We start from the raw sequence: 54,584 nt of genomic DNA, 5'->3' as shown, positions 1-54,584 counted from the left end.
TACAGCTGCAGCACCCTGCAGCTGTATTTCATTTATTTGCCTTCCATGATGTCCGCAATAAGGTTTTCATTGAATTCCTTATTCCTGAGCATCTCAATTTCGTATTTGTATGGAGGCATTTTGCTGTTCTTATCTTCCCCGACAAATGGCGTCTCAAGGATTTTCGGGACTTCTGAAAGCTGCGGATGATGGACGATATAACTTAAAGCGTCAAAGCCGATATGTCCGTACCCGATGTTTTCATGGCGGTCCTTTTTCATTCCCCGCTCATTTTTGCTGTCATTGATATGAAGCACCTTCAGGCGGTCGAGCCCGACAATTTTGTCGAACTCATTCAAGACGCCATCAAAGTCTTCTACGATATTATAGCCGGCATCATGCGTATGGCATGTATCAAAGCAGACGGATAGATGATCATTATACTTGACCCCATCGATGATCATGGCCAGCTCTTCGAAGTTTCTCCCGCATTCAGAGCCTTTGCCTGCCATTGTCTCCAGAGCAATCTGGACATTTTCCTCGCCATTCAGGACTTCATTCAGCCCTTCAATGATTTTTTTGATGCCCTCTTCTGTTCCTGCACCAACATGCGCACCGGGATGAAGGACGATCTGTCGGGCGCCGATTGCTTCAGTCCGGTCTATTTCCGAACGCAGAAAGTTGACTCCCAGCTCAAAGGTCGAAGGATTTGTGGTATTTCCTATATTGATGATATATGGGGCATGGACAATGATATTGTCAATTCCATTGGCCTCCATATGGCGCCTGCCTTCCTCAATATTCAAATCCTCAATCTTTTTCCGGCGTGTATTTTGAGGGGCTCCTGTGTAAATCATGAAAGTGCTGGAGCCGTAAGATACAGCTTCCTCACTTGCGGCAAGGAGCATTTTTTTCCCGCTCATCGACACATGCGAACCAATTTTAAGCATTTCATTCTCTCCCTCCGGCAGCCTGCCTTTATTTCTTTTTAAGCCTTCTTTGGCGTTTCTTGATGCTCTCTACTTCTCTTTGTATTTTCTTTTTATAGCCTGGCTTTACATTTTTCGGTTTTTTCACACGGGATTGAGCATGGGCATCAATCTCATCCGTCTGCCTTTGCCGCTTTTTCCGTCTATTGCGGTCGCCCAAATCAATCCATTCACCCTTTTGAAGATCAACATGCTTGAACTCGATCCCCAGCTTTTCCAGCCTGTTCAGCGCATCTTCATCTGACGTATCATAAATCGTGAGAGCGATGCCGGAAGATCCTGCTCTTGCCGTGCGGCCTACACGGTGGATGTAAAAGTCCAGATCGGTCGGCAGCTCATAATTGATCACATGGCTGATTCCCTGGATATCGATGCCTCTGGCAGCAAGATCGGTCGCAACAATATACTGGAATTCCAGATCCATAATCTGCTTCATCATCTTCTTGCGCTCACGAGGGCTGAGATCTCCGTGAATGCGGCCTACTTTTAAGCCTTTTTGCATAAGGGCATCTGCGACTTCATCAGCCTTTTTCTTAGTATTTGTAAAGACGATCGCCAAATATGGATTAAATGCCTCCAATGCACGAAAGACAATTTCCGTCTTATTTTTGTGCTTTGAAGGGAGCAGATAATGCTCAATTTTTGCAGCTGCAATCTGCTTGGGCTCTATTTGGACGAATTTTGGATTTTCCAGATACTTTTTCAGAAATGGCTTCAGCTTTTCCGGGATTGTTGCCGAGAATACAAGCATTTGAAGCTTTTCAGGCATCTTGCCTGCAACCTGGTCTACATCTTCAAGGAAGCCCATATCCAGCATCAGATCAGCTTCATCCACGACCAGCATTGAAGCGGTATGGACGAGAAGTGCATTTTCCTTGACCAGGTCGTTGATCCGGCCCGGTGTCCCTACTACTACCTGGGGCTGCACTTTCAGCTTCTCAATTGTCCTCTGTTTATCTGTTCCCCCTATAAACAGTTTGGAGCTGATTTCCTCATCGCCATCAGCCTGCTCTGTTACTTTGAGTACTTCCTTATGGATCTGGGTGGCCAGCTCCCTTGTCGGAGCAGTTATGACAGCTTGTACCCCCTGCCTCGAAGGATCAATTTTCTGAAGGATCGGCAAAATATAGGAATGAGTCTTCCCGGTGCCTGTCTGGGACTGTCCAATCGCACTATCCCCTTTAAGGATAATCGGGATCAGGCGTTCCTGTATTTCTGTGGGCTCATAAAACCCGAGCTTTTTGACAGCTTCTATAATAAATGGCTTAAGTTCGTAGCGTTCGAATTTCGTTTCCGTCATAATTAACTCCTTATAGTTAGTGGCCGCAGCCTGAGTGGACAACTTGCCTCACCAGTCTTTGTCCATCATATTATTATAATAAAGTTTCATGCAAAAGACCACCAATACCGCTGATATAATTATTTTAGCCATTCAGGGAGTTTTTAATAGGCTTTGGCATTGTTCCAACTTTATTTGGGACTCATCCAGCCCGATATTGTGCATGCCATGTGAAATCTGGATCACAAAAATAAGCACGGAATCAGCAGAAATGTTCCGCAACAGGCACTTACTAAATGCCCGGCAAACATGAAAATAGGGAAACATCCGCAGAAACCTAAACCAATTTCATGACAGGTGCATAGCTTACATAAGGAGAAACTTTTAAGTAAAGGAGGCAAATTATGCAGCCTAGACCCCGTTTTCCGATGCAGGGCGGAGGAATGCCGCCGCAATTTAGAGGCCCGATGCAGGCCAGGCCCAATTTCGGCCCCATGATGGGACCTATGCAGCAGACACGCCAGGGAGGCGGAGGACTGCTGGCCAAGCTTCTGGGCAAAGGCGGGAATCCAGCATCTGCAGCCGGTGGTTTGAATAGCATGCGCGCCGCAGCTCCGGGCGCTGCCAATGCAGCCGGTTCAGGCGGATTCCTGAAGTCGATTGCCAACCCGTCCAGCATTTCGGGATTCTTGTCAAATACACAGAAAATGCTCAATACAGCTCAGCAATTCGGACCGATGGTACAGCAGTATGGCCCAATGGTCAAAAATCTTCCGGCCATGTGGAAACTGTACAGAGGATTGAAGAGCTCCGGAAATGAAGAAAGTGAAAAGGAGGCAGCTTCTGAAACAAAAAAAGCCCCCTCCCCGCCTGAGAAAAGAAAAACTGAAACAGCCGGGTCCCACCAGCCTTCAGAAGCTCCCAAACGTGCCAAAGCTCCTGGAAAGGGCAGTTCCTCACCCAAGCTGTATATTTAGAATCCGTGAAGAATGCAGCTTTTTGCGCATTCTTTTTGTTTTGGCCTCGTTCATCCAGCTTTTGAAAAATGCAATGATTTTTACTGCCAATTGAATGCCCCCTTTTGTAATATCTCTACAAGTCTTATATAATGTAGGGGCAGTTGATTCTCTTAAAAATAAGTTTCAGTTCCACTGCAATGGGAGGATTGGAGAATGGATGTTTTAAAAATTTCGCCGCGGGGCTATTGCTATGGGGTTGTCGATGCAATGGTCATAGCAAGGAATGCCGCTTTGGATAAAAACCTGCCGCGGCCGATTTATATACTGGGCATGATTGTCCATAACAAACATGTCACCGATGCATTTGAAGAAGAAGGCATTATAACGCTGGATGGAGAAAACCGTAAAGATATCATTGAAAAAGTCGACAAAGGCACTGTCATTTTCACGGCGCACGGCGTCTCCCCTGAAATCCGCGAAATTGCTAAATCAAAGGGGCTCGTAACGATTGACGCCACCTGTCCGGATGTGACAAGGACCCATGATCTTATCAGGGAAAAAGACGCTGAAGGCTATCAGATCATTTACATCGGCAAAAAAGGCCATCCTGAGCCTGAAGGCGCCCTTGGAGTTGCTCCGCATGCAGTATCTCTTGTACAAACTGCAGAAGATGTCGGCAAGCTCACCCTGGACAGCAGCAAAATCATTGTTACCAACCAGACGACTATGAGCCAATGGGATGTCGTCACTGTCATGGATAAGATAAAAGAGAAATACCCTCATGCAGAGTTCCATAAAGAAATATGCATGGCTACCCAGGTGAGGCAGGAAGCGGTCGCTGAACAGGCAGGAGAAGCCGATGTACTGATTGTAGTCGGTGACCCAAAGAGCAACAACTCCAATCGCCTTGCCCAGGTGTCCGAGGAAATTGCAGGCACCACCGCATACCGGATTGCCGATCTTTCTGAACTGAAGATCGAATGGCTGAAAGATGCCAAAAAGGCGGCTGTCACAGCAGGAGCTTCTACTCCTACACCAATAACAAAAGAAGTCATCACTTTCCTTCAGCAGTTCGATCCTAATGATCCGGAAACGTGGAAAACCGAGAAGAAAGTGCCTCTCAGCAAAGTGCTTCCAAAAATCAAGAGAGCTTAAAGAAAAGAGCTGCAGCAATCGCTGCAGCTCTTTTCTTTATATAAATTTGAAAGGATCTGTATGCACTTCTGAGGAAATAAAATTCACATCATATCCCTTTTCCCTGGCCATTTTTTCAAGGATATGAGCCACACCCTTCTTCATGACCTTTTCTACATTATGGCCTGGATCAATAATGTTCAGGCCCATCATCATTGCATCATGCGCAGTATGATAATACATATCCCCTGTTACATACACATCCGCGCCTTTGAACTTGGCCTGGGTAAAATATTTATTTCCATCCCCGCCCAGGACAGCCACTTTCCTGACAGGAGAGTTCAGATCTCCGACTACCCGGACCCTGTCAAGCCCGAATGCCTCTTTAATTTTTCCAGCAAATTCTTCAAGCGTTGTTTCAGGAACTGTTCCGACCCGTCCAAGCCCAAGTGATTGGCCTTTATTATCAAGGTGATAAATATCATAGGCAGGCTCTTCATATGGATGGGCTTTAATCATTGCAGAAATCACTTTCTTTTCCAGATGATCCGGAAAAATTGTTTCCACCTTGACTTCCTTTACCTTTTCCAAGCGGCCTCTGGTCCCGATGTAAGGGTTGGCTGAGTCCCCGGGCATAAACTGTCCGGTTCCTTCCGAAGAGAAGGCACAGAAGCTGTAATCTCCAATTGCCCCGGCACCTGCCCTGCCCAGCGCCTCTCTCAGAGCCTCAGCTGCTTCAAGCGGTACGAAAACAGCCAGTTTCTTCAGGCTGGTTTCATGTGTGGGCACAAGCACTTCTGTGTTCTCTAAACCAAGAGCTTCCGCCAGGAGGTCATTCACGCCGCCCTCAGCCACATCAAGATTCGTATGAGCCGCATATACGCTTATATCATGCTTTATGAGCTTCTCGATAATCCTTCCGGCTGCTGTATCCGTATTGATTTTCTGCAATGGCCTGAAGATCGGGGGGTGATGGGCGATGATGAGCTGCACATTCTTTTCGATGGCTTCATCAACGACCTCCTCCAGCACATCAAGAGCAATCATGACATTTTGCACCTTATTATTCAGTCCGCCAATCTGCAGTCCGATTTTATCGCCTTCCATTGCCAGGTTCTTTGGAGAGAACTCCTCAAACAAAGAGATGATTTGATGGCCGTTAACTTTTTTCACTCTTTACTGCCTCCTCTGCCATAGAGATTTTTTGGCCGAGCTCCAGCCTCCTTGTCCGTGTTTCTTCCGAGTCTGCAGCTTTATCCAGTTCCTGCAGAATCCTTTGCCAATTTTTCATTTCATGCTGCCATTTTTTCTGGAAGGTATCCGTTTTTTGCGCTGTAAGGAAGGGGCCAAAAAGAAAGGCGCTATTCTCATCCTTCCCCTTGTAGGGACGGAGCGGCTCTCCATGCTCTGCAACCAGGATTTCGTATATCTTTCCATCCTCTTCAAGGATATCCTCTTCTATAAGCTCCCAGCCGTTTTCAATAAGCCATTTACGGATTGAAATGGCGCTTATATTAGGCTGAAGGACAAGCCTTTTCACTGAAGACAGCTTTTCTTTTCCCTCTTCCAGGATACTGGCAATCAAGGCGCCTCCCATACCCGCAATGGCTACACAATCGACTTCTCCGCCTTCAATCACTTCCAGGCCATTCCCTTTCCTGACAGCTATCTTATCGCCCAGCCCTTCCTGGTTGACTTGATTCCTGGCAGACTGAAAGGGACCCTCTGCCACTTCGCCTGCGACTGCGAAGGGCACTTTGCCCTTAGAGACAACATGGCATGGAAGATAGGCATGATCTGAGCCTATATCAGCGAAGGCTGCACCATCCGGAATATATTCAGCGACACGTGCCAGCCGCTGTGATAATTGTTCTGTATTCATCTCTTACATCACACCACTTTACATAGATTCAGGTACATAATTATTCTCTTAGTATAAAAAAGCCGGAAAGCAATGTCCAGCAGCCCGGCAGGACTTATATCCAGGAGTCTGATCGGAGCTCCAAAATAAAGAAAAGCCTTTCAAAAGAAAGGCTTTTCTTTAACTGTCACATTATTTCAGGCCTGCCAGCCATTCAGCCATTTCGCCTGCTTTTTCCTGCGGAACAAGCCCTGGCGGCATGGATCCTTTACCGTTAACAACGATGTCAGCGATTTCATCCTGTGAATAGCGGTCGCCAACACCTGTCAAAGCAGGACCTACCCCACCCTGATACTGGTCGCCGTGGCAGCCGATACAGGTTTGTTTATAAATGTCTTCCGGGTTGGCTGCAACCTCTTCAGTCTGTTCTTCTCCGCCGCCTTCCTGCTCAGCCGCAAGGTCCTTAGCATCGCCCAGCCCTTTGAAGGAAACGAGGAACATAGCTCCAATGCCTAGCACAGCAATCAAAAGAAACGGAATTAATGGATTTCGGTTCATGTTTTAACCTCCCTTATGTAAGAACATCTCAGTCAAGTATATTATATAATACAAACAATCTCTATTTTACTTGAAAACCCCTGGAAGGAAAAGCCCTAAACTGAACTTTGTCACAGTATGTTCGAAATTGGAAGATTCCGCCTCTGTTTTGCCAGCTAAATTAAAAAGCTCCATATAAAATGGAGCCAGTTGTCCTTAACAGCCGATCTGCCGCGCAATCACCATACGCTGTATCTCTGACGTCCCCTCTCCGATTTCCGTCAGCTTTCCATCTCTCATATAGCGTTCTACATGATAGTCCTTCATATAGCCATAGCCCCCATGGATCTGGACTGCCTGGTCAGCCACTTCCATGCAGATTTCCGATGCATACAGCTTGCACATGGACGCTTCTTTCGTAAATGGCTTTCCCTGGTCCTTGAGCCATGCTGCTTTATAGACCATATTCCGGGCAAGCTCAATTTTCATCGCCATATCAGCGAGCTTGAACTGGATAGCCTGGAACTGGGACAGAGAGCGGCCAAACTGAGTCCTCTCTTTTGCATACTGCAATGCTTTTTCATAAGCAGCCTGGGCGATTCCGACAGCCATGGCGCCTATCCCTATCCGGCCTCCATCCAATGTAATCAGGAATTGCTTGAAACCTTCGCCTTTTTTGCCGAGCAAGTGCTCAGTCGGCACACGCACATCTTCCATCACAAGCTCTGTGGTATTAGAAGCATTAAGCCCCATTTTTTCGTAATTATCGATCACCTTGAACCCTTCTGCATCTGTCGGCACAATGATGGCGCTGATTTCTTTATCCGCCCCGCTTCCCCCCGTGACCGCTGTAATGGCCAGATGCTTTGCATAGCTCGCATTTGTAATATAACATTTGCTGCCATTTATGATGAACTCCCCATCTTTTTCTGCCGCGCTCGTCCTTGTACCGCCTGCGTCTGATCCCGCGTTAGGCTCTGTAAGCCCAAAAGCCCCGAATGATTCTCCAGTGCAGATCGGAACCAGATACTGTTGCTTTTGCTCTTCAGTCCCAAAAAGATAAAGGGGGGCCCCGCCAAGGGAAATATGGGCTGAATAAGTGATCCCCGTCGAACCGCATGCCCTGCTGAGCTCTTCAGTCACAATGGCAAAACTGACTGTATCAGCCCCTCCGCCGCCGTATTCTTCAGGGAACGGCAGCCCCATCACACCCATATTAGATAATTTGTTAAATATTTCTTTAGGGAATTCTTTCGTCCTGTCCCTTTCCAGTGCACCGGGAGCAACTTCTTCATCAGCAAACTCCCTGATCATTTTCAGAATCATATTTTGTTCGGCAGTCAATTCAAAATTCATGCAAATCCCCCTCGAAGTTTTGTATACGCTTTCATTACCATTATACGAGGAAGGAATTAATTTTCTCAACATTTAAAAACTTTAAAATTTAATTTATTATATGAAAATAGAAATAACAATGATGATGAGTCCTACCAGGCCGGATATTCCAAAATAGTGCTGACGGAATTTCCAGGCAGCCGCAATCCAAAGCAGACAATTAAGCATTAAAGCTCCATACAAGGCTGTATTATGATGCGGGAAAAAATGAGATGCCATTTCAACCGATATCAAAAGCAATATTAAAGCCGAAACAGCGAGAGGCAGTTGCGGCGCAATTCCTTTATTAGTAAAATAAATAGCAAGAGAAACTCCAGTAATTGTAAAAAAAATCAGAAGGCCCATTTGCAAAATGAAAGATAATTCAGTAAAATAAATGAATAACAGCGACAGAGGAATCAGCAGCAAGAGAATGATATTGAGAAAATAAAACCCTTTTGCCTTTCGAGCTTTATCCTTCGGCCGATTCCCTTCTGTATACAAAGCAAGCAGATAATCACAATAATGCTCAGGAAGCATGCGATTATCCTTCCAGTATAAAATTTCTTTTACAATCATGTCTTTTCTCGCTCTATCCATATCCACCCATCCCGTCCGGAAATCCAAAGGCATTTTTTTCAAAAAAAATAGTTTACCTCTATTTTAAGAAGTAAACTATTTTCTGACAATGTTTTTTTATTCGAGGAAGTCTTTAAGCCGCTTGCTTCGGCTTGGATGCCTCAGTTTGCGAAGTGCTTTCGCCTCGATTTGGCGGATACGCTCCCTGGTTACGCCGAAGACCTTTCCGACCTCTTCCAGAGTGCGCGTACGCCCGTCATCAAGCCCGAAACGCAGCCTCAGGACATTTTCCTCACGGTCTGTAAGCGTATCAAGGACGTCTTCAAGCTGTTCTTTCAGGAGCTCATATGCAGCATGCTCAGATGGCGAAGTCGCATCCTGGTCTTCAATGAAGTCGCCGAGGTGAGAGTCATCTTCTTCCCCAATCGGTGTTTCAAGTGAAACAGGCTCCTGGGCAATCTTAAGAATCTCCCTGACCTTATCCGGTGTCAGATCCATGTCTTCTGCAATTTCTTCCGGAGTCGGTTCGCGGCCGAGATCCTGGAGAAGCTGACGCTGCACCCTGATAAGCTTATTGATTGTTTCCACCATATGGACAGGGATCCTGATCGTCCTTGCCTGGTCGGCAATCGCCCTTGTAATGGCCTGGCGGATCCACCATGTTGCATACGTACTGAATTTGTAGCCTTTACGGTAATCGAATTTCTCAACTGCCTTGATCAGGCCCATATTCCCTTCCTGGATCAGGTCAAGGAACAGCATGCCCCTTCCGACATACCTTTTGGCAATGCTGACTACGAGCCTCAGGTTGGCTTCCGCCAGCCTTCTCTTTGCCTCTTCGTCGCCTTCCTCGATCCGCTTGGCCAGGGAAATTTCCTCCTGTGCAGAAAGAAGATCCACACGCCCGATTTCTTTCAGGTACATGCGGACGGGATCATTAATTTTAACTCCTGGAGGAACGCTTAAATCGTTTAAATCAAATTCCTCTTCACCCTTGGCAAGCTCCTGGACATTAGGGTCCGCATCATCGTTGTCGCCGACAAGCTCTACCCCCTGATCTCCAAGAAACTCATAAAACTCATCCATCTGATCGGAATCCAATTCAAAGTTGGAAAGCCTTTCCGCGATATCGTCATATGCGAGCACCCCGGTTTTCTTTCCTACTTCCGTTAACTGTTCCTTCACTTGCTCCATGGTCAACTCTGAATCAACCTCTTTTGAACGGGCTGACTTTTCAGCCATAAGTCCCCCTCCTTCCAAAAATCACAAACCAGTCGTATAAAAGCTTATCTATAGCAATTTACGCAGTTGAATAATTTCCATTGCAATCGATGCAGCCCTTGCAAAGTCATTCTGCCGTTCGGCTTCCTTCCCTTCAGCCTGCTTTTCCTTTATCATTAACATCTTTTGATAATTCAACACCTGCTTAATATAGTCATTGAGCTCCTGCTCAGTCAGCTCATCATTAACCGACATCATCTCGATATCCGCAATGATCCGCTTAAGCTTTGCATCTTCAACGAAATTTAAGAAGGCACTTGGATCGGGGCTATTCCCCTTTTCGTAAAAAGCAAATAAATAAGTAATGATAGCCTGATGATCATCAATGTTAAAGGTGCTGCCTCCGAGAAGCTCCTGGACTTTATAAGCAGTATCGCTGTTTCTCAGCATATGGGCAATCAATCTTCTTTCAGCTGTATGAAAAGCAGGCTTGAGCGAATCCTGGCGCCGTGAAACGATCATATGCTTCTTTTGTGCTGGGGCAGAACTGCCCTGGTTTTTTCGTTTCTCGGCAAAGTATATCTGCTTTTGCTCCTGCTTCAGCGCTTCCAGTGACAGAGAAAATTCATTAGCCAGCTGGCGCATGTAATGATCTCTTTCAACAGCCTTATCAAGAAGGCTGATTTCCTTAAGTACTTCTTCTATATATAGAAGCCGATCTCCTTCATCCTGGAGCTTTTTGCCCCTTCTATAATAAAGAAACTTGAACGCCATGTGGGTAATGCTGGACTCGATTACATCATTGCGAAACTTTTCAGCTCCGTGCTGTTTGATGTAGTCATCCGGGTCCATGCCATCAGGCAGCATGGCAACCTTGATGCCGCAGCCAGCCTCAGACAGCATTTTAGCGGCTTTAAAGGCCGCCTCTATTCCGGCATTATCCGAATCATAGCAAATGGTGACAGACTCAGTATTTCTCCTGAGCATTGCAACATGTTCAGGCGTCAATGCAGTCCCCATTGTGGCAACCCCGTTCTCAACAGAAGAACGGTCTGCAGCAATAACATCCGCGAACCCTTCAAAAAGGACCGCCTGGTGTGTCTTGCGGATTGCCGGTCTTGCCAGGTGGAAATTATACAAGATTTTACTTTTATTAAAGATTGCTGTCTCCGGACTGTTCAGATATTTGGGCTCATTTCCGGCCCCGAGCGATCTTCCGGAAAAAGCAATCGTGTTTCCTTTGCGGTCAAAGATCGGAAACATGATCCGATCGCGGAAGCGGTCAAAATAACTGCCATCTCTGTCCCTTTTGATGATAAGCCCAGCTCTTTCCATGAATTCAGGATTGAATTTCCTTTTTACAAGGAACTTGCATACAAAATCCCATGAATCCAGGGAATAACCGATCTGGAACTTCTCAATCGACTCTTTGGTAAAGCCTCTGTCAAGCAAATACTCCAGTGCGTGCTGGCCATCCTTTGTGTTCATTAACAAATGATGGTAAAATTTCCGGAGAAGCTCATGCGCCTCTATCATCTGCTGGAGATTTTCGGGCAGCGAGCTCTGCTTTGCGGATGCGGCTTCAATATCAAGCTGAATCCCCGCTCTTTCTGCAAGTTTGACAGCAGCTTCCTGAAAAGAATAGCCTTCATGCTCCATCAGGAACGAAAACACATTCCCTCCGGCTCCGCAACCAAAGCAATGGTAAATCTGCTTTTCCGGGGAAACAGAAAAAGATGGCGAGTTTTCTCCATGGAATGGACATAAGCCAAAATAGTTCCGCCCCTGTTTCTTGAGCTGAACATGATCACCGATTACATCGGCAATGTCTGTAGCCTGCCGGATTTCATCCAGTTTCGCTTCGGAAATTCGCTCTGCCATGAGAACAACTCCAATTTTACTTATGAGGTATTCGTGATAAAAAAGCTATTTTCCTGCAAGATTCGACAAAATCTTTGTCAATTGCTTCACAAACCTGCTCCGGTCTTCCTGGGTGAAAGGCTTAGGGCCTTTTCCATATTGCCCCCGGCGCCTTGCTTTGGCACTGAGATACCTCATATCCAGAGCTGTATGGATATGCTCTTCTTCGTATAAGGTTCCCCTGGGAGAAAGAACATAAACCCCTTTAGGCAGCAGCGTTGAGGCTAGGCCGATATCCTGTGTGACTGCAACGTCCCCCTTTTTCACATGATTCATGATGAACAGATCTGCTGCTTCTTTGCTTGAATCAACAAACTTCCAGACAGCCCCGCCAAAGTCATTTACCATATGTGCGTAGGAAGCGACGAAAACCGGTTCGATTTCAAAGCCTTTGGCAATTTCGACAATTTCCATCTTAACAGGACAAGAATCAGCGTCAACCAGGATGCTTCTTTTCCCTAATGTACTAGTAATTCTACATCACTCCGCATATTCCTTCTTTAATAGAGCAACTTTTCACAAGAGATTCATGTCGAATTTTTTTTAGATGCCTGCCTTGACTTCTCACAATAAATAGTTTATTCGTTATGTGGTAAGTCTAAACCTAATGATGAATATTTTTATCACAATTTTTTATTATAGTGCATAAAAGTCAGTTTTGCCATTATTTTTTACTGTACAGCCCTAATTTTCTCATTAACCGGAATGTACTGCCTAAAATTAGAAAAAGCACATATTCACAAGAGTATGTGCTACTTTGCAGAAATATTTCTCCGGTAAAGGTCAAAAATGACGTTTGCCGTTTCTTCCACTGCCTTATTTGTAACATCGACCACAGGACATCCGATCCTGGTTACAATCTGGTCAAAATAGCTGATCTCGCTTTTGATCCGTTCAAGATTGGCATAGCTGGCATTATCGCTCAAACCGAGTGAAATGAGCCTTTCCCTCCTGATATTATTCAGCTTTTCAGGACTTATTTTTAAGCCAAAGCACTTGGAAGGCGATACCTGGAACAGCTCCTCAGGCGGATCAACTTCCGGAACGAGCGGGACATTCGCGACTTTAAGCCGCTTGTGTGCGAGATATTGGGATAAAGGCGTCTTCGAGGTCCTTGAAACGCCGACAAGAACAATATCAGCCTTAAGGATTCCCCGTGGATCGCGGCCGTCATCATACTGCACAGCAAACTCGATTGCTTCCACCTTTTTAAAATAGTCATCATCCAGCTTCCTGACAAGGCCCGGCTCATACAAGGGGGTTTCCCCGCAGATCGACTGGATCCTGTCCATCAATGGCCCGATGATGTCGATCGCATAAATATTTTCCCTGGCTGCTGCTTCTGCCATATAACTGCGGATTTCAGGCTTTACCAATGTAAAAGCAATCATTCCCTGGTCCATTTTCGCGAGCGATAATACCTCATCGATATTAAATTTATCTTCAACATAAGGAAATCTTTTTATTGTCAGATCGCTGCCATTGAACTGGCTGATGGCCGCTTTCGTCACTAATTCTGCTGTTTCCCCCACTGAATCGGAAACAACATAGATGATCGGCACTGTACCCATTGCTCATCCATCCTCTCTTCTAAATCACCTTTGTTCTGCAAGAGCAAGGAACGCCCTTGTCAAATTGGTCTTTGTGATCCTGCCTGTTACTTCAAAGCCCTTATCGGTTTCTTTCACGACCGGCAAAGCGTCTATCTGTTTTTCGATCAGCAGATTGGCTATTTCAATCAGCAGATCGTCTTTTTTGCAGGTTGTAATATTAGGCATCCTCGTCATGATGATATTTACCGGAAGGGCTGTAAGCTCCTGATTTCCAATGCTTGCCCTCAGCAGGTCCTTCCTGGACAAGACGCCGACCAGCAGAGAAGATTGATCGACAACGAATAATGTACCGACATCCTCCAGGAACATCGTAACTATCGCATCATAGACCGATACATTTTCATTCACGACCACCGGGATGGACTGATAATCCTTCACCAGCAGCTTCTGCAGGCTTTCAGTCAGAAGCTGGGCACCTGTCTTGCCAGTATAAAAATAGCCGACCCTCGGCCTTGCATCCAGATAGCCCGCCATGGTTAATATGGCCAGATCAGGCCTTAAGGTTGCCCTTGTCAGGTTCAGCCTCTCTGCAATATGTTCACCTGTGATTGGTCCATTTTCTTTCACGATATCCAATATTAATTCCTGTCTTTTATTAAGCTCTATTGTCCTCACCACCTTGCTTGCCAGCTAATAATGTTATACTTTTATAAAAATATTATATACTATTTGCTATAAATGAAAAGAATGTTTTAACATTTTTAACCTGGCATATAGGAAAAAATTTCAAAGAGCCTGTCGGAATTTTTGACAGGCTCTCTGCATAATCATATCTTTTAGCAAGCTAAAAAGCAAAAATTACTTCTTACTTGACTACTATTTCGTTTACCTTGGCAAATGCCTGGATCAGTGATGCGATTTCGGCCATCATGCTTAAACGGTTTTCCTTCAAAGCAGTGTTATCGGCCATGACCATTGTATTTTCGAAATAGGCACCGATCTCAGGTCTCATAGATACGAGCAGCATATAGTATTCTTCCTCTTCAACACCATTGCCGATCTTTGCGGAAACTTCAAGGAAACGGCTGTACAGCTCCGTTTCTTCCTTATTTTCAAAAAGCCCCTGATCAACTGCTGCAGGGTGTTCTGCTTTGGAAGCAATATTCAGCACACGGCTTAAAGCCTCCATGCTCTCTTTAAAACCGTCTTCTCCTTTGTGGGCATTCAATACTTCCGCTCTCTTAATTAAAGAAGCCATTGAACCGATCTTTCCTGATAAAACGGCATCAATAATATCGTAGCGGATGCTGCGCTCCTGCAGAGTATGCTTGATGCGGAGTTTAAAGAAGGACAGCAGTTCATCATATACCTGCTCTTCCTCTTTCTTTCCGACGCCTGACTCTTTGACAAGTGCAAGCGACTTCTTGATCACTTCATCAAGCTCAAGCTTCCATCCCTTAACAGCGAGGATCTGGACGATGCCTGCTGCCTGCCTTCTTAAAGCGTATGGATCCTGCGAGCCGCTTGGAATCATGCCAATTGCAAAGAAGGAAGAAATCGTATCCAATTTCTCTGCAACTGCAAGGACTGCACCTTCATTGCTTTCAGGTGCAGAATCCTCTGCATTCCGCGGCATATAATGCTCATTGATGGCTTTAGCAACAGCGGCATCCTCACCTTTTTGGGCAGCATATTTTTCACCCATGAAGCCCTGCAATTCAGGGAACTCATATACCATCTGTGATACCAGATCAAACTTGCTGATTTCTGCGGCACGGTCAACCGTTTTCTTTTCTTCAGGATTGAGGGAAAGCGATTCTGCCAGCTCATTGGCAAGCTTTCTAACTCGTTCAACTTTCTCAGCAAGGGTACCGATCTCCTCATGGTAGACGATGCTGCCGAGCTTCTGAAGCGCTGACTCAATATCCATCTTCTGGTCTTCCTGGTAAAAGAAAGCTGCATCAGCGAGTCTGGCGCGAAGCACTTTCTCGTTCCCCTTTGCCACTTGTTCAAGGTGGTTATGGTCACCATTGCGCACAGTGACAAAGTAAGGCAGCAGCTTTCCTTCTGCAGACTTGACAGGGAAATAGCGCTGGTGCTCTTTCATGCTAGTGATCAGCACTTCCTCAGGAATTTCAAGAAACTCCTCCTCAAATTTTCCGAAGAGCGCCGTTGGATACTCGACAAGGTTTGTTACTTCCTCCAGCAGATCCTCATCCACTGTAATCACCCAGTTATTTTCCTCTGCCAAGCGTTCAATCTGGCTGCGGATCCCACTTTTTCTTTCTTCTGCATTGACAAGGACAAACTGGCCAAGCAGGCTTTTTTCGTATTCTGCAGGCTCAGTGAGCTCCACCTTTTCCCCAAGAAAACGATGACCGAGAGTCCAGTTGGATGCAGGCACCCCGGCTATTTCAAACGGGATTACATCTTGGCCGAAAAGAGCCATAATCCATTTAATCGGCCTTACATACCTCATATCCCTGTCTGCCCAGCGCATATTTTTAGGGAAAGTAAGGCTTTCCGCGATATCCTTCAGCTCCGGCAGGATAGAAGCAGTCTCGGCTCCTTTAATGAACTTATTTACATGTGCATATTCAATGCCATTTATTTCTTTAAAATAAATATCATCCACGTCCATGCCCTGGCCCCGGGAAAAGCCGATCGCAGCCTTTGACCACTCTCCAGCCTCATTCTGGGCGATTTTTCTGGCAGGACCTTTCGCCTCTTCATGGATATCCTCCTGTGTTTCACTAACATCCTTTACAAGAACAGCAAGACGGCGGGGAGTTGAAAAGGCGCTGATGCCTCCGTGCGGCACCTTCTTTTCCTCCAGCCACTTTTCCACTTTGGAAGCAAGCTGGTTAATGGAATCTGTTACAAATCTTGCCGGCATTTCCTCAAGGCCGATTTCAAGCAATAAATCACGCTTCGCCATTTTCAATCTCTCCCTTCCGCTGTAAAATCGGGAAGCCTAATTTTTCCCGTTCTTCATAGAATGTTTTTGCGACCTTCCGCGCCAGGTTCCGGCAGCGTCCAATGTAACCGGTCCTTTCTGTTACAGAAATGGCTCCCCTCGCATCAAGCAGGTTGAAAACATGGGAGCATTTCAGCACATAATCATATGCCGGATGAACCAGACCTTCTTCCATCTGCCTGTGGGCTTCTTTTTCATAAATATTAAACAAGTTAAAAAGCATATCCGGATCAGAGGTTTCAAATGTGTACTTGGAATGCTCATATTCAGGCTGCAGGAAGATGTCCCTTACAGTAAATCCTTCAGTCCACTCAAGATCAAAGACATTCTCTTTATCCTGGATATACGAAGCAAGACGCTCGATTCCGTATGTGATTTCCACAGAAACAGGCTTACATTCAATGCCGCCAACCTGCTGGAAATAGGTGAATTGCGTAATTTCCATTCCATCAAGCCACACTTCCCAGCCTAATCCGGCACATCCCAGGGAAGGATTCTCCCAGTTATCCTCTACAAACCGGATATCATGCTCCAAAGGATTAATTCCAAGGGCGCGAAGAGAATCCAGATACAGTTCCTGGATATTGTCAGGAGACGGCTTCATGATCACCTGGAATTGATGGTGCTGATAAAGGCGGTTTGGATTTTCGCCATATCTTCCATCCGCCGGGCGGCGTGAAGGCTCTACATAGGCCACATTCCATGGCTCAGGCCCAATTGCACGCAAAAACGTGTACGGGCTCATCGTTCCTGCACCTTTCTCGACATCATAAGCCTGCATAAGGATGCAGCCCTGCTCTGACCAGTGCTTTTGCAAAGTCAGAACCATATTTTGAATATTCATCCTGGCACCTCCAATAGGTATTTGTGTAATCAGAGCATTGGGAAAAAGCACAAAAAAACTCCCATCCCTATGCTCCAAAAAGCATAGGGACGAGAGTTACCCGCGGTTCCACCCTATTTGCTGCCATTCAATGCAGCCACCTTATGTGCCCAAAGCACGCAATCCGCTCAGGAACGCCCTTCATCCAACACCCATAATCCGGCTCACACCATCCCGGACTCGCTTCTACAGATCATTCGGACTACTTCTTTCCTTCATAGCAGAACTATTAATTATTGAGAATCATAAAACAAAACAAAATAAAAGTCAATACAGAAAAGCGGAAGGCGTTTGCTCAGCCCCGACAAGCTTAAGACGAGCAGAGCGGAAGGTTGTTCTTTAACCTTCTGATCTGATTGGCTTAAGACTCGAGGGGCTAACGCCTGCAGCTGGACAATATCGAAAAGCGGAAGGCGTTTGCTGTCAAGGAACGCAGACTAAAAACGCCACGTCCTGTGGCAACGTCTGCATGACCCGCGTCCTGCGGGCCTCAAGCATAAGACGAGCCGGACGGGAGGTTGTTCTTTAACCTCCTGGCCGGATTGGCTTATGACTCGAGCCGATGGCCCCTGCAGCTGGACAATCGAAATGCGGAAAAGACTCGAGGGCCTAAGCTTTCCAGCTGACAATCGAAACGCGGAGGGGGCCTGTATCGGAGAATGACTGTGAGCTCCCCTCAGGCATTATCCTTTTTCAAAGAAACCGCCCATCTTATCCATCTGGTCCAGGAACTTTCTGGTTTTCAGACTGAGGCCGGAGTATTCATTATAGTAGGCTGAGATAATTTTTTTCAGTTCCGCTTTGGTTTCCGGCTTTACTGATATATTCCCAAGCCTCGACAAATCAAAATAATAAAAAAGGCGCAGGAGTTTTAAAGCTGCCGGCGAAATCTTATAGTGGTACGGGTCTTTCTCCAGACAGCGGTGGCAAATGAGACCGCCCTCCCTGATGGAAAAAGAAAAATGCCCATCAGTGCTTCCGCAGACAGAGCATTTATCCAGGACCGGATAAAGTCCAAGGGAATTGAGCATTTTCATTTCGTAAATATTCACCATGATTTCAGGATCATAGCCTTCGTTCATATAATTCAAAGTCTGGTGAAGCAGTTCAAAATGGAACGGATTCGGCTTCTTCTCTTCGACTGTTTTATCAGTCAGATCCACAATATAGCTGGCATATGCCGTCAGGAAGATATCCTCCCTGATCGAGCGCATGGAGGAGACCATTTCCCCCTGCTGCATAAGCCCCAGCCCGCTGCTTCTCTGAACGAGGAAGTAGCCATAAGTAAAAGGCTGGGTGACAGCCGAAAGCCTGCTGTTAGGCTTTTTTGCACCTCTGGCCATCACGCCAACCTTACCCCATTCCCGGGTATAAAGAGTAACTATTTTATTGGATTCACCATAATTGACTGTTCTCAATACGATTCCTTCGCATTTTTCAAACACTTATGCCACCATCCCTGCAAGAGACAAACCTATGAGATGGGAAAATCAACTTCTGCTAGTTCATGTTCACTGCTTCCGGGCAAATCCTGAGTTTCTTTTTCAAGCTCCTTAAAAAGAAGATATGTGTCAATATTACCTGTCTGCTTGAAGACCTTCCAGGTAAAATCCAACATTGGAAACCCCACCTTTCGATTTTTAACTAGCAATTATTAATTCCATACCTTTATCATAGCCTGTCATTAGAAAATCATAAGACGTAATAATTGTTAATAAAAAGTCTGCATAATTCCAGTTGAGGTGAAATAGGTTAGTTATGGCTGAATCGCCCTTTAATATTCATCATCTCTGAATCCGAAATCACGCAGCTGGCTCATTTTGTTGCGCCAATCCTTCTGCACCTTTACCCATAGTTCCAGATAGACCTTCGAGCCCAGCAGATTTTCAATATCTGTCCTGGCCCGCTTGCCGATTTCCTTGAGCATAGCGCCCTGCTTCCCAATGACAATCCCTTTTTGGGAATCGCGTTCTACAATGACAGTAGCCATCACATTTATGACATCCTTGTCTTCGCGCCTCTCCATCTTGTCAATCACTACAGCAAGGGAATGCGGAATCTCCTCCCTGGTCAAGTGCAAAGCCTTTTCCCTGATCAGCTCGGATACAATGAACCTTTCAGGATGGTCTGTCACCTGGTCAGCCGGATAGAATTGCGGCCCTTCCGGTATATACTGCTTGATCTGCTCCAGCAGCGTATCCACATTGTTCCCTTCCAGCGCTGATATCGGGATGATTTCCTTAAAGCCGTATTTCTCTTTATAGGATTCAATGATGGAAAAAAGCTTATCAGGGTGAATCTGATCAATTTTATTTATGACAAGGAAGATGGGAGTCTTCACATTCTGAAATTTCTCGATGATGAACTCCTCGCCGCGGCCGAAGCCTTCTTCGGCATTCACCATAAACAGGATAAGGTCCACTTCTTTCAGCGTATTCTGCGCTATCTTCATCATAAAGTCGCCCAGCTTATGCTTTGGCTTGTGGATCCCTGGTGTATCAATGAATATAAACTGAGCATCATTGGTTGTAAGCACACCCTGTACCTTATTCCTTGTGGTTTGGGGCTTATCGCTCATGATGGCGATTTTCTGGCCAATGACTCTGTTTAAGAATGTTGATTTACCAACATTAGGCCGTCCGATAATAGATATAAATCCAGATTTATGAGTTTGTTCGCGATTGCTATTCCATTCTTTATTCATTAAGGTCCTCCGGTGAAAAAGCTCCAGGCAGCAGCTCTTCTACTGTTAATTCATTTATATCCCCTTTTAAATTCGCCAAAACCACTTTCATCGTATTTGGGCATAATTCTGAAATAACCTGGCGGCAGGCTCCGCATGGAGGAACCGGACGCTCTGTATCAGCTACAACTGCCATTGCTGTATATTTTTTGTCTCCTTCGGAATATGCTTTGAAAAGTGCAGTGCGCTCAGCACAATTGCACATGCTGTATGCCGCGTTCTCAATATTGCAGCCATGGTATACTTTACCGTCTTCAGTCAGAAGGGCTGCTCCCACCGGGAAATTGGAGTATGGCACATATGCTTTGTCCCTTGCTTTTTTTGCTTCTTCAATCAACACTTCCGTCTTCATCAGTCATTCTTCCTTTCGAAGGAGGGGAGTATTCTCCTTCTTATATTTTACCTTATTTTTGCAAGATTTTCATTGATTGTAGCAAAATCGTAATAAAAAATTTGAATTTTCCAAAAACGGACACACTATCTCATTACATGCTCTGTCATTTTAACCAAATCAGACAGCGTTTTCAAGAAAGCCCAAAATCTATTCCCGCTTTTCTTTTATAAAATTACAGGCAAGTTTGTAAATATCAGTATTTGATTGTACATACGGTTTCATTTCATTATTTTCCCTAATTTAAAAAAGAACGGCATACTGGAGCCGCTCCTACTGAAAAAGTGACCATATCTTTGGGAGGAATATGATTACACCGAGTGCTGCCGACGCAAAAGCAAACACCAGCACAGCCCCTGCTGCAGCATCCTTGGCCTGCTTTGCCAGCGGGTGCCATTCTTCTGTTGACAGATCCACAGCTCTTTCAATGCTTGTGTTGATCAGTTCCAGCGCAAACATCCCGGCAATGGCCAATATGATGAACATCCACTCGATCCGGCTTAAGGAAAAGCCGGCGCCTGCTGCAATGACCACAGCTGATGAAAGGGCATGAATCCTCATATTCCTTTCCTGCTTCAGTGAATTGCCGATACCGGCAAAAGCTGCAGCAAAAACAGGCCACAAGCCTTTCCCGGCACCCGGCTTCTTATCGCGTGAGCCCGTACTCATCAAGGATGTCCTTCTGTCTGCCGAACATTTCTCTTTCTTCCTCATCTGTTTCATGGTCATATCCAAGAAGATGGAGGAATCCGTGAACAGCAAGGAAACCCAGCTCGCGTTCAAAAGAGTGTCCATATTCACCGGCCTGTTCTTCTGTCCTCTGAATTGATATGATGATATCGCCGAGCACCCTTGGAATACCTTCCCCGGCAATTTCTGTTTCTCCTTCCCCAAGCTCTTCCATGGCAAAGGAAATAACATCGGTAGGTTTGTCTTTATCGCGGTACTCCCTGTTTATTTCCTGGATACGGTCATTCGTTACAAAGGTTACGGACAATTCCGAACCAGCTTCAACATTTTCCTTTTCTGCTGCAAAATTCAGCAGCTTTTCAACCTGTTCAATATGGCTGCTTTTTACTTCATTTGTTTCATCCAAAAAATCAATATTTAAGCTCATGCTTGCTTCACCTTCTGTTTCGTGGATTCTGGATATTCAATTCTGGAATGGAAGATCCCCTTTAGAGTTTCACAAAAAGTGTGTGCAACAATTTCCAATTCCTTCAGTGTTAAGTCACATTCGTTCAGCTGTTCATCCTGAAGCCTGTCTGAGATGATATTCCTGACAAGCCCTTCAATTTGTTCAGGTGTCGGATTGGACATGGACCTGACCGCTGCCTCGACACTGTCGGCAATGCCGATGACGGCGATTTCCTTTGACTGTGCTTTTGGCCCCGGATAACGATAGTCCTCTTCATTGATATCCATACCGTTTTGTTTGGCCTTATGGTAGAAATATTTGAGCAAAGAGGTGCCATGGTGCTGTTCGGCAATATCGACGATTTCCTTCGGCATTTTGTGCTTTCTCAGCATTTCAGCTCCGTCGACCGCATGGGCAATAATGATATTTTTGCTTGTCTGCGGCGGCAGCCTGTCATGCGGGTTTTCGATATTCATTTGATTCTCAATAAAAAAATGCGGTCTCTTTGTCTTCCCGATATCATGATAATAGCAGCCTACCCTGGCAAGGAGGCCATTTGCCCCGATTGCTTCACATGCTGACTCAGCCAGATTTGCCACCATTACACTATGATGGTAGGTCCCCGGCGCCTCAGTCAGGATTTTGCGGAGCAGCGGATGGTTCGGGTTTGACAGCTCAATCAGCCGCATGGCGGAAAGGATGCCAAAGCTCCCCTCAAAGAACGGAAGCAGGCCGATGGCCAGCACAGATGAAGCCACACCGGAGATCAATGCTGTCACTAAGTGGAAGCTGTATTCAACCGCCTCGAAATGAGTATTTCTAAGCAGCATGAGGGCGATGATCACAACAAGGTTCACCCCTGCTGCAAACAGTCCTGCCTGAAGAATCTTGGACCTGTTGTTTTGCTTGTTTAAGAATAATATACCCGCAAAGCCTGAGCAAATGATATAGATGCCCATATTTATATTCAATGTTCCGGCAGTGCCTTCATTGAACATGACGCTTCCGCAGATGGCAAGGACTATCGTAATCAGAATGGCAAGCCTTTCATTGATCAGGATTCTGATCAGCATGGCTGCCATTGCAGCCGGAAATATAAAGCCAATTTCCGGATACTGGAGCAGCTGCAGGAGGCTTACGCATTTCATCAGCAAAAGCGAAAGGATGAAAATCAGGCTGAACAGCAGGAGGTAATTCTGTTTCAGCTCCTTTTGAACATTCAGCTCATAAAAGTAATAATAGAGTGCAGCCAGAATGATGGCTACAATCAGGCCCAGCCCCAGAAACGGCTGTATGCTTTTCTGGTTGTCCAGAAGCCCTGTAAGCTCCAGCTGCCTGTAGATTTCCCTGTTGATCAGCTGGCGCTCTTCCGCGATGATCTGGCCTTGGAGGATTTTGACCGGTTCTACATTCTCTACTGCCTGCTGCCTGAGTTCTTCAGTCGCAGCCGGGTCATAAAATTCGTTCTGGATGACAGCATATCTGCCAAGCTCAATAGCCGAGCTTCTCAAATTCGTGCTCAGACTGGTATATTTCAGCTCTTCCTCCACCCTCTTTTTGCTGTTTTCAACTTCATCAGCAGGGATTTTGCTGCCCATCACATTGTTAATCGCCGTTACAGTAAGGTCCCTTGCAATCGTAAGCTCGTCCTTGGACGCCTGCAGAAGCGGTGACAGGACCGCATCAGAGACTTCCTTCGTCACATTATCTGTCAGCTTTTCCTTGAGCATTTTCAGTTTTTCCGAAGAAGAAGGCGGAACATATGCAGTTTCCTGTTCTCCATCACCCTGTTCATTACCGCTTTGTGCCGCTTCCTCGCTTATCTCTTCGTTAACTTCCGCTGCGGAATCAAATATGGAAGTGACCAGATCGACACGGTTCTGATTGATTTCCTTTTTGACTATGTATACATCGGTCACCTGGTCGGCGGCCGCCTTCTTTTCCTTCTCGGTGTTCGCCTTGTCTTCTATTGTAATCGGTGAGCGGATTGTCTGTTCAGCCACAGAAAATAGGCTTATGTCGAGCTTTTCGGGCTTTACATTGCTGAACATGGCGGCATATAGTACGATGCCGAGCAGAAGAAATAAGACGACTCTAAAGAATGTCATATCCAACAGGTTTCTGACCTTTGCCAACTGGCGCTGTAATTTTTCCATGCTTCCCCCTCCTATCCAGGCATAAGCAGGGCCGGATAAGCTCACATTTAATTTGAACTATGATTATGTAAAATGATAACAGTTTTTCCGTCAAGTTTCACCCTCTATTCACATCAACTTGGCGAAACAGAGGGTTTGCCTGCCGGCAGGGCCTTTTCAGACAGAATAAAAACCGCCCACCAGGACGGTTTTTATTATTGGTCTGTTTTTTCGTAAGCTGAAATCATCCGGGCTACAAGCGGATGGCGGACGACATCGCTTTGCTCCAGGTAAGAGAAGGAAATTCCTTTTACAGCAGACAGGATATCTTCTGAAGCAATAAGCCCGGAACGGACTCCCTTCGGAAGGTCGACCTGTGTACGGTCACCGGTGATGACCATCTTGGAGCCGAAGCCCAGCCTGGTCAGGAACATTTTCATCTGAGCCTGTGTCGTATTCTGTGCTTCGTCAAGAATGACAAATGCATCATCAAGCGTACGGCCCCTCATATAGGCAAGGGGGGCTATTTCAATGGTACCCCTCTCGATCAGCCTTTGAGTATGTTCGGCGCCAAGGATGTCATGCAGGGCGTCGTAAAGCGGCCGCAGGTAAGGATCGACCTTTTCTTTCAGATCCCCAGGAAGGAAGCCAAGGCTTTCGCCTGCTTCAACAGCCGGCCTGGTCAGGATTATTCTCTTTACATTCCCATTTTTCAATGCATTGACTGCCATCACAACAGCCAGATAGGTCTTGCCTGTACCTGCAGGGCCAATTCCAAATACCAGATCATTTGTTTTAATCGAATTTATATATTGGCGCTGCCCAAGCGTTTTTACCCTAATGGACTTGCCTTTTGCATTCTTCGTTATTTCCTCTTCATACAGGTCGCTGAAATATTCAAGTGTGCCTTTTTTGGCCATCTGGATACTGTACATAACATCCCTGCCGCTGATATTGATTCCTTTGCGGATCACATAAATGAGTTTGTCCAGGATTTGGCCGGCAAGCTCGACAGCATCTGCCTCGCCGGACACGAAAATCGTTTCTCCCCGTGTGACGACAGACACATTCAGTTCCTGTTCGATTATTTTCAGGTTGGCATCCGAATTCCCGATCAGTGCTATTGCTTCATTAGGATCTTCCAGATGAACATTCATGGTTTTTAAGTCTTCTGTCATTCTGTGTCTCCTTGGATAATGGATTGTCCTTCTGCAATATTCTCAATAATTTGGAAATGTATTGCTATAAATACTTTACCATTCTCTACGGATTGGTGCAAAATTTTTTCTCCCTTGATCTTAGCATCCTCACTCAAGCTGTTTTTTATATCTTTTCTGGCCAAATCTTTTGCCACTTCAAAGGCTTCCTCATTGGAGTAAATCCTTGTAACGGTTTCACTTTCCCGCATGGTCCTGCTTGTAAAGCCGAGAGGGAGGGTCCATTTCAGGAATTTAATGTCCTTTCTGTTCTCTTCTATCTCATATTCACTGAATTCCGGTTTGCCAAACCCCCAGACAGGAATTGAAAAATTTCCTATATCAAAATAATATTTCCTTTTTTCTCCTCCGCTGAACACCTGGAGGGTGCTCTTAAGCGGAAGTTTCACCTCGGATTTATACCAGGTCTCCCCCCAGATTTCCCCTTTTGCCGGTACTGTCTTTGTTTGGCCGTCCTGGCCGATGATGCCTGAAACCAGAAGCTGGCCAGGGATGACATGGTCATTAATGCTGACAACAGGCTTGCCTTCTTCCACGAACATGTCCAAAATCACAGCCTTCTTTTTGGCAACCAGGTGTCTTGGGCTCAAAAGCTCCGGCTTATCCGGCTCGTTTTTCTCCACCACCTGGAAGTGGTAGGTTGTCCCCTTGAGCTCCACACCTACCCAGGTGATCTCATCCACTTCGTTGGATAGCTCACGCTGGATTCCTTCTACATTTTTAACAAAAAACTGAAGTTTACCTTTGCGGATGCCCATTTCGTCAAGCTGCCTGCGGATTTTATATTCAGTAGCAGGATCTGCCCCTTTGATTTCAATTCCCCATACCATATTGGACAAAAGGATCAGGATAACAAGGAAAGAGGCGGCACCAAAAAGAAAACCGCTGTTTTTGAGGCTTCTTTTCAGCAGAAAGGGCAGGCCGGCTCGATGAAGGAATTCAATCCTGCATCCGCTCTTCCTTACTGACGCACGGAGCCGCTTTACGTCAGTCAGCTTTATTTTAAAGGTAACCGCTTGCTCTCCATGCCTTTTTACCTGCCAGACCATGATGCCGTTTCTGGTCAGTGAGTTGATCAGCCGTTCAATGCCGGAGCCCGCAGCCTTTACAGTGATTATTCCAGAATAAAAAGCAATCCATTGATTCTTCATTTTCCTTCCCTCCGGATCTCTTTTTCAGCCAGGCCTGCGGTTCAAAAGAATCACCGCATGGCGCTGGCCATTATTCGTCTATATACTGCACCTGGTCAATTTTGCCTTCCAGCAGTATCTCTTCAGGGAGTATGGTCTTAATGACAAAGGTGCTTCCTTTGATGAGCAGCTGCCCTTGCTTGAGCAGAAGCCTGAGCTCTTTATCACTAAAAGCAATCAGTCCGCGGTGGTTCTCAATATATATATGAATTTGCCCAATCATTGTTATCCGGGGTAAATCCATCATGACATCTTGAGGAAGCTCCATTTGGTTGGTCATCCAGCTGCGAATGTATTGTCCCCACTTTTTAGCCATAAAAAAAAGAACCCCCTTTCATCTCATATGTATGAGATGGAAGAAGGTTCTAGCACTCTTTTTATTCGTTAATGCCGCCCGTTCAGCGTCTGTGCAGCCTGCGCGGGTTCTTTGACCGGGGGGGCCCGAGGATTTCTGACCAGACTATTGCGTCCGCAAGCTTTTCCCGGCTTACTGCAGCCCGTCCGGCAGGTTCAGCTTTAGTGCTCTTCTCAGGTTTTCCAGCAGCATTGCGTGCATTCTGAACCCTTCTTTCCAGCAGATCCTGCCTTTCAGAAAGCCTCCTTGCGCGTTCTTCTGCCTGCACTTTTCTTTCCTGATAATAAGACTCCATGCTTTCGAGCGTTTGCCGTCCTGCTTCCTGAACCGGTACAGCCGGTTTTTCCTCCGGCTCATACCCGGCATCGGCATACGGTCCCGGTTCAGGCTCCGCATTCCCCTGCTGCTGTGCCGGTCCAGTAGTGCCGCCGCGTTTTGCCTTGCTGAAAAGTGAGGAGATGATGCCGATCAGCACAACTAGAATAAATGGATTTTCCAATAAGAATTCCAAGGAGAATCCTCCTTTCCCAGCATATTCCCGGCTAGTTAGTCATTATTTTTCCCATCCATGCCTGGATCTGTTGTTCTTCCAATTGAACCCCTCATATCCGTATCAGCAGATATATTCTGGATGTTCATGTAATCCATCACCCCGAGATTACCTGACCGGAGAGCTTCTGACATGGCAAGAGGGACTTTGGCTTCTGCTTCGACAACCTTTGCTCTCATTTCTTCTACTTTTGCTTTCATTTCCTGCTCCTGGGCAACGGCCATTGCACGCCTTTCCTCAGCCTTAGCCTGGGCGATCTTCTTATCTGCTTCCGCCTGCTCAGTCTGAAGCTCAGCACCGATATTCTTGCCGATGTCCACATCCGCGATATCAATGGACAGGATTTCAAATGCCGTGCCTGCATCAAGGCCCTTCGACAGAACTGTCTGAGAGATCATGTCAGGATTTTCAAGTACTTTCTTATGATTATCCGAAGAACCGATAGTCGAAACAATCCCTTCACCTACACGGGCTACGATTGTTTCTTCCCCGGCTCCCCCTACAAGCCGCTCAATATTTGCCCGGACCGTGATCCGCGCTTTAGCTTTGACTTCTATCCCATCCATTGCCACACCGGCAATGAACGGTGTTTCAATCACCTTAGGATTGACACTCATTTGTACAGCTTCCAGAACGTCACGTCCAGCAAGGTCGATAGCGGCGGTTCTCTCAAAGCTCAATTCAATATTGGCCCTGTGTGCGGCTATCAGTGCGTTTACAACCCTATCCACATTACCTCCGGCCAAATAATGGCTCTCAAGCTGATTTGTTGTAACATCCAGACCCGCTTTATGGGCTTTAATCAAAGGATTGATGACCCTATTCGGGATGACCCGGCGGAGCCTCATTCCAATCAACGTGAAGATGCTGACCCTGACGCCTGCCGCCAGGGCGGAAATCCAGAGTGCCACTGGTACGAAAGTAAACAGCACCGCCAGCAGAATAACGGCCAAAACCACGGCTACTAAAATAAATACAGTTCCTTCTCCTAACATTATGTTCCTCCTTAAAATCTATTTGTCATCCCTGTTTCCACGGGAGTCCATTCATTGATCGGCTTTTTTTTCCATATCAAGCATTTCTCTCACAACAATCCGGGAGCCTTCTGCTTTTACGACCCTTAACCTTGCCCCTTTCTGGATAAAACCGCCTTCGCTGACAACATCGATTCTTTCATCCTCGAGCACAGCCGTCCCGGCCGGCCTTAATGCAGTCAGAGCATAGCCTTCAAGACCGATAAGCTCTGCACGCGTCTTGTTTGAGATATACCCTTTCTCAGTGCTTGTCGAATCGCTCAATATAATTTTCCTGAAGAATTTCATTTTTTTACCAAACACCTTTATCATTAAGATGGATACCAAAATAGAAATGCCAATGGCAATCAAAATGGATACGGCCGTATGGACAACGTTGTCAGTTGCAAGAAACAAGCTTCCTACAACCGAAACAAGGCCTATTGCCCCGGCAATCCCTCCTGGAAGGAAAAACTCCAGTATGATCAGCCCCAGGCCGACCAAAAACAAAACGATGGACTCATATCCTGCCAGGCCTGCAACCATATGGCCGTAAAAAAACAGCAGGAGGGCAGCAAGTCCCATCGATCCCGGGATGCCGAATCCCGGCGAGTAAAGCTCAAGCACAAGTCCCAGGCTGCCGACAGACAAGAGAATCGGCACAACAACCGGGTGGGTGATAAAACGGGCTATTTTCTCTGCAAAGCTTTCATCCAGGCTCCTGATCTCTGCCCCTGAGTAGCCAAGAGTGTCCAGCAGTTCATCAAGAGATGAAACAGTGCCTTCAGAATACCCTGCCTGCTCTGCCTGCTCTGATGTCAAAGTGAGAAGCTTCCCTTTTGGGGCGCCATATTCCGGCAGATCAACCGACTCATCCGCCATGGCCAGTGCTATCTCCGGATCCCTGCCAGACTGGTTAGCAGCACTCTTCATTGCGCTCAGCCAATAGGATTCCGCTTTCTTTCCTGCGGTGTTCCCTGATTGATCGATAATGGCAGCAGATCCCATGACAGCACCAGGCACCATGTATATTTCATCCATATTCAAAGAGATATAGGCACCGGCCGACAGGGCCTGATTATTGACAAAGGACACCGTCTTCAATTCTGTTTCCGCAAGCAGCTTGCCTATTTTCCCGGCAGCATCCACTGCGCCCCCAGGTGTATCCATTTCAAAAATAATGGCAGAAGCCCCATTCTCTTCAGCGGTGCTGACAGCCCTGTTCAAAAATGCATAAAGGCCTTTTTCCACTGTTTCTTCAATGGGAACAACGTATACCACTTCATTATCAGCATTCCCTTTTTCGGGAATCAGCATAATCAGCAGGATGCCCAAAAACGCCAGCAGAGTGACTGCCCTTCTGAGAGCCACCATTTTCTCCTCCTTTCCCAAACAAAAGTTAATCTTCTTTTACTTACGTTTTAAAAAGAAAAAAGATTCATTTTTAGCACATTTTCTCTTTTCGGCATTATTTTTTCCTATGTAATAGTTTTTAACAGCGGCACACCTTCCATACGTACCCTGAATTTATTGCAGTATGCCGCTCACAAGCAATAAAAAGACCGCAGGCAGATTGCTTGCGGTCTTTTGGCATACTTTTCATGAAAGGTGTTGTTGTACAAGTTTATTTACAAGTGAGCCGTCCGCTTTGCCTTTTACTTTAGGCATAATGGCAGACATCACTTTTCCCATATCGGCTTTTCCTGATGCTCCAGTTTCTTCGATTGTCTCCTGGACAATCTTTGATACTTCATCCTCAGACAGCTGCTTGGGCATATATAGCTCGACGAATATCAATTCGTTCCGCAATTTTTCAACAAGGTCTTCACGACCTGCTTTTTCAAATTCATGGAGGGAGTCCTTGCGTTGTTTCACTTCGCGAGAAAGGACAGTTAACTCCTGCTCTTCGTTAAGCTCTCCGCCAAGCTTGATGGCTTCATTCTGCAGAGATGCTTTAATCATCCGAATGACAGTGAGTTTATCTTTTTCTTTGTTTTTCATCGCTTGTTTCATATCATCATTTAAACGCTCGAGAAGACTCATAGTTGATACACCCTCTCTTAGAACTTACGTTTTCTAGCAGCTTCGGACTTCTTCTTGCGCTTTACACTAGGTTTTTCGTAGAATTCGCGCTTTCTCGCCTCTTGTAAAGTACCTGTTTTAGATACAGAACGTTTGAAGCGACGAAGAGCATCTTCAAGCGATTCGTTCTTTTTAACGACTGTTTTAGACATTCTCTTTCCCTCCCTCCGAGCACAACACACTTACATCAGAAACATAGATTTCCATGTACCTTGCAATTATAATATAACAGTGATACAAGGTCAACTGTAATTCATCACGGGCAGGTGCAGTTTTTTTTTTTGCAGGCTCTGTCCTTTCATTTAATTTACCATAGAAGCGGTAAAATTAAACCCTTTTCGCAAGGCATGTCCAGTCCCATTCCTTCATAGAGTTTAAATGAAGGAGTGAGAACGCATGCTGCTGATTATCCTGTTTTTATTGTTGATTATTTTTTTCATATACGGAATGGCACTGTTAAGATCAGGGTTATACGGACTTTCCGGTGATTCATTCAAGCGGAAGATCGCCGCTTACACCCATTTCCCCTGGCAGGGGATGCTGGCAGGAATGCTGATTACTGCTGTCCTGCAAAGCAGCTCTGCTGTTATGGTGTTGACTATCGGCCTTATTTCCGCCCGGATCCTGACCTTCCCCCAATCGATCGGCATCATCTTGGGAACAAATATTGGAACGACGTTTACAACAGAATTCATCACCTTCAATATCGAGTCTCTCATCATCCCCCTGGCAGCAGCCGGGTCTTGCCTTATCTTATTTGGCAGAAAGGCACTGAAGCATATTGGTATGGGAATCCTTGGCATCTCCATTGTACTTTCCTCGATGAAGGGCTTTGAATTTCTAGCTTCCCCGCTGCAGGGTGTCCCTTTTCTGACCGATATTCTCGGGCTTATGGAGAACAGCCATCTGACCGGTGCGGCAGTTGGCATGGTGCTGACAGCGATCATCCAATCCAGCACTGCGGCTGTGGGGATCATCATGGGGTTTCTGAACGGCGGGATCATAGAATTGGATACAGGCATAGCCTTTATGCTCGGAGCCAATATCGGGACCTGCCTCACTGCCTATCTTGCATCCATTGGCGCAGGGAAGGAGGCGCGCCTCACTGCCTTTGCACATATCTGGCTGAATATAGCGGGAGCAGCCCTTTTCCTCCCTTTCATAGCCTCCCTTTCCTCATTCGGCGAATGGGCAGCGGCCGAACCGGATGTCCAGCTGGCACATGTGAGTGTATTATTCAATGTGCTCACTTCTTTAATGGTACTGCCGTTTGCTGAACATTTTGGAAGGTTAATTATGAAGATCCATGACAAATAAAAAAAGACAGGCCAGCAATTGATGCTGGCCTGTCTTTTCCATTTAGTAATCAGTAATCTGAATCGCTCGTTAATCCATTAACGATCGCCACTCCGGAGCTTGCACCGATTCTTGTAGCTCCTGCTTCAATCATCTGCTGAGCATCTTCGGTGCTGCGGACACCGCCTGATGCTTTAACACCGATTTCAGGACCGACTGTTTTTCTCATCAGCCTGATATCTTCAACGGTTGCGCCCCCAGTAGAAAAACCTGTAGAAGTTTTAACAAAATCTGTGCCTGCTTTTACAGCCAGCTCACATGCCAGGACCTTCTCTTCCTCTGTAAGGAGGGATGTTTCAATAATGACCTTTGTAAGTGCCTTCCCTTTTGCCACCTCAACGACTGCACGGATATCTGCTTCTACAAGATCACTGCTGCCGCTCTTTAATGCACCGATATTAATAACCATATCTACTTCAGTTGCGCCGTTCTCAATGGCATTTTTAGTTTCAAATGCTTTTACCTCAGGTGTTGACGCCCCCAGCGGAAAGCCGATGACAGTGCAGACATCTACGCCTGAACCCTCCAGCAGTTCACTCGCGTAGCTGACCCACGCAGGGTTAACACAGACAGACGCGAAACTGTATTCTTTAGCTTCTGAACAAAGTACCTCAATCTGTTCTTTTGTCGCATCTGCTTTCAATAATGTATGATCGATCATTTTTGCTACATTAGTTGCCATATCAATGGTTCTCCTTTCAACAAACAAGTTGTCCGTACCTCTACATCATACCATTGTCTTATCGAAAAAAGTAGCTGAAATTATGGGTTTTAATCGTTTTTTGCAATCGTTTTCTTCATCCCGTCTATTTTTTCTATATTAAAAGGGAAATATGTAGACCGAAGAATCCTCCGGCCGATTTTTGACAAAAAAAAGAATGGGGAATACTCCCCATTCTTTTTTATCACATACTTAGACAGCCGCTTCTTCGTATACAGCATCCTCGTCAACGACCCGGACAAACTGTCCTTCATTAAAAGGATAGCCTGCCTTGGATATCTTGACTTTCACGATTTTCCCTACCATCTCTTCTGATGCTGGGAATACGACTTTCAGGTAGTTGTCAGTATACCCGACATAAAGCCCGCTCTCAGGATCTTCCTTGTAAATTTCCTCAGGAATGACTTCAAGCACCTCATTTTCAAACTGTGATGCATATTCCTTTGCCAGCTGATCGGAAAGGGAAATAAGGCGGTGCACCCGCTCATTCTTAATTTCCTCATCAATCTGGTCTTCCATCCGGGCTGCAGGTGTACCGGTCCTTTTTGAATAAGGGAACACATGCAGCTCCGAGAATTTATGCTCTTTGATAAAATTGTAGGTTTCCATAAACTCTTCTTCGGTTTCACCAGGGAAGCCGACAATAACGTCAGATGTGACGGCAAGGCCGGGAAGCGCCTCTTTTAGGCGGTCAAGGCGCTCTGCAAAGAATTCCATTGTGTACTTTCTTCTCATTCTCTTAAGTACAGTATTAGAGCCTGACTGCAGAGGAATATGCAGGTGCCTTACGACCACTTCAGACTTGTCCATCACCTCAATCACTTCATCAGTGATCTGGCTTGCTTCGATAGAGGAAATGCGAAGACGCTTCAGGCCTTTTACCTGTGCCTCGAGATCCCTTAGCAGCATGGCAAGATTGTAATCCTTCATGTCTTCTCCATAGCCGCCTGTGTGGATGCCGGTCAGGACAATTTCCTTATAGCCTGCATCGACAAGCTGCTGCGCCTGGCGGATGACTTCCTGCGGATCGCGGGATCTCATCAAGCCCCGTGCCCACGGGATGATGCAGAATGTACAGAAGTTATTGCAGCCTTCCTGAATTTTCAGGGAAGCGCGTGTCCTGTCCGTGAAGGCAGGAACATCCAGTTCTTCGTACACACGGTTTTTCATAATATTTCCGACAGCATTGATCGGCTGGCGTTCTTGTTTATACTGTTCGATATACTCCAGCATCTTGACCCTGTCCTGTGTACCCACGACGATATCCACACCAGGTATGGCCATTATTTCTGCAGGCGAGGTCTGGGCGTAGCAGCCTGTTACACAGATTACAGCATCAGGATTCTTCCTGATCGCCCTTCTGATGACCTGGCGGCTTTTTTTATCACCTGTGTTTGTTACTGTACAGGTATTGATTATATATACATCGGATGCAGATTCAAAATCTGTCCGTTCGTAGCCTTCTTGCTTAAACAATTGCCAGATTGCTTCTGTTTCATAATGATTCACCTTACAGCCAAGTGTATGAAAAGCAACTGTTGCCATTGTATTCACCTCATTAGTTCAAAATGATAAGAAACAGCCGCAAGCGCATATAGCGGCGCTGTTTCAGTACGCAATATCCTCGGGCCAAGTCCGCATGACAAAAATCCATTGTCCTTTAAGAGTGCAACTTCCTTTTCCGAGAGGCCGCCTTCCGGGCCAAACACCATGAGAAGGGACTGCCCCTTTTCCATGCCCGACAAAAGAGATGCAAAAGCAGAGCTTTCCCCGTCTTTGGCATCTTCTTCATAGGCAATCACTTTACGGTCATAGCCCTTGCCCAGGTCTATCAGCTCTTTCATGCTCACAGGCTGGAGCACATCAGGCTGCAAATCTCTATGAGACTGCTCAGCCGCTTCTTTGGCGATTTTCTGCCAGCGTTCTGTTTTCTTTCCCGCTTTCTTCTCATCCCATTTTACAATCGAACGGGCTGCAGTAAAAGGGATAAACACTGAAGCTCCAAGCTCTGTCCCCTTTTGGATGATCAGCTCAAGCTTATCCCCTTTAGGCAATCCGCTCGCTATTGCAGCTTTGATTGGAAGCTCTGAGCTCGCTTCCTTCCATTGTACTACTTCCGCAATCACTTGTTCATCGGTAATTTCTTCAATCCGGCATACCGCACTCCTGCCGCCGCGGACGGCACAAATAATGCTGTCCCCTTCCTTCATGCGCATGACCCTTGTAATATGGTGGAAATCGTCGCCTGCTATGATGAATCTGCCATCCTTATCCCGATTTGTAAAATATCGCTGCATGGCTGCACCTGCCTACCTTTCCTTATTGCAAATGCCGTATGGCTGCTGCAAATCCGCCAAACGGAAAAAAGGGATTTTGAAGGACATGGGGTGTATCCCAGCTTCAAGTACTCCCGTTTTTCCCGTCCAGTCAAATATTTGTCTTATTTATTTTTGGCAATGATGGCGACCCAGTCTTCCATCTGCAGGATTTCTTCAATTTCGAACCCGGCCTGGATGATTGCCTCTTTGACCTGCTGCTTTTTCTGCTGAATGATGCCAGATGCAATGAAGCGTCCGCCTTTTTTCACCGTTTTGGCCACTTCATCTGTAAAGCGCAGGATGACCTCGGCAAGAATATTGGCAACTACGACATCGGCCCCTTCCTGCACTCCGTTTAACAGGTTGTTCTGCGAAACACTTACAATCTCATGCACCTTATTCAGCTTAATGTTAAGCCTTGCAGACTTAACAGCCACTTCGTCAAGATCAAGTGCTTCCACTTTTTCCGCCCCGAGCATGGCAGCAGCAATGCTGAGCACACCTGAACCGGTTCCGACGTCAACGACTCTGTCCCCTTGTGCCACCGTACGCTCCAGCGCCTGGATGCACATGACTGTCGTCGGATGTGTCCCGGTGCCAAAAGCCATGCCCGGATCAAGCTCGATAATCAATTCATCGCTGCTTACAGGCGTATAATCCTCCCAGGTCGGCACAATGGTGAACCGTTCAGATATTTTAACAGGATTATAATATTTTTTCCAGGCAGTGGCCCATTCCTCTTCGTTCACTTCACTGATCGTCACTTTATTAAGCCCGATATCAATATTGTAAAGGATAAGGCCATTGATGGCTTCCTTAATTTCATCCACCGTCTCGCCCAGGAAGCTGTTGACCGGAAGATAGGCTTTCACAATAACGCCTTCCTCTGGGTAATCTTGCGGATTGAGCTGGTAGATTTCACCGAATTGATCTTCTCTGTCTTTAATCAAATCAAACGGATCCTCAATGACTACTCCGCTTGCTCCGGCTTCATGCAAAATGTTTGAAATCGGTTCAATCGCCTCATTTGTTGTATGAATGCTGATTTCTGACCATTTCATTCTCTACCAACTCCCATTCCTTTATTCACCCTTAAAGGCTCTTTTTACCTTTGCGAAAAAGCTTTCTTCCTGTTCACCCTGCGGCACTTGGCCGCTCACTTCGCCAAACTCCTGCAGAAGCTGTTTCTGTTTTTCTGTCAGTTTTGTCGGCGTGACAATCCGCACAAGTATGTGCTGGTCGCCATTTCCATAGCCCCTCACATTCGGCACGCCTTTTCCTTTCAGGCGGAAGCGGGTGCCTGTCTGAGTCCCGGCAGGAACCTTCAGTTTCACTTTTCCGTGAAGGGTCGGCACCTCGATCTCATCACCAAGTGCTGCCTGGACAAAAGTGATTGGCATTTCACAGTAAATATCGTCAGCTTCGCGTTCAAAGAATTCATGGCCCCTGACATGGAATACTACATATAGATCTCCTGGAGGACCGCCGTTAATTCCTGGTTCCCCTTGTCCGGTCACGCGCAGCTGCTGTCCGTCATCAATGCCGGCCGGAATTTTTACATGGATCTTCTTCCGCTTGGTCACTTTGCCTGTGCCGCCGCAAGTTTGGCATTTTTCTTTGATTTCTTTGCCTGTGCCGCTGCAGTACTGGCAGACCCTTCTGTTGACAATCTTGCCGAACGGCGTATTCTGCTCAACATTCAGCTGGCCGGAGCCATGGCAATGCCGGCAAGTTTCAGGCTTAGTGCCAGGCTTGGCCCCTGAACCGTCGCAAGTCTCGCATGTTTCTTCCCTCGGTATTTCAATATCAGTTTCTTTTCCGAATACCGCTTCTTCAAAAGAAAGGGACATTGTATATTGAAGATCGGCCCCCTGCCTTGGTGCATTCGGATCCCTTCTCCTTCCACCGCCTCCGAAGAAAGTACTGAAGATATCTTCGAATCCGCCGAATCCGCCTCCGAAATCTCCTCCTCCAAAGCCCTGGTTGGGATCTGTATGGCCAAACTGGTCATAGTGGGCGCGTTTCTGATCATCACTCAAAACTTCGTATGCTTCTTTTACTTCCTTGAATTTCTCATCTGCGTCCGCTTCTTTATTAATATCAGGATGATACTTTTTTGAAAGCTTGCGGTAGGATTTCTTTATTTCATCCTTGCTGGCACTTTTGCTGACCCCCAGGACCTCATAATAATCCCGTTTGCTCATGAATTTCACACTCCCCGGTCATTTCACATAAAGATTATTGTATCACTCTATAAAGAAAAAGTGCAATAGTTAAACTAAAAGCGGAGGCGGCTTGTTCAGGCCCGACAAGCTTAAGACAAGGAAGAGCGGAAGGTTGTTCTTTAACCTTCTGATCTGCTTGGCTTAAGACTTCGAGGGCCTAGCCGCCGGAGCTGGATAAACTAAAAGCGGAGGGCGCTTGCCCTAATAAGGAACGCAGGCTAATCACCTGGCCTAATCACTGCTCCAGATTAAGAAAAAAAGCCAAAGTCAAGTGGAACCTGACTTTGACTTTTATATCCTGCTGCCTGCTATTATTTTTTGTCGTCGTCGTTTACTTCTTCGAATTCTGCGTCCACGACATTGTCATCTCCGCCTTGGCCTTCAGCACCCTGAGCTGCCTGAGCCTGCTTCGCTGCTTCTTCGTAGAGCTTCATAGAAAGATTTTGCACGATTTCCTGAAGGGCATCCTTTGCAGTGCGGATCTCTTCCAGCTCGTTCTTTTCGATTGCCGCCTTCAGTGCATCCTTAGCTTCGTTCGCTTTCGCAACTTCCGCTTCATCCACCTTGCCTTCAAGATCCTTTAAAGTTTTTTCAGTTGTGAAGACTAGCTGGTCTGCCTCATTGCGAAGCTCCACTTCTTCTTTGCGCTTTTTATCTGCTTCTGCATTTTCTTCTGCTGCCCTGACCATTTGCTGGATTTCATCGTCAGAAAGGCCTGTGGAAGATTTAATTGTAATTGTCTGCTCTTTGTTTGTTCCAAGATCTTTGGCGCGTACATTGACGATGCCGTTTTTGTCAATATCGAAGGATACTTCGATTTGAGGTATGCCGCGCGGTGCCGGCGGGATATCAGTCAATTGGAAGCGGCCAAGAGTTTTATTGTCAGCTGCCATTGGGCGTTCACCCTGAAGCACATGAATGTCAACAGCAGTCTGGCTGTCAGCCGCTGTAGAAAATACCTGGGACTTGGAAGTCGGGATTGTTGTGTTGCGTTCGATCAGCTTTGTGAACACTCCGCCCATTGTTTCGATTCCAAGTGATAATGGCGTTACATCCAATAGGACTACATCTTTAACATCTCCGGAAATGACTCCGCCCTGGATCGCTGCGCCCATAGCAACAACTTCATCAGGATTTACGCCTCTATGAGGGTCTTTTCCAACTTCCTTCTTGATTGCTTCCTGAACTGCAGGAATACGGGTTGAACCGCCGACAAGGATGACCTTATCAATTTCTGATGGAGAAAGCCCGGCATCTTTGAGCGCCTGGCGCGTAGGTCCCATTGTACGTTCTACAAGGCCCGCTGACAGTTCATCAAACTTCGCTCTGGACAGTGTAACCTCCAGGTGAAGAGGACCTGCATCCCCTGCAGTGATGAACGGAAGGGAGATTTGTGTAGAAGTGACGCCGGACAAATCTTTCTTTGCTTTTTCAGCTGCATCTTTCAAGCGCTGAAGCGCCATTTTGTCTTTTGAAAGGTCGATGCCGTTTTCTTTTTTGAACTGTTCTACTAGATAATCAATGACTACCTGGTCGAAGTCATCCCCTCCGAGACGGTTGTCGCCGGCAGTTGATTTAACTTCAAAAACTCCGTCGCCAAGCTCGAGGATGGATACATCAAATGTACCGCCGCCAAGGTCATAAACAAGGATTGTCTGGTCTTCGTCCATTTTGTCAAGACCGTATGCAAGAGCCGCTGCTGTAGGCTCGTTGATGATGCGCTCTACTTCCAGGCCGGCAATCCTGCCTGCATCTTTTGTCGCCTGGCGTTCAGCATCATTGAAATATGCTGGAACTGTGATAACAGCTTTCTCAACCTTTTCACCAAGATAATCTTCTGCATAGCCTTTAAGATACTGAAGGATGATAGCAGACATTTCCTGCGGCGTATATTCCTTGCCTTCTGCTTCCACTTTATGGTCTGTACCCATATGGCGTTTAACAGAAATGATCGTGTTTGGATTTGTAATGGATTGGCGCTTAGCTACCTCGCCAACCTGGCGTTCGCCGTTTTTGAATGCGACAACTGATGGAGTTGTACGGTTTCCTTCCGGATTCGGAATTACTTTAGGCTCTCCGCCTTCTAGAACGGATACACATGAGTTTGTAGTACCCAAGTCAATGCCAATGATTTTGCTCATGTTCCTTACCTCCCGATATATGTAGTTTTATTATTGGTTTACTTTTACCATTGCCGGACGGATGACCCTGTCCTTTAGCATGTAGCCTTTTTGGAATTCTTCCACAACTGTGTTGGATGCAAAGTTTTCGTCTTCAACCTGCATGACAGCCTGGTGCAGATGCGGATCAAACTCTTTTCCGACAGCCTCGATTGCTTCGGCGCCTTCTTTCTTGATCGCCTCCGCAAGACTGCGGTAAACCATTTCCATTCCCTGCTGGAGCGTTTTGGCCTGCTCATTGTCAGTTTCCATTTTCAGCGCTCTTTCGAAATTGTCAAGGGCTGGAAGCAGTTCAGTGATCAGTTTTTGTGCTCTATATTTTTCAGCCGCCTCCTGGTCAAGCTTTGCCCGGCGCCTGGAATTATCAAAGTCTGCCTGAAGACGGAGATAGCGGTTTTCTGCTTCCCCCAATTTCGCCTCAAGCTCTGCAATTTTTTCGTGTGCAGCCTTCAGCTCTGCTGAGTCTTCCTGGCCCATAGATGGCTCTTCACCATTTTCACCAGTTTCAGATGGTGCAGCTGATTCTCCGAAAACTGCTTCGATTGGCTCATTGCTGCCTTGTGCAGCGGCTGCTTCTTGTTCTTCTTCCTTTAAAAAGTCCTTATTGTCTGCCAACTAGTTCACCTCCCTTAAAGGTTAAGCATGCCTGGCGTGACTTGCATGCCATAGGACGCTGATTGGATATAAATATTTACACGCAATGAAAGGGATGGAAGACAGCTTCCACCCATCATCAATATTACCCGCGTCAGCTCTTTTGATACAGCTTCGTCAGGACGTCAGTGAGGTCTGCGCTGATAATCTGCAGCAGGCTGATCACCCTGGAATACTCCATCCTCGTCGGCCCAAGGACCGCGATGGTCCCCAGCTGCTCTGCCCCCATTGAATAGGTGGCAGTAATGAGGCTGCAGTTTTCCATGGCCGAGTTCTCATTCTCTCTGCCGATTTTAATATTGATTCCTGATTTATCTTTGCGTATTAAATCATAGATGCTTTCTTCCTGCTCAATCATATTCATCAGATTCCTGATTTTATTGATATCATGGAATTCCGGCTGGCTGAGCATGTTCGTCTTGCCGCCGAAAAAGAGTTTTTCATTGGCTGACAGCTTTAATATGTCAGCAAAAGAATAGAGCAGGAGATCATAGTGATTGACATGCTGCCTGAGCAGTACAGCCACTTCTTTATAGATTTTATCGTTGAGATTATCTATAGGCACACCGGCTAGCCGCTCATTCAGGATATTGACCAGTTTTTCTATTTCCCCAGGGTGGATATTCTCAGGTATGCTGAACATTTTGTTTTCCACATGCCCTGTATCAGTCACAATGATGGCTATGGCCGTATCCTTGTTCAGAGGGACAATCTGAATTTTTCTCAGCTTGTTTTCTTTAACGGCTGGACCAAGGACAATTGACGTATAGCTCGTCAGTTCTGACATGATTCTGGCAGATTTCTGCACAATCTTTTCGAGCTCATAAATCCGCTCTGCAAAGAGGGACTTAATGGTGAATATATCCTGCTGGTTCAGCTTCTGGGGTGACAAAAGATGGTCAACATAATAGCGATAGCCTTTTTCAGAAGGAACCCTTCCGGATGAGGTGTGTGTTTTCTCGATAAAACCCAATTCTTCTAAATCAGCCATTTCGTTTCGTATAGTGGCCGAACTGAAAGAAATTTCTTCTTTTTTCGACAGGCTCCTTGAACCGACTGGCTGGGCAGACCGAATGAAATCATCAACAATCACCTGGAAAATCAATAATTGACGATCTGTTAACACGTTTATCACCTCTGTTAGCACTCTTCAACAGTGAGTGCTAAATCTAATAATAAATTATCAAATTTATAGGCGCGATGTCAATCATTAGATTACACCGATGAAGGATTGAAATACTTCGTTCCCAAGAAGGCGCCCTTTTCGCGTCAGCCGGATCGACTTCCCGCCAGCTTCGATCAGTTCTAATGTCTGAAGCCTTTCCAGCTCGCTCCTGAACAGCTGAAGGGGATCTTCTTCAAATTTCTCCATAAAGCGGGAAACTTCTACACCTTCCGTCTTTCTAAGCCCCAGGAACATTTCCTCTTCCATCCTTTCAGCTTTTGTCACAATATGCGATTCCATGACAGGAAGTTTGTTTTCCGACAAGGGCTCCATATATTTCTTCAGCGGCCCGTAATTGGCATTCCGGCTCCCGCCTGCATAGCCATGGGCCCCGGCTCCAAATCCATAATACTCTTCATTATTCCAGTATGTCAGGTTATGCCTGCTTTCAAAACCGGGAAGCGCAAAATTGCTGATTTCATATTGCTTAAATCCTTCAAGATCCATCCTTTCCATAAGAAGCTCATACATCGCTGCCTCTGCATCTTCACCCGGGGAAGGAAGCTTCCCTTTTCGCATAAGATTATAAAAAACCGTCTTCGGTTCAATGATCAGTGAGTATCCGGAATAGTGCTGGATATCCAGTGTAAAGGCAGTATCCAGCGTTTCCTTGAAGTCAGCGATGGTCTGGCCCGGCAAGCTGTAAATAAGGTCTACACTGATGCTGCTGAACCCTGTTTTTTTCGCAAGTTCAATTGATGCAAATACATCCTTGGCCCTGTGTGTTCTGCCGATCCTCTTCAGCAATTCTTCATTGAAGGTCTGGACTCCAAAGCTCAGCCTGTTTACCCCGGCATCATAAAGCGCCTTCAGCTTATCTTCAGAAAGATCGCCCGGGTTTGCTTCGAAGGTGAATTCTGCCCCTTCTTCAAGAGGCATATGCTTTCTGATTGATGCGCACAGCATCTCGAGCTGGCGTGCATCCAAGGCAGTCGGGGTGCCTCCGCCAACAAAAATTGAACGGAAAGGGCTTGAGGGACGATCCTGAAGGGTCAATTCCATTTCTTTTTCAAGGGCCTGCAGATATTCATCGACCGGCTGGCCTTTAAGAAACACTTTATTAAAATCACAATAATGGCATATATGTTCACAAAACGGTATATGGATATAAGCCGCATTTATCATACGTGTCGTCACAACCTTTAATAATTTGCTCATCGGCAGATCTTTTTTTCAATGAAAAAGAGGTTAGAGTTGCTTGTATGCAAGCATATCTAACCTCCGGCAACAAATCAAACCTGGAGCCTGTTACTTTTTGGGAGTCGTATCGTCCATTTTCAGGACTGCCATGAATGCTTCCTGCGGAACTTCGACAGAGCCAACCTGCTTCATGCGCTTTTTCCCTTCCTTCTGCTTTTCAAGCAGCTTTCTTTTCCGGGAAATATCTCCGCCGTAACATTTCGCCAATACGTTCTTCCTCATCGCTTTAATCGTTGAACGCGCAACGATTTTTTGCCCGATTGCAGCCTGGATCGGCACCTCAAACTGCTGGCGGGGAATCAGGTCCTTCAGTTTCTCTACAATCACTTTTCCACGTTCATATGCGAAATCTCTATGGACGATAAAGCTGAGCGCATCGACTTTTTCAGCGTTAAGCAGAATGTCCATTTTGACAAGCTTGGATTCTTTATAGCCAATCAGCTCATAATCGAATGAGGCATAGCCTTTTGTGCTGGATTTAAGCTGATCGAAGAAGTCATACACAATTTCCGAAAGCGGAATTTCGTACACAATGCTGACCCTGGTCTCATCCATATACTGCATATCAATGAAAATACCGCGTTTTTCCTGGCAGAGCTCCATGATTGCACCGACATAATCATTTGGCGCCATCATCGTCGCCTTTACATAAGGCTCCTCTACACGGTCAATTTTCTGTGCGTCAGGCATATCTGACGGATTGTCCACTTTCAGCAAAGTGCCGTCAGTCATGACAACATCGTAGATAACGCTTGGTGCAGTTGTGATCAGGTCTATCTTGAATTCCCGCTCAATGCGTTCCTGGATGATTTCCATATGAAGCAGTCCAAGGAATCCGCAGCGGAAACCGAAGCCCAATGCCTGGGAAGTCTCCGGCTCAAACTGAAGCGCAGAATCGTTGAGCTCCAGCTTTTCAAGCGCTTCGCGCAAATCATTGAATCTGGCGCTGTCAATCGGGTACAGGCCGCAGTATACCATTGGATTCAGCTTCCGGTAGCCTGGCAGGGGTTCTGTAGCTCCATTTTTCGCGCTTGTGATCGTATCGCCGACACGTGTATCGCCGACATTCTTAATTGCTGCTGTCAGGAAGCCTACATCACCTACAGAAAGCTCAGGCAGCGGAGTTGATTTCGGTGTGAAAACGCCTACCTCCGTGACTTCGAACTCTTTGCCGGTCGCCATCATCTTGACTTTATCACCGACCTTCACTGTTCCTTCAACAACACGGATATAGGCAACAACGCCTCTGTATGCATCATAAAGGCTGTCAAAGATCAACGCCTTCAGCGGGGCATCTGGATCTCCCTGTGGAGCTGGAACCTTCTCAACGACCTGTTCCAGAATCTCCTCAATTCCGATCCCTGCTTTTGCAGATGCCAATACAGCCTCACTGGCATCAAGCCCGATGACGTCCTCGATTTCACCGCGCACCCGTTCAGGATCTGCACTTGGAAGGTCGATTTTGTTGATGACCGGTACAATTTCAAGGTCATTATCAATGGCAAGGTACACATTTGCCAGAGTTTGGGCTTCAATGCCTTGTGCAGCATCCACAACAAGCACTGCGCCTTCACATGCTGCAAGGCTTCGGGACACTTCATAAGTAAAGTCTACGTGCCCTGGGGTATCAATCAGATGAAAAGTGTAAATTTCTCCATCTTTTGCTTTATATTTTAATTGCACAGAATTCAATTTGATTGTAATCCCGCGTTCTCTTTCCAGGTCCATGGAATCGAGCAGCTGGTCCTTCATTTCCCGCGCCGTCAAGGCATTTGTTCTTTCCAGGATTCTGTCAGCCAGCGTTGATTTCCCATGGTCAATATGGGCAATTATTGAAAAATTCCGGGTTTTCGATTGTCTTTCCAGTCTGTCTTCTCTATTCATAGCGTTCACTCCTACTATACTCGCGCATATACACTATTTTTGATTATATCAGCAGGGGTTGGAACATTCAAGGAAAAGCGGAAGCACTGAGAAGGCCACTAAAATAAAACAGCCATCTCCCGGATGGCCGATTGTTCTCTATTATTTTATCAGATCCGCCACTTTCTGTATGGCGGTGTCTGCGGCCTTTGATAGCCCTTCGGCAAGATCCCTGCCGGCAGAGGAAAAGAAATTATATGCCTTCATCTCTTCCAGCTTTTCTCTTTTCTTTTCCAGGTCATGCGAAGATACGTCCTGGCCGAGTATGGAGGCCTCCAGCTCCCCTGTACTGCTTTCATTAATGGAGAAAGCAGGATTCAGCCCTTTTTCATCATAGCCTCTCATAGCCCTCGTCCCCTCATTGGCATGCTGCATGCCAAAAAGGACGGAAATGAACATCAATGCTGCAGCAAGGAAAGCTTTTACCATAAACATTTTCATCATAATCACCTTTTTCATTCTTTGCCGGCAGGGATATTTCCGGAAGAATCTACTTTCTCTGCCTGCCAGTAATATTCACTGAAAACTTCTGCCAGAGCTTCAGCTGATCTGTACAGCTCCTCGAAGGTATTGTCCACCCCTCCGATTTCAACCAGAATCGCATGCTCGGATAAATCCTGATTGAATTTACCGTTCGTCAGGCTTCCTTCCTTTGTGAATGCCCCCCTGCTTAAGCCTTTATATTTTTTTTCCAAAAGATTATGAAGTTCATTGGCAAATGAAAGATTCTGCTCATAACCTTTATGCTCTGCACCAATGATAAAAGCGACTTTAGCAAAATCGACATCATCTATTTCCGTCGTGGTATCACTTTTCCTTTTGGCATCCCGATGGATATCAATTAAATAAGACAGATGTTGATCAGCTGCGAGTGCAGTTTCGACGGCTTCCCTTGACTGGTCATATGACTGTGAATAGCTCCAGCCTTTTCTGCTTAAGTCAGCCTGGATGTCAGTCTTGTCCACCGCTGCGCCAATGCCCTTTGCCTCCAGGGCTGATTTCAGGCGTTCTCCCACTTTGGTGATATTCTGTTCAGGATGAAATGCCTGATCAATATCCTTCACTCCATCCAAGTAAGGAAGGAAAGATTCACGATTATGCGAAAAATAAATATAAACGATCTTTTTGCCTCCGGTCGTCATCCTTGTTTCTTCATCGATACCCGCCATTTTTCCGCCGTTCATCAGGGAAGCTTCCTGTTCAGCCCGCAGCGATTCAATCGGAGGCGGGGATTCAATTGGCATATTGGGATTATTCGTTTCTTCACCCGCTGTGAGGAGTGCGCCTTCATAACCTCGAAAGGCAGGCAGTTCTCTTCCAAGCAGACTGCCCGGGTCATTCAGGCGTACATTCGTGGACAGTTCGAATAATAGGCCTGAAAGGGGAGGGGGCACCGGTCTATCCGGCAGCGCTGCATGGAAATGGTGATTCTCCAAACCAATCAGCTGGTACAGCCCCTCTGCTTTCATATTGGACAGCGCAGCCCTGATAGATTCAGGGACAGCCCTATATTCATTGCCCGGAAAAGCAACAGCCCCGCTGACTGCAAATACCAGGCCGGAAAACAGCAGACAGGCTGTGCTTGCCTTCAGAAATCCAGACCCAATCATCCCCGGGCGGTTATCAGTTGGTTTCGCTGTTTTCATAGGTCCACCTCTTCAGCTTAAGTCTAGTAAATCTTATGACTGTGCTAGAGTAGATAGAACCTCAAGAAGGCTACCTAGTATAAAAACCGGAATTTTCCTGGTTGATCCTGCTATGGAGGGCAGCATTCAGCCCATTGGCTACCAGATTGGACATATCCTCCATAAACACATCCACCTCTTTCGGTGTTACCATCAGATTATGGCCGATAGGAGAAAGCACCTCATAAATCAGCTTTCTCTTTTCTTCATCTGGAAGTGTGCCGACAATGCCAAGGAAAGTCTGCCGCTGCTGTTCTTCTGGCAGGTCTTCCTCTGTGAGCTTCTTCCTTTTCCCGAAATTCATGCCTGCAGGGGCCAGCGCCCGGGATGGCCTGTCACCTTCCTTAAGCTCCCTGCCGAAATGCTTAAGAATGAAATCAATTGTATCGCTTGTGATGCTTACTGCATCCACGACGGTCGGCACCCCAATTGCAATCACTGGAATCCCGAGAGTTTCCCTGCTGAGCTCCTTCCGCTTGTTGCCTACTCCTGAACCCGGATGGATGCCTGTATCAGAAATTTGGATGGTAGAGTTCACCCTTTCAATTGAGCGGGCGGCCAGGGCGTCAACTGCAAGCACAAAATCCGGCTTCGTCTTCTCCACTACCCCAAAGATGATATCGCTTGTCTCGATCCCGGTCAGCCCCATAACGCCAGGGGCAAGGGCACTTACTGGCCTGTAGCCCTCTTCAACATTTTCCGGCTGAAGCTGATAAAGGTGGCGTGTGACCAAAATATTTTCACAAACCTGGGGTCCCAGTGCATCGGGCGTGACATTCCAGTTTCCGAGACCAACGACAAGGCAGCTTGCATCTTTCTTGATCCCCATCCCCTCAATGAAACGGGCCAATTCGCTTGAAAACACATTTTCGACCTTCTGCTGAAGCTCTGTGTCCTGCTGCCTGATACCCTGGACCTCAATGGTTAGATACTTGCCTTCTTTCTTCCCGAGGGATTTGGCGCCTTCTGATGTCACCTCAACATAAGATATCTTGAGATCATCTTCTTCTTTTTCTTTAATTATGACCCCTTCAAGCTGAGAGAGATTCTCTTCTTTCCCAAGGTTTTTTGAGCGTTCATCCATTACTATCTCCCTGGCTTCAATGGCAAGGTCGGTTCTTATTGAATAGCTGCTAAGATCTAATGGTTCTTTCACATTGCTGCCCTCTTTTCTTCAATCCGGCCTGGGCCGGTGCTTTTTCCTAGCTTTGCCTGAACCGCGCCAATTCATTCAGAAGCTGTCCCGCCTGGAGCCTATGTTCATTTGCTTCCCTAAAATGATCAAACTGCTTTTGGGTCCTTCCCGGCAAAAAGAATTGATTTTAAACTACAGTATTGCATTATTAGCATGCCTTTGATAAAATAGCACTTGTTCTTAATTATTGTTAATGAATGATATGAAAGTCGAGTTAATATAATCTCGATTGCTTTTTTCTAGGAGGTGAATGGAATGCCAAACATTAAATCTGCTATTAAACGCGTAAAAACAAGCGAAGCCCGCAATGCTCAAAACGTGACTGTTAAGTCTTCAATGCGTACTGCTGTCAAGAAAGCTGAAGCTGCAATCGTGAACGAAGATACAGCTGCTGCTAAGACTGCATATGCGAACGCAGTCAGCCAGCTTGACAAAGCTGCTGCAAAAGGCCTTATCCACAAAAACGCTGCTGCACGCAAGCAATCTCGTCTTGCTAAAAAACTAAACTCTTTGAACGCGTAATCGTTTAAAGATTCCCGGCTATCTTCACAGATAGCCTTTTCTTATGCCGTAAAAATGAAAAAAATGGCCTTTTGGGCCATTTTTTTATTTTGTCTGTTTGTGGAGGGCATGGTCGTGGAGCCTGAACAAAAACATCTCAATAAGCATTTCCTTGTTCATCCCCCCTGTTTTCATCTCATAATCTGCTTCTGCCAGAAGCTTCATGATGCGGGACAGTTCTTCATCTCCGAAAAGCTGGGCCTGTCCGGCTGCAAGCTTGACCCTGAAGGGATGGACCTTTAAGTATCCGGCCGTCTGCTGCTGGCCGTATCCCCTTCTCGACAGCTCCTTCACCTGGTAGATCAGCCTGAATTGGCCGGTCAGAATGGAAAGAATTTTAATCGGCTCTTCATTTTGCTTTAAAAGATCATAATAAATCCGCAGTGCCTCATCTATTTTTCTGTGGACCACCTTGTCGACAAGGGTGAAAATATTCTGCTCAAGCGACCTGGCAACCAGCTTGTCAACTGCCTCGGCATCAATCAGCTTTTCCTCGTCGGCATATAAGGCCAATTTATCAATTTCACCTGTCAGCATAAAGAGGTTGGTACCTGCCAGAGTCAGCATAAGCTGCACGGCATCCTCCTCAATCTGGACGCCGTTCTGGGCAGCCCTTTCCCTGATCCAGACTTTCAGCTCCTGCTCCCCCAGTTTTTTGGCCTCAAGGACACTTGCTTTTTTCTTCAGTTCCTTCGTAATCTTTTTTCTATCATCCAGCTTTTCATAGGGTGCCGCAAACACAATAATTGAATATGGCGACGGCTCTTTTAAATAGGATTCCAGCTTGGCCAGATTATGCTCAGTCTTCCCCTTTGTCTTTTCGGAAGTCAGAAAAGAGGGGTTGTGAAGAAAGATGAGCCTCTTATCCCCCATGAAAGGGAAGGTCTCTGCATCCTCAAGTGCCGCTTCTATTGGTGTTTCCTCCAAATCATATGTAGACAGATTAAAATCGCTCTCGTCTTCAGCCAGCACATTGTTGATAAGCAGCTGTTTTGTTTCATTAATCAAAAAGCCTTCTGTTCCGTATAATAAATATATCGGGGTGAATTGTTTGTTATTTATTTGCTTCCACACATCTAAAACCAATTGTCTCGCTCCGTTCAATACTTTTTTTCCTACTCCTATCCTAAAGAAGACCGGACGATTTGACAAGCATTCAAAGGAACCGGGCTCGCCGATGCCCAGTTCCCCATCTATATTGAACGTCGCCAGCCAAGGCCTAGGATACTTGATTGGCGGCGGTGCGAAAACATTGTGATGTTATTTTCTGCTGCGCGAAATCAAACTATTTGTGACAACTCCTTCTAGTCCAGGAAAACGCACACAGGAATTGTGGATTTTTTTTTATATATCGCTTATACTAAAAATGATATAGGAGGGGTAGACTGTGAACGAATTTGAAAAGAACGTCCAAAGCAAACGCAACGATGCTGTTGATTCCGGCGTAGGGTTTGCCGTATCTTTCGGCTTTTTCGCATTATTGTTTGTTATTGCAACAGTCATTAAATTCATTGGAGCTTAAAAACAGCTACATAGCGTAAATTTATGGAGACTGCATACACATGCAGTCTCTTTTCATTTCTGCTTATGAAGCCTGCGGTGAATGGGAAGGGCTTTCTTAATCTTATATTATGGGAGCTTGAGGGAAAACGTTCCTGCCTTTTCGGTAAATGTGTAGGTAATTGCCCCATGAAGATCAGTTCTCAAGATTTTTATTTTCTCGGAACTCAATCTTAAAAGTACTTCTTGGTGAGGATGCCCATACCGATTGTTCCTCCCGGCAGAGATGACGGCCGCTTTAGGCTCAATTTGCCGCAGAAACTGGCTCGAACTGGAGGAATTGCTTCCATGGTGCCCCGCTTTGAGTATATCTGCCTTTAAATGAGGATATTTTTGGATGATCCTGCCTTCTCCCTCCTCCTCAAGGTCGCCTGTAAAAAGCCAGCGCAACCCTCCGGCTTTCGCCAGGATGACAAGAGAACCATCGTTTTTACTTCCATATTCTCTGCCCTGGATGGGGGAGATGATTTGGAAGCTGCTGCTGCCAGCCTGCCATCCGCTCCCTGATTCAGCATAGACCACTGGTATGGACAGTTCATCCGCCCGCTGGATCAGCAAATTTTCAAGCTCCCCGCCCTCACCCCCTCTAGGGAAGACGATTTCATTGATTTTAATCTCATCCAGCACACCAGCTGCTCCCCCTATATGATCAGCATCCCCATGGGTCAGGATCAGTCTGTCCAGCCGGGAAATTCCTCTGCTCTTCAAAAATGGCACCACAATATCCTTCCCTGGATCAAATATATCTTTTCTTTTTTCCCATTCTTCGGTTTCAAACTGAAGCCTGCCGCCTGTATCGATTAAATAATCTCCCTTGCCATAGGGCAGGGAAACCAAAATGCTGTCACCCTGCCCTACATCCAGAAAGGTGATTTCCCCTTTTGGAGAGAATTTTTGTTCCAATGGCTGAAAGGAGAAAAGCAACAGCATGCCTGCGGCCATTTTAAGGGTAAAGTGCTCTTTCTTCCTTTCCCATATGATCAATAATGCTGGTACTCCTGTTATATACATGGCCAAAGCAGGCCCGGATGGCTTCCCCAGCACCAACACAGCACCAGGCAATGATCCAAGCTTTCCGGCGGCCAAATTGGCCATGCCTGCGCTCCACTCAAGCACCTGCAGGATCAGGCCGGCATTCCCACCTGAAAGTATATGCAAAAGGAATCCCAGCAGGATGCCAGGCAAGAGGATAAATGAAAAAAAGGGGATGTAAAGAAGATTGGCGAAGAGAGCGAAAAGCGATATCTCATAAAAGAAGAAGAGAATGATCGGGGCGGATGCAAGCTGGGCAGCCAATGAAACAGCCACGCTTTGGGATATCCAGTGGTTCAGATTTTTAAAGATTGAGGGAGCTGAGATAATAAGGGCAAAGCTGACACAAAAAGACAGCTGAAATCCGGGTTCGTAGACTATATGAGGGGAGAAGAAAAGGCAAACGGCAAAAACAGAGCTTACGGCATCAATCGGCTGAAGCTTCTTCTTTCCTCTTGCAGCCAGCGAATAGATCAGCATACACATCAACATCAGTACAGCCCTGGTGACAGAAGGAGCCCCGCCGGTCAGGACGGCGTAAACGGGCAAGAACAGCAGCAGCAGGAATTTCATCCTTTTACTGGGGACGCCTGCTCTTTTCCCTATATAAAGGATCATGGCTGCCAGGAGGCCGACATGAAGGCCGGATATCGCCAGAAGATGCACAATGCCGAGCTTCTGATAGTCCTCCAGCAGACTGGTGTCCATCAGGCCCCTTTCTCCAAAAACAAGGGCGGCTGCCAGCGGTGCAAGGCTCCCGGGGAATTCCGTTTCAATATAAGCGATCCCTGATTGCCTCAGCCTCTTTATTTTTGCAACAGGATGGCTTGCCGTGCCGGAACACCGGCTGAGCATCAGCGAATCAGCTTCAAGAATCCAGAACGTCTGCTTTCTTTCCAGATAAAGCCTGTAGTCAAATCCATTCGGATTAGCTGCCTGCATGGGCTTTTCGAGAATGCCATCCACGTGGCATACCAGCCCTGGAACCAGATTGTTCCGCAGCAGCTGCTTTTCTTTCTGTGAATCCAGCTTATAGGCAAGAAGCAGTTTTTCCCCTGTCTTTCTGTCGCGTGAGTTTACAGAAAGGCTGTTTCCATCAATCTTCATTTCTGACAGCTCCAGCTGAAACGTTTTCTCGGCTCCGCTTAATACACTGTGATTTCCCTTTTCTGCAAAATAACCTCTGCAGGCAAATATCAGCAGCGTAATAAATAAAAGAAGAATCAACATTTTTGAGAATCGTTTTATTAGTGCAAATAGGTACATAAGGAATACGGCAAATAGCGATAATGCTATGTTCCCTTCCAGCACGATCACCAGTCCAGCCAGGGCAGCAGCAGCAAAATAAAAAGAATTCCCCTTCACTGATACCTCCTGTCCAGTTACTTAGCTGTAATGCCAGCCCCGGTTCCAAAAAGCTCCCCGGCTTCTGCCTGAAGTTTATCAATCCGCTCATGGTCTGTCCCGTTTTGCTTCATCTCTTCCAACAGGTTTTTAATATATTCAGCCTTTTCCGCACGGTTAAATTCGAGAGAAATTTCTTTGTGCATTACCTGCTCCACCCTGACGCCTGCCTGTTCAAACAGCTCAATTGCATACGGATGGTTTTTGTAGGCTTCAGCGTAATACACTGTTGCAATGCCAGCCTGTATGATAGCCTTGCAGCATTGAAGGCATGGGAAATGCGTGACATAAATATCCGCTCCTGCAGTGGGCACACCGAATTTGGCGCATTGCAGGATGCTGTTCATCTCAGCATGTATAGTCCTGACGCAATGATTATCGATGACATAGCAGCCGTGGTCGATGCAATGGTCTCCTCCTGCTATCGAACCGTTGTATCCGCCTGCAATGATGCGTTTGTCGCGGACAATTGTAGCCCCGACTGCCAGCCTTGTACATGTGCTCCTTAAAGCCAGCAAATGGCTTTGAGCCATAAAATATTGGTCCCATGATAAACGCTGTTCCATTTTTCTCCTCCTAAAATCTCTTTGTTATAGAATAATCTCCTGGTACAAGTTTAATCTCTTTTTCAAAAGCACGTCAATGAGGCTCATTTCAATTTTATATAAGATTTAAGCTTTTCAAAGGTTTTTTCACCTATCCCGCTAATCTGCATCAAGTCCTCAAGCGACTGGAACGGACCTTCCGTTTCCCTGTACTCAATGATGGCAGCTGCTTTTGATGGGCCAATCCCCGGAATATCCTGAAGCTCCTCACTCCCCGCACTGTTGATATTTACCATTCCATCTTCTCCCGAGGCTGCACTGATAGCCTGGGCTGGTTCAGTTCCACCTGACAATTCCTCCCCTTCCTCCGGTACGTAAATAACCATTTCATCGCCCACTCTCTGGGCAAAGTTTATCCGGGCCTCATCTGCGTTTTCTGTCAGCCCCCCTGCCTTCTGAATAAGATCAGCCACACGCTCTCCGTCAGCTGCTTCATATAAACCCGGGTTCCTCACACTCCCCTTCACATCAACCTTAATGACAGGCGGAGCAGCTTCTTTTTCTTTTTCTTTTTCTTTTTCCTCTTCCTCCCCCAGGCCAGGCAATGACTCCAGCTCCTCCTCCATCTGCAGACTTTCAAGCGGGTCACCATCCCCTCTGTTTCCCTGAAGAAAAAAATAAAACAGCAAAATTAATAAGAAAGCCGCACCAATCCCAGCCAGCGGGCGGCGCTTGATCCAATCCAGTATGATCGCATCCCCTTTCAAGGTATATTTGAGTTTTCAATTTCATATCGTTATATGAGATATCTTGCTGTCAAAGGAGGGTTATTTATGAATGTCGGATTTATCGGTACAGGGAATATGGGGAAAATTCTTATCCAGGCCTTGCTTGATGCCAAAGCCGTTCCTCCCTCCTCTGTGACGATTACAAACAGATCTTTGGAGAAAGCGGCAGAGATACAGAAAGAGTATAGCGGCCTGAAACTTGCGCAGGGAGCAGCCGAAACGGCTGCCAATTCGGATTTGATTTTCATTTGTGTGAAGCCTCATGATTTTGCGGATGTGATCCAGGAAATCCGGCCATATTTAAGTGATGAGGATTGCGTGATTTCAATAACAAGCCCTATCAGCGCCGAACAGCTCGAATCTTTTGTCCCCTGTTCAGCAGCACGGGTGATTCCAAGCATCACCAACAGGGCACACGCCGGTGTGGCTCTTGTTACTTACGGGGAGCATTTCAGGGATGAATGGAAACAGAAACTCATGCCGCTTATCGAGGCCATTGCCAAGCCTGTGGAAATAGAAGAAGAAATAACAAGGGTATCATCTGACATCGTAAGCTGCGGACCTGCATTTTTCAGTTATCTGACACAGCAATTCATTAATGCGGCCGTTGCGGAAACAAAAATAAATCGGGAGACTGCCACTGTTCTTGCCAGCGAAATGCTGATCGGGATGGGAGAGCTGCTGAAAAAGGGGCATTATACCCTTCCTGCCCTTCAGCGGAAGGTCTGTGTTAAAGGAGGAATAACCGGTGAAGGAATAAAGGTGCTGGAGAAGGAATTAGGTGATGTTTTTCGGCATGTGTTCCAGGCAACACATTCTAAATTCGAGGAAGATCTTACACAGGTCAAAAAACAGTTCACTGTCCATTAACATTCTCTGCTTCCTTTCAAAATTCCTTCTGCTGCCGCTGACTTTTTTTGAACAGCCTTACAGGAATACGAAAAAAAGCAAAAGCCGCCCCCCATGGGAGCGGCTTTTGCTAGTTTTTGCGGCAAATGAAAAAGATCCTTTCCGACTCTTGCGCCGGGAGCTCGGTCTCAAAATCCGCTGTTATTTCCAGCAGGGTAAACCCTGCTTTTAAAAGCCAGTCTTTATAGATATCTATAGGATAAGTGCGCTGCAGATGGAGCTCATCATATCTGTCATATTTCATGAGCGAAGGGTCCAGCTGAAAGAAAGTCAATTCATGTTCAACACTGAAAGGATGCTCCCCAGGGAAGCATTCCCATATATAAGAGATTTCATCTTCATTCAAGGCAAAGGTCTGATCCCTGAAGATATGCTCCATCTTATAGACTGAATGCACATCAAAGATGAACAAACCGCCTTCCTTCAGGTGCCTTCCCACACTTTCGAATGTCTGCTCAACCTCTTTTTCGCTCTGAAGATAGTTCAGGGAGTCACAGAAGATCCCTGCAATATCATACTCGCCAAGCCCCTCGAGTTCTGACATGTCCTGCTGATAGAAAGAGATATCTGCCCCCTGCTCCATTGCTTTTGCCTGGGCGACAGCGAGCATATCCTCCGATAAATCAACTCCGGTTACATCGTATCCGGCTTGTGCGAGACGGACAGAAAGCTCCCCGGTGCCGCAGGCAAGATCAAGAAGGCGCTTCCCTTCAATACTGTACTTCTCCGTACTGCTTTTTACTGTTTCCACCCAGCCTTCATAAGGCACATCCTTCATCAGTGCATCATAAAGGTAGGCGAACTTCCCATAGGTCATTGTCCAAGCACGCTCTGGACATCCACTGAAGGTGCATCGCCCCACAGGCGTTCTAAGTTATAATAGCTTCTCTCATCCTTATGGAAAACATGGGCTACAACATCCCCGAGGTCAACGAGTATCCATCTCGCCTCGTCAAATCCTTCCATCCGGTTGACTGTATAGCCAAGCTCTTCGCTCTTTTCTTTCATTTCACGGGCGATTGCCTGGACTTGCTTATCAGAATT

At 46.3% G+C, this 54,584-nt stretch carries 54 protein-coding genes (1 of these 54 running past the window's edge); 6 read left to right on the top strand and 48 right to left on the bottom strand.

Annotated elements, in window-relative coordinates; genetic code table 11:
- Positions 1 to 32: 32 nt before the first annotated feature.
- Together Q9R36_RS16400 and Q9R36_RS16395 are read right to left on the bottom strand one after the other, a co-directional pair.
- Complete coding sequence (locus Q9R36_RS16400; RefSeq protein WP_224951525.1) at positions 33 to 929, bottom strand: deoxyribonuclease IV; 897 nt, start codon at positions 927 to 929, stop codon at positions 33 to 35.
- A gap of 28 nt (positions 930 to 957) precedes the next feature.
- Positions 958 to 2,268 carry a DEAD/DEAH box helicase gene (locus tag Q9R36_RS16395; protein WP_009791420.1) on the bottom strand — a complete coding sequence of 437 codons (1,311 nt, stop codon included), beginning with the start codon at positions 2,266 to 2,268 and terminating at the stop codon, positions 958 to 960.
- Positions 2,269 to 2,651: 383 nt separating this feature from the next.
- On the opposite strand from Q9R36_RS16395, the gene Q9R36_RS16390 reads away from it, so the two are divergent.
- On the top strand, positions 2,652 to 3,224 hold the full coding sequence (locus Q9R36_RS16390; RefSeq protein ID WP_022544201.1) for a YqfQ family protein: 573 nt from the start codon (positions 2,652 to 2,654) through the stop codon (positions 3,222 to 3,224).
- 195 nt (positions 3,225 to 3,419) lie between these two features.
- On the top strand, positions 3,420 to 4,361 hold the full coding sequence (locus Q9R36_RS16385) for a 4-hydroxy-3-methylbut-2-enyl diphosphate reductase (protein WP_009791417.1): 942 nt from the start codon (positions 3,420 to 3,422) through the stop codon (positions 4,359 to 4,361).
- A gap of 36 nt (positions 4,362 to 4,397) precedes the next feature.
- Here the strand turns inward: Q9R36_RS16385 and Q9R36_RS16380 are convergent, their stop codons facing one another.
- From Q9R36_RS16380 to rpsU, 27 genes are all read right to left on the bottom strand, one after another.
- Positions 4,398 to 5,513, bottom strand: a complete 1,116-nt coding sequence (locus Q9R36_RS16380) for a Nif3-like dinuclear metal center hexameric protein (RefSeq protein ID WP_009791416.1) — start codon at positions 5,511 to 5,513, stop codon at positions 4,398 to 4,400.
- Positions 5,500 to 6,222: a tRNA (adenine(22)-N(1))-methyltransferase gene (locus Q9R36_RS16375; RefSeq protein WP_009791415.1), complete on the bottom strand. Its 723-nt coding sequence runs from the start codon at positions 6,220 to 6,222 to the stop codon at positions 5,500 to 5,502. Before Q9R36_RS16375 ends, Q9R36_RS16380 begins: the two co-directional genes overlap by 14 nt.
- 171 nt (positions 6,223 to 6,393) lie before the next feature.
- Positions 6,394 to 6,759, bottom strand: coding sequence for a cytochrome c550 (gene cccA, locus Q9R36_RS16370; RefSeq protein WP_009791414.1), 366 nt, complete (start codon positions 6,757 to 6,759; stop codon positions 6,394 to 6,396).
- Positions 6,760 to 6,954: 195 nt separating this feature from the next.
- The gene (locus Q9R36_RS16365) at positions 6,955 to 8,094 is read right to left on the bottom strand and encodes an acyl-CoA dehydrogenase family protein (protein WP_009791412.1); all 1,140 of its coding nucleotides are present in this window, start codon (positions 8,092 to 8,094) and stop codon (positions 6,955 to 6,957) included.
- Positions 8,095 to 8,190: 96 nt separating this feature from the next.
- Complete coding sequence (locus Q9R36_RS16360; protein WP_035401200.1) at positions 8,191 to 8,712, bottom strand: hypothetical protein; 522 nt, start codon at positions 8,710 to 8,712, stop codon at positions 8,191 to 8,193.
- A 96-nt stretch (positions 8,713 to 8,808) separates the two neighbouring features.
- On the bottom strand, positions 8,809 to 9,933 hold the full coding sequence (gene rpoD, locus Q9R36_RS16355) for an RNA polymerase sigma factor RpoD (RefSeq protein ID WP_009791410.1): 1,125 nt from the start codon (positions 9,931 to 9,933) through the stop codon (positions 8,809 to 8,811).
- Between the two features lie 48 nt (positions 9,934 to 9,981).
- Positions 9,982 to 11,793: a DNA primase gene (dnaG, locus tag Q9R36_RS16350; RefSeq protein WP_009791409.1), complete on the bottom strand. Its 1,812-nt coding sequence runs from the start codon at positions 11,791 to 11,793 to the stop codon at positions 9,982 to 9,984.
- A 45-nt stretch (positions 11,794 to 11,838) separates the two neighbouring features.
- A complete protein-coding gene (locus Q9R36_RS16345; RefSeq protein ID WP_224951682.1) occupies positions 11,839 to 12,306 on the bottom strand; it encodes a YaiI/YqxD family protein in 468 nt (155 codons plus the stop codon).
- A 278-nt stretch (positions 12,307 to 12,584) separates the two neighbouring features.
- A complete protein-coding gene (locus Q9R36_RS16340; protein WP_009791407.1) occupies positions 12,585 to 13,403 on the bottom strand; it encodes a pyruvate, water dikinase regulatory protein in 819 nt (272 codons plus the stop codon).
- A 24-nt stretch (positions 13,404 to 13,427) separates the two neighbouring features.
- A complete protein-coding gene (gene ccpN, locus Q9R36_RS16335) occupies positions 13,428 to 14,060 on the bottom strand; it encodes a transcriptional regulator CcpN (RefSeq protein ID WP_009791406.1) in 633 nt (210 codons plus the stop codon).
- A 190-nt stretch (positions 14,061 to 14,250) separates the two neighbouring features.
- The gene (gene glyS, locus Q9R36_RS16330; protein WP_311225527.1) at positions 14,251 to 16,323 is read right to left on the bottom strand and encodes a glycine--tRNA ligase subunit beta; all 2,073 of its coding nucleotides are present in this window, start codon (positions 16,321 to 16,323) and stop codon (positions 14,251 to 14,253) included.
- Entirely contained in the window at positions 16,310 to 17,206 is an 897-nt protein-coding gene (gene glyQ, locus Q9R36_RS16325) for a glycine--tRNA ligase subunit alpha (RefSeq protein ID WP_311225526.1), read from the bottom strand. The genes glyS and glyQ overlap by 14 nt, the downstream gene beginning before the upstream one ends.
- Positions 17,207 to 17,928: 722 nt before the next feature.
- Entirely contained in the window at positions 17,929 to 18,690 is a 762-nt protein-coding gene (gene recO, locus Q9R36_RS16320) for a DNA repair protein RecO (protein WP_009791403.1), read from the bottom strand.
- Positions 18,691 to 18,719: 29 nt separating this feature from the next.
- Positions 18,720 to 18,863: a YqzL family protein gene (locus Q9R36_RS16315; RefSeq protein WP_009791402.1), complete on the bottom strand. Its 144-nt coding sequence runs from the start codon at positions 18,861 to 18,863 to the stop codon at positions 18,720 to 18,722.
- Positions 18,864 to 19,019: 156 nt separating this feature from the next.
- On the bottom strand, positions 19,020 to 19,949 hold the full coding sequence (era, locus tag Q9R36_RS16310) for a GTPase Era (protein WP_009791401.1): 930 nt from the start codon (positions 19,947 to 19,949) through the stop codon (positions 19,020 to 19,022).
- Positions 19,942 to 20,340, bottom strand: a complete 399-nt coding sequence (locus tag Q9R36_RS16305; protein WP_101550334.1) for a cytidine deaminase — start codon at positions 20,338 to 20,340, stop codon at positions 19,942 to 19,944. The genes era and Q9R36_RS16305 overlap by 8 nt, the downstream gene beginning before the upstream one ends.
- Before the next feature lie 312 nt (positions 20,341 to 20,652).
- Positions 20,653 to 21,048 (bottom strand): diacylglycerol kinase family protein, encoded by a 396-nt coding sequence (locus Q9R36_RS16300; protein WP_224951532.1) that lies wholly within the window; start codon positions 21,046 to 21,048, stop codon positions 20,653 to 20,655.
- Entirely contained in the window at positions 21,026 to 21,496 is a 471-nt protein-coding gene (ybeY, locus tag Q9R36_RS16295; RefSeq protein ID WP_009791398.1) for an rRNA maturation RNase YbeY, read from the bottom strand. Before ybeY ends, Q9R36_RS16300 begins: the two co-directional genes overlap by 23 nt.
- Positions 21,493 to 23,673 carry an HD family phosphohydrolase gene (locus Q9R36_RS16290; RefSeq protein ID WP_101550337.1) on the bottom strand — a complete coding sequence of 727 codons (2,181 nt, stop codon included), beginning with the start codon at positions 23,671 to 23,673 and terminating at the stop codon, positions 21,493 to 21,495. The genes ybeY and Q9R36_RS16290 overlap by 4 nt, the downstream gene beginning before the upstream one ends.
- Before the next feature lie 194 nt (positions 23,674 to 23,867).
- The gene (locus Q9R36_RS16285; RefSeq protein WP_311225525.1) at positions 23,868 to 24,830 is read right to left on the bottom strand and encodes a PhoH family protein; all 963 of its coding nucleotides are present in this window, start codon (positions 24,828 to 24,830) and stop codon (positions 23,868 to 23,870) included.
- Positions 24,827 to 26,020, bottom strand: coding sequence for a sporulation protein YqfD (yqfD, locus tag Q9R36_RS16280; protein ID WP_311225524.1), 1,194 nt, complete (start codon positions 26,018 to 26,020; stop codon positions 24,827 to 24,829). Before yqfD ends, Q9R36_RS16285 begins: the two co-directional genes overlap by 4 nt.
- 70 nt (positions 26,021 to 26,090) lie before the next feature.
- The gene (gene yqfC, locus Q9R36_RS16275; protein ID WP_022544206.1) at positions 26,091 to 26,375 is read right to left on the bottom strand and encodes a sporulation protein YqfC; all 285 of its coding nucleotides are present in this window, start codon (positions 26,373 to 26,375) and stop codon (positions 26,091 to 26,093) included.
- Between the two features lie 82 nt (positions 26,376 to 26,457).
- Positions 26,458 to 26,925: a hypothetical protein gene (locus Q9R36_RS16270; RefSeq protein WP_306009022.1), complete on the bottom strand. Its 468-nt coding sequence runs from the start codon at positions 26,923 to 26,925 to the stop codon at positions 26,458 to 26,460.
- A gap of 35 nt (positions 26,926 to 26,960) precedes the next feature.
- Entirely contained in the window at positions 26,961 to 27,959 is a 999-nt protein-coding gene (gene floA, locus Q9R36_RS16265; RefSeq protein WP_009791392.1) for a flotillin-like protein FloA, read from the bottom strand.
- Between the two features lie 51 nt (positions 27,960 to 28,010).
- The gene (locus tag Q9R36_RS16260; RefSeq protein WP_094767035.1) at positions 28,011 to 29,351 is read right to left on the bottom strand and encodes an NfeD family protein; all 1,341 of its coding nucleotides are present in this window, start codon (positions 29,349 to 29,351) and stop codon (positions 28,011 to 28,013) included.
- Positions 29,352 to 29,576: 225 nt separating this feature from the next.
- A complete protein-coding gene (locus Q9R36_RS16255; RefSeq protein ID WP_009791390.1) occupies positions 29,577 to 30,020 on the bottom strand; it encodes a GatB/YqeY domain-containing protein in 444 nt (147 codons plus the stop codon).
- A 17-nt stretch (positions 30,021 to 30,037) separates the two neighbouring features.
- The gene (gene rpsU / locus Q9R36_RS16250; protein WP_009791389.1) at positions 30,038 to 30,211 is read right to left on the bottom strand and encodes a 30S ribosomal protein S21; all 174 of its coding nucleotides are present in this window, start codon (positions 30,209 to 30,211) and stop codon (positions 30,038 to 30,040) included.
- A gap of 244 nt (positions 30,212 to 30,455) precedes the next feature.
- Here rpsU and Q9R36_RS16245 point away from each other — a divergent pair, with 244 nt between their 5' ends.
- Complete coding sequence (locus tag Q9R36_RS16245; protein ID WP_148949015.1) at positions 30,456 to 31,376, top strand: Na/Pi symporter; 921 nt, start codon at positions 30,456 to 30,458, stop codon at positions 31,374 to 31,376.
- Between the two features lie 49 nt (positions 31,377 to 31,425).
- On the opposite strand, the gene deoC is transcribed toward Q9R36_RS16245, so the two are convergent.
- The 13 genes from deoC to gpr all read right to left on the bottom strand — a co-directional run bounded on the left by deoC (position 31,426) and on the right by gpr (position 46,702).
- Entirely contained in the window at positions 31,426 to 32,097 is a 672-nt protein-coding gene (gene deoC / locus Q9R36_RS16240; RefSeq protein WP_311225523.1) for a deoxyribose-phosphate aldolase, read from the bottom strand.
- 231 nt (positions 32,098 to 32,328) lie between these two features.
- Positions 32,329 to 33,681: a tRNA (N(6)-L-threonylcarbamoyladenosine(37)-C(2))-methylthiotransferase MtaB gene (gene mtaB / locus Q9R36_RS16235; protein ID WP_009791386.1), complete on the bottom strand. Its 1,353-nt coding sequence runs from the start codon at positions 33,679 to 33,681 to the stop codon at positions 32,329 to 32,331.
- 5 nt (positions 33,682 to 33,686) lie between these two features.
- Positions 33,687 to 34,433 carry a 16S rRNA (uracil(1498)-N(3))-methyltransferase gene (locus Q9R36_RS16230; protein ID WP_009791385.1) on the bottom strand — a complete coding sequence of 249 codons (747 nt, stop codon included), beginning with the start codon at positions 34,431 to 34,433 and terminating at the stop codon, positions 33,687 to 33,689.
- Between the two features lie 143 nt (positions 34,434 to 34,576).
- On the bottom strand, positions 34,577 to 35,515 hold the full coding sequence (prmA, locus tag Q9R36_RS16225; RefSeq protein ID WP_101550344.1) for a 50S ribosomal protein L11 methyltransferase: 939 nt from the start codon (positions 35,513 to 35,515) through the stop codon (positions 34,577 to 34,579).
- A 21-nt stretch (positions 35,516 to 35,536) separates the two neighbouring features.
- Positions 35,537 to 36,658 carry a molecular chaperone DnaJ gene (dnaJ, locus tag Q9R36_RS16220; protein ID WP_094767031.1) on the bottom strand — a complete coding sequence of 374 codons (1,122 nt, stop codon included), beginning with the start codon at positions 36,656 to 36,658 and terminating at the stop codon, positions 35,537 to 35,539.
- A 332-nt stretch (positions 36,659 to 36,990) separates the two neighbouring features.
- On the bottom strand, positions 36,991 to 38,820 hold the full coding sequence (gene dnaK, locus Q9R36_RS16215; RefSeq protein ID WP_009796260.1) for a molecular chaperone DnaK: 1,830 nt from the start codon (positions 38,818 to 38,820) through the stop codon (positions 36,991 to 36,993).
- 30 nt (positions 38,821 to 38,850) lie between these two features.
- Positions 38,851 to 39,474, bottom strand: coding sequence for a nucleotide exchange factor GrpE (gene grpE, locus Q9R36_RS16210; RefSeq protein ID WP_101550346.1), 624 nt, complete (start codon positions 39,472 to 39,474; stop codon positions 38,851 to 38,853).
- 133 nt (positions 39,475 to 39,607) lie between these two features.
- Positions 39,608 to 40,639, bottom strand: a complete 1,032-nt coding sequence (gene hrcA / locus Q9R36_RS16205) for a heat-inducible transcriptional repressor HrcA (protein ID WP_009796262.1) — start codon at positions 40,637 to 40,639, stop codon at positions 39,608 to 39,610.
- Positions 40,640 to 40,723: 84 nt separating this feature from the next.
- Complete coding sequence (gene hemW, locus Q9R36_RS16200; protein ID WP_022544210.1) at positions 40,724 to 41,863, bottom strand: radical SAM family heme chaperone HemW; 1,140 nt, start codon at positions 41,861 to 41,863, stop codon at positions 40,724 to 40,726.
- 123 nt (positions 41,864 to 41,986) lie between these two features.
- Positions 41,987 to 43,822 (bottom strand): translation elongation factor 4, encoded by a 1,836-nt coding sequence (lepA, locus tag Q9R36_RS16195; RefSeq protein WP_094767029.1) that lies wholly within the window; start codon positions 43,820 to 43,822, stop codon positions 41,987 to 41,989.
- A 141-nt stretch (positions 43,823 to 43,963) separates the two neighbouring features.
- Positions 43,964 to 44,305: a YqxA family protein gene (locus Q9R36_RS16190; protein WP_224951539.1), complete on the bottom strand. Its 342-nt coding sequence runs from the start codon at positions 44,303 to 44,305 to the stop codon at positions 43,964 to 43,966.
- A gap of 11 nt (positions 44,306 to 44,316) precedes the next feature.
- A complete protein-coding gene (gene spoIIP / locus Q9R36_RS16185; RefSeq protein WP_101550348.1) occupies positions 44,317 to 45,507 on the bottom strand; it encodes a stage II sporulation protein P in 1,191 nt (396 codons plus the stop codon).
- A 70-nt stretch (positions 45,508 to 45,577) separates the two neighbouring features.
- Positions 45,578 to 46,702 (bottom strand): GPR endopeptidase, encoded by a 1,125-nt coding sequence (gene gpr / locus Q9R36_RS16180; protein WP_009796267.1) that lies wholly within the window; start codon positions 46,700 to 46,702, stop codon positions 45,578 to 45,580.
- 294 nt (positions 46,703 to 46,996) lie between these two features.
- On the opposite strand from gpr, the gene rpsT reads away from it, so the two are divergent.
- Positions 46,997 to 47,263 carry a 30S ribosomal protein S20 gene (gene rpsT, locus Q9R36_RS16175; protein WP_009796269.1) on the top strand — a complete coding sequence of 89 codons (267 nt, stop codon included), beginning with the start codon at positions 46,997 to 46,999 and terminating at the stop codon, positions 47,261 to 47,263.
- An 84-nt stretch (positions 47,264 to 47,347) separates the two neighbouring features.
- Here the strand turns inward: rpsT and holA are convergent, their stop codons facing one another.
- Positions 47,348 to 48,388, bottom strand: a complete 1,041-nt coding sequence (holA, locus tag Q9R36_RS16170) for a DNA polymerase III subunit delta (protein WP_009796270.1) — start codon at positions 48,386 to 48,388, stop codon at positions 47,348 to 47,350.
- A 301-nt stretch (positions 48,389 to 48,689) separates the two neighbouring features.
- Between holA and Q9R36_RS16165 the strand changes: the two genes are divergently transcribed.
- Entirely contained in the window at positions 48,690 to 48,824 is a 135-nt protein-coding gene (locus Q9R36_RS16165) for a YqzM family protein (protein ID WP_009796271.1), read from the top strand.
- A gap of 107 nt (positions 48,825 to 48,931) precedes the next feature.
- Here the strand turns inward: Q9R36_RS16165 and Q9R36_RS16160 are convergent, their stop codons facing one another.
- The 3 genes from Q9R36_RS16160 to Q9R36_RS16150 all read right to left on the bottom strand — a co-directional run bounded on the left by Q9R36_RS16160 (position 48,932) and on the right by Q9R36_RS16150 (position 52,610).
- Positions 48,932 to 51,259 (bottom strand): DNA internalization-related competence protein ComEC/Rec2, encoded by a 2,328-nt coding sequence (locus Q9R36_RS16160; protein ID WP_311225522.1) that lies wholly within the window; start codon positions 51,257 to 51,259, stop codon positions 48,932 to 48,934.
- 17 nt (positions 51,260 to 51,276) lie between these two features.
- The gene (locus tag Q9R36_RS16155) at positions 51,277 to 51,864 is read right to left on the bottom strand and encodes a ComE operon protein 2 (RefSeq protein ID WP_009796227.1); all 588 of its coding nucleotides are present in this window, start codon (positions 51,862 to 51,864) and stop codon (positions 51,277 to 51,279) included.
- A gap of 83 nt (positions 51,865 to 51,947) precedes the next feature.
- Positions 51,948 to 52,610: a helix-hairpin-helix domain-containing protein gene (locus Q9R36_RS16150; protein WP_311225521.1), complete on the bottom strand. Its 663-nt coding sequence runs from the start codon at positions 52,608 to 52,610 to the stop codon at positions 51,948 to 51,950.
- Between the two features lie 66 nt (positions 52,611 to 52,676).
- On the opposite strand from Q9R36_RS16150, the gene comER reads away from it, so the two are divergent.
- Positions 52,677 to 53,501, top strand: a complete 825-nt coding sequence (gene comER, locus Q9R36_RS16145; protein WP_311225520.1) for a late competence protein ComER — start codon at positions 52,677 to 52,679, stop codon at positions 53,499 to 53,501.
- 109 nt (positions 53,502 to 53,610) lie between these two features.
- On the opposite strand, the gene Q9R36_RS16140 is transcribed toward comER, so the two are convergent.
- Both Q9R36_RS16140 and rsfS read right to left on the bottom strand, forming a co-directional pair.
- A complete protein-coding gene (locus Q9R36_RS16140) occupies positions 53,611 to 54,357 on the bottom strand; it encodes a class I SAM-dependent DNA methyltransferase (RefSeq protein WP_248137428.1) in 747 nt (248 codons plus the stop codon).
- On the bottom strand, positions 54,354 to 54,584 hold the 3' portion of the coding sequence (gene rsfS, locus Q9R36_RS16135) for a ribosome silencing factor (RefSeq protein ID WP_009796232.1). 126 nt of this gene lie beyond the right edge of the window; the window shows 231 of its 357 coding nt (coding positions 127-357); its start codon lies off the right edge, out of view; the stop codon is at positions 54,354 to 54,356. The genes Q9R36_RS16140 and rsfS overlap by 4 nt, the downstream gene beginning before the upstream one ends.

This window comes from Bacillus sp. AG4(2022) (assembly GCF_031844465.1).
Taxonomy (GTDB): Bacteria; Bacillota; Bacilli; order Bacillales; family Cytobacillaceae; genus Bacillus_AB; species Bacillus_AB infantis.
This window is presented reverse-complemented; position numbering and strand designations above follow the sequence as displayed.

Excerpts from the sequence above, each read along its gene's own strand:
- Q9R36_RS16400 (WP_224951525.1), bottom strand. The coding sequence starts at position 929 with ATGCTTAAAATTGGTTCGCATGTGTCGATGAGCGGGAAAAAAATGCTC.
- Q9R36_RS16395 (WP_009791420.1), bottom strand. The coding sequence starts at position 2,268 with ATGACGGAAACGAAATTCGAACGCTACGAACTTAAGCCATTTATTATA.
- Q9R36_RS16390 (WP_022544201.1), top strand. The coding sequence starts at position 2,652 with ATGCAGCCTAGACCCCGTTTTCCGATGCAGGGCGGAGGAATGCCGCCG.
- Q9R36_RS16385 (WP_009791417.1), top strand. The coding sequence starts at position 3,420 with ATGGATGTTTTAAAAATTTCGCCGCGGGGCTATTGCTATGGGGTTGTC.
- Q9R36_RS16375 (WP_009791415.1), bottom strand. The coding sequence starts at position 6,222 with ATGAATACAGAACAATTATCACAGCGGCTGGCACGTGTCGCTGAATAT.
- cccA (WP_009791414.1), bottom strand. The coding sequence starts at position 6,759 with ATGAACCGAAATCCATTAATTCCGTTTCTTTTGATTGCTGTGCTAGGC.
- Q9R36_RS16365 (WP_009791412.1), bottom strand. The coding sequence starts at position 8,094 with ATGAATTTTGAATTGACTGCCGAACAAAATATGATTCTGAAAATGATC.
- Q9R36_RS16360 (WP_035401200.1), bottom strand. The coding sequence starts at position 8,712 with ATGGATAGAGCGAGAAAAGACATGATTGTAAAAGAAATTTTATACTGG.
- rpoD (WP_009791410.1), bottom strand. The coding sequence starts at position 9,933 with ATGGCTGAAAAGTCAGCCCGTTCAAAAGAGGTTGATTCAGAGTTGACC.
- dnaG (WP_009791409.1), bottom strand. The coding sequence starts at position 11,793 with ATGGCAGAGCGAATTTCCGAAGCGAAACTGGATGAAATCCGGCAGGCT.
- Q9R36_RS16340 (WP_009791407.1), bottom strand. The coding sequence starts at position 13,403 with ATGGGTACAGTGCCGATCATCTATGTTGTTTCCGATTCAGTGGGGGAA.
- glyS (WP_311225527.1), bottom strand. The coding sequence starts at position 16,323 with ATGGCGAAGCGTGATTTATTGCTTGAAATCGGCCTTGAGGAAATGCCG.
- glyQ (WP_311225526.1), bottom strand. The coding sequence starts at position 17,206 with ATGAATATTCAAAATATGGTTCTGACTTTGCAAAAGCACTGGTCAGAG.
- Q9R36_RS16315 (WP_009791402.1), bottom strand. The coding sequence starts at position 18,863 with ATGTTGGATTTTACCTGGAAGGTCTTCAAGCAGACAGGTAATATTGAC.
- era (WP_009791401.1), bottom strand. The coding sequence starts at position 19,949 with ATGAATAAAGAATGGAATAGCAATCGCGAACAAACTCATAAATCTGGA.
- Q9R36_RS16305 (WP_101550334.1), bottom strand. The coding sequence starts at position 20,340 with ATGAAGACGGAAGTGTTGATTGAAGAAGCAAAAAAAGCAAGGGACAAA.
- Q9R36_RS16300 (WP_224951532.1), bottom strand. The coding sequence starts at position 21,048 with ATGAGTACGGGCTCACGCGATAAGAAGCCGGGTGCCGGGAAAGGCTTG.
- ybeY (WP_009791398.1), bottom strand. The coding sequence starts at position 21,496 with ATGAGCTTAAATATTGATTTTTTGGATGAAACAAATGAAGTAAAAAGC.
- Q9R36_RS16290 (WP_101550337.1), bottom strand. The coding sequence starts at position 23,673 with ATGGAAAAATTACAGCGCCAGTTGGCAAAGGTCAGAAACCTGTTGGAT.
- Q9R36_RS16285 (WP_311225525.1), bottom strand. The coding sequence starts at position 24,830 with ATGACAGAAGACTTAAAAACCATGAATGTTCATCTGGAAGATCCTAAT.
- yqfD (WP_311225524.1), bottom strand. The coding sequence starts at position 26,020 with ATGAAGAATCAATGGATTGCTTTTTATTCTGGAATAATCACTGTAAAG.
- yqfC (WP_022544206.1), bottom strand. The coding sequence starts at position 26,375 with ATGGCTAAAAAGTGGGGACAATACATTCGCAGCTGGATGACCAACCAA.
- floA (WP_009791392.1), bottom strand. The coding sequence starts at position 27,959 with ATGTTAGGAGAAGGAACTGTATTTATTTTAGTAGCCGTGGTTTTGGCC.
- Q9R36_RS16260 (WP_094767035.1), bottom strand. The coding sequence starts at position 29,351 with ATGGTGGCTCTCAGAAGGGCAGTCACTCTGCTGGCGTTTTTGGGCATC.
- Q9R36_RS16255 (WP_009791390.1), bottom strand. The coding sequence starts at position 30,020 with ATGAGTCTTCTCGAGCGTTTAAATGATGATATGAAACAAGCGATGAAA.
- rpsU (WP_009791389.1), bottom strand. The coding sequence starts at position 30,211 with ATGTCTAAAACAGTCGTTAAAAAGAACGAATCGCTTGAAGATGCTCTT.
- Q9R36_RS16245 (WP_148949015.1), top strand. The coding sequence starts at position 30,456 with ATGCTGCTGATTATCCTGTTTTTATTGTTGATTATTTTTTTCATATAC.
- deoC (WP_311225523.1), bottom strand. The coding sequence starts at position 32,097 with ATGGCAACTAATGTAGCAAAAATGATCGATCATACATTATTGAAAGCA.
- mtaB (WP_009791386.1), bottom strand. The coding sequence starts at position 33,681 with ATGGCAACAGTTGCTTTTCATACACTTGGCTGTAAGGTGAATCATTAT.
- Q9R36_RS16230 (WP_009791385.1), bottom strand. The coding sequence starts at position 34,433 with ATGCAGCGATATTTTACAAATCGGGATAAGGATGGCAGATTCATCATA.
- prmA (WP_101550344.1), bottom strand. The coding sequence starts at position 35,515 with ATGAAATGGTCAGAAATCAGCATTCATACAACAAATGAGGCGATTGAA.
- dnaJ (WP_094767031.1), bottom strand. The coding sequence starts at position 36,658 with ATGAGCAAACGGGATTATTATGAGGTCCTGGGGGTCAGCAAAAGTGCC.
- dnaK (WP_009796260.1), bottom strand. The coding sequence starts at position 38,820 with ATGAGCAAAATCATTGGCATTGACTTGGGTACTACAAACTCATGTGTA.
- hemW (WP_022544210.1), bottom strand. The coding sequence starts at position 41,863 with ATGATAAATGCGGCTTATATCCATATACCGTTTTGTGAACATATATGC.
- lepA (WP_094767029.1), bottom strand. The coding sequence starts at position 43,822 with ATGAATAGAGAAGACAGACTGGAAAGACAATCGAAAACCCGGAATTTT.
- Q9R36_RS16190 (WP_224951539.1), bottom strand. The coding sequence starts at position 44,305 with ATGATGAAAATGTTTATGGTAAAAGCTTTCCTTGCTGCAGCATTGATG.
- spoIIP (WP_101550348.1), bottom strand. The coding sequence starts at position 45,507 with ATGAAAACAGCGAAACCAACTGATAACCGCCCGGGGATGATTGGGTCT.
- rpsT (WP_009796269.1), top strand. The coding sequence starts at position 46,997 with ATGCCAAACATTAAATCTGCTATTAAACGCGTAAAAACAAGCGAAGCC.
- Q9R36_RS16155 (WP_009796227.1), bottom strand. The coding sequence starts at position 51,864 with ATGGAACAGCGTTTATCATGGGACCAATATTTTATGGCTCAAAGCCAT.
- comER (WP_311225520.1), top strand. The coding sequence starts at position 52,677 with ATGAATGTCGGATTTATCGGTACAGGGAATATGGGGAAAATTCTTATC.
- Q9R36_RS16140 (WP_248137428.1), bottom strand. The coding sequence starts at position 54,357 with ATGACCTATGGGAAGTTCGCCTACCTTTATGATGCACTGATGAAGGAT.